General features: G+C 61.5%; 54 protein-coding genes, 1 tRNA gene and 7 pseudogenes (1 of these 62 cut by a window edge). 33 read left to right on the forward strand and 29 right to left on the reverse strand.

The genetic code is table 11. The features are described 5' to 3' along the window. The 5 genes and pseudogenes from NKJ17_RS20780 to NKJ17_RS20800 form a co-directional block, all read left to right on the forward strand. Positions 1-112: the 3' end of a tetratricopeptide repeat protein gene (locus NKJ17_RS20780; RefSeq protein WP_352689859.1), read on the forward strand. The gene continues 680 nt to the left of window position 1, outside the view; the window shows 112 of its 792 coding nt (coding positions 681-792); its start codon lies off the left edge, out of view; the stop codon is at positions 110-112. Next, positions 109-1,617 carry a selenocysteine-specific translation elongation factor gene (gene selB / locus NKJ17_RS20785; RefSeq protein ID WP_352689860.1) on the forward strand — a complete coding sequence of 503 codons (1,509 nt, stop codon included), beginning with the start codon at positions 109-111 and terminating at the stop codon, positions 1,615-1,617. Before NKJ17_RS20780 ends, selB begins: the two co-directional genes overlap by 4 nt. Before the next feature lie 250 nt (positions 1,618-1,867). After that, a pseudogene (locus NKJ17_RS34085) lies at positions 1,868-1,942 on the forward strand (SelB domain-containing protein); the annotation flags it as partial. A gap of 123 nt (positions 1,943-2,065) precedes the next feature. Then, positions 2,066-2,161 (forward strand) — tRNA-Sec (locus tag NKJ17_RS20795). A gap of 162 nt (positions 2,162-2,323) precedes the next feature. Then, positions 2,324-2,632, forward strand: coding sequence for a hypothetical protein (locus NKJ17_RS20800; protein ID WP_352507617.1), 309 nt, complete (start codon positions 2,324-2,326; stop codon positions 2,630-2,632). A gap of 55 nt (positions 2,633-2,687) precedes the next feature. On the opposite strand, the gene NKJ17_RS20805 is transcribed toward NKJ17_RS20800, so the two are convergent. Together NKJ17_RS20805 and NKJ17_RS20810 are read right to left on the reverse strand one after the other, a co-directional pair. Beyond that, positions 2,688-2,984: an SOS response-associated peptidase family protein gene (locus tag NKJ17_RS20805; protein WP_352507619.1), complete on the reverse strand. Its 297-nt coding sequence runs from the start codon at positions 2,982-2,984 to the stop codon at positions 2,688-2,690. Between the two features lie 454 nt (positions 2,985-3,438). Then, complete coding sequence (locus NKJ17_RS20810) at positions 3,439-3,693, reverse strand: type II toxin-antitoxin system VapB family antitoxin (protein WP_352507621.1); 255 nt, start codon at positions 3,691-3,693, stop codon at positions 3,439-3,441. A 348-nt stretch (positions 3,694-4,041) separates the two neighbouring features. Between NKJ17_RS20810 and NKJ17_RS20815 the strand changes: the two genes are divergently transcribed. Beyond that, the gene (locus NKJ17_RS20815) at positions 4,042-4,212 is read left to right on the forward strand and encodes a hypothetical protein (RefSeq protein ID WP_352507622.1); all 171 of its coding nucleotides are present in this window, start codon (positions 4,042-4,044) and stop codon (positions 4,210-4,212) included. A gap of 342 nt (positions 4,213-4,554) precedes the next feature. Further along, positions 4,555-4,719 carry a hypothetical protein gene (locus NKJ17_RS20820; RefSeq protein WP_352507623.1) on the forward strand — a complete coding sequence of 55 codons (165 nt, stop codon included), beginning with the start codon at positions 4,555-4,557 and terminating at the stop codon, positions 4,717-4,719. A gap of 379 nt (positions 4,720-5,098) precedes the next feature. Here NKJ17_RS20820 and NKJ17_RS20825 read toward each other — a convergent pair whose 3' ends face one another. Beyond that, positions 5,099-5,524 (reverse strand): YidB family protein, encoded by a 426-nt coding sequence (locus NKJ17_RS20825; protein WP_352480135.1) that lies wholly within the window; start codon positions 5,522-5,524, stop codon positions 5,099-5,101. Between the two features lie 940 nt (positions 5,525-6,464). Here NKJ17_RS20825 and NKJ17_RS20830 point away from each other — a divergent pair. Beyond that, entirely contained in the window at positions 6,465-6,764 is a 300-nt protein-coding gene (locus tag NKJ17_RS20830; RefSeq protein WP_352689861.1) for a DUF1236 domain-containing protein, read from the forward strand. A 502-nt stretch (positions 6,765-7,266) separates the two neighbouring features. Next, on the forward strand, positions 7,267-7,455 hold the full coding sequence (locus NKJ17_RS20835; RefSeq protein ID WP_352689862.1) for a hypothetical protein: 189 nt from the start codon (positions 7,267-7,269) through the stop codon (positions 7,453-7,455). Positions 7,456-7,599: 144 nt separating this feature from the next. Here the strand turns inward: NKJ17_RS20835 and NKJ17_RS20840 are convergent, their stop codons facing one another. Next, positions 7,600-7,842 (reverse strand): hypothetical protein, encoded by a 243-nt coding sequence (locus NKJ17_RS20840; protein ID WP_352507625.1) that lies wholly within the window; start codon positions 7,840-7,842, stop codon positions 7,600-7,602. Positions 7,843-7,908: 66 nt separating this feature from the next. Here NKJ17_RS20840 and NKJ17_RS34090 point away from each other — a divergent pair, with 66 nt between their 5' ends. From NKJ17_RS34090 to NKJ17_RS20865, 5 genes and pseudogenes are all read left to right on the forward strand, one after another. Beyond that, positions 7,909-8,313: a helix-turn-helix transcriptional regulator gene (locus NKJ17_RS34090; protein ID WP_502904029.1), complete on the forward strand. Its 405-nt coding sequence runs from the start codon at positions 7,909-7,911 to the stop codon at positions 8,311-8,313. Between the two features lie 92 nt (positions 8,314-8,405). Then, the gene (locus NKJ17_RS20850; protein WP_352507627.1) at positions 8,406-8,621 is read left to right on the forward strand and encodes a ribbon-helix-helix protein, CopG family; all 216 of its coding nucleotides are present in this window, start codon (positions 8,406-8,408) and stop codon (positions 8,619-8,621) included. Further along, positions 8,615-8,980: a type II toxin-antitoxin system VapC family toxin gene (locus NKJ17_RS20855; protein ID WP_352507629.1), complete on the forward strand. Its 366-nt coding sequence runs from the start codon at positions 8,615-8,617 to the stop codon at positions 8,978-8,980. The genes NKJ17_RS20850 and NKJ17_RS20855 overlap by 7 nt, the downstream gene beginning before the upstream one ends. A 38-nt stretch (positions 8,981-9,018) precedes the next feature. Then, a pseudogene (locus tag NKJ17_RS20860) lies at positions 9,019-9,334 on the forward strand (recombinase family protein); the annotation flags it as partial. Between the two features lie 178 nt (positions 9,335-9,512). Continuing rightward, positions 9,513-9,749 carry a type II toxin-antitoxin system Phd/YefM family antitoxin gene (locus NKJ17_RS20865; RefSeq protein WP_352507630.1) on the forward strand — a complete coding sequence of 79 codons (237 nt, stop codon included), beginning with the start codon at positions 9,513-9,515 and terminating at the stop codon, positions 9,747-9,749. A gap of 95 nt (positions 9,750-9,844) precedes the next feature. On the opposite strand, the gene NKJ17_RS20870 is transcribed toward NKJ17_RS20865, so the two are convergent. Then, positions 9,845-10,525: a GntR family transcriptional regulator gene (locus NKJ17_RS20870; RefSeq protein ID WP_254820088.1), complete on the reverse strand. Its 681-nt coding sequence runs from the start codon at positions 10,523-10,525 to the stop codon at positions 9,845-9,847. Between the two features lie 231 nt (positions 10,526-10,756). Here NKJ17_RS20870 and NKJ17_RS20875 point away from each other — a divergent pair, with 231 nt between their 5' ends. The 7 genes from NKJ17_RS20875 (at position 10,757) to NKJ17_RS20905 (ending at position 19,205) form a co-directional block, all read left to right on the forward strand. Continuing rightward, positions 10,757-11,884 (forward strand): sugar ABC transporter substrate-binding protein, encoded by a 1,128-nt coding sequence (locus tag NKJ17_RS20875; RefSeq protein ID WP_352689863.1) that lies wholly within the window; start codon positions 10,757-10,759, stop codon positions 11,882-11,884. 67 nt (positions 11,885-11,951) lie between these two features. Then, a complete protein-coding gene (locus tag NKJ17_RS20880) occupies positions 11,952-13,490 on the forward strand; it encodes a sugar ABC transporter ATP-binding protein (protein ID WP_502906561.1) in 1,539 nt (512 codons plus the stop codon). Continuing rightward, positions 13,487-15,553 carry an ABC transporter permease gene (locus tag NKJ17_RS20885; RefSeq protein WP_502906562.1) on the forward strand — a complete coding sequence of 689 codons (2,067 nt, stop codon included), beginning with the start codon at positions 13,487-13,489 and terminating at the stop codon, positions 15,551-15,553. Before NKJ17_RS20880 ends, NKJ17_RS20885 begins: the two co-directional genes overlap by 4 nt. Before the next feature lie 13 nt (positions 15,554-15,566). Next, the gene (locus NKJ17_RS20890; protein WP_352689864.1) at positions 15,567-16,373 is read left to right on the forward strand and encodes an SDR family oxidoreductase; all 807 of its coding nucleotides are present in this window, start codon (positions 15,567-15,569) and stop codon (positions 16,371-16,373) included. A 10-nt stretch (positions 16,374-16,383) separates the two neighbouring features. Next, entirely contained in the window at positions 16,384-17,331 is a 948-nt protein-coding gene (locus NKJ17_RS20895; protein ID WP_352689865.1) for a 3-hydroxyacyl-CoA dehydrogenase, read from the forward strand. Beyond that, complete coding sequence (gene kce, locus NKJ17_RS20900) at positions 17,328-18,290, forward strand: 3,5-dioxohexanoate:acetyl-CoA acetone transferase (protein ID WP_352689866.1); 963 nt, start codon at positions 17,328-17,330, stop codon at positions 18,288-18,290. The genes NKJ17_RS20895 and kce overlap by 4 nt, the downstream gene beginning before the upstream one ends. 36 nt (positions 18,291-18,326) lie before the next feature. Further along, entirely contained in the window at positions 18,327-19,205 is an 879-nt protein-coding gene (locus NKJ17_RS20905) for an SMP-30/gluconolactonase/LRE family protein (RefSeq protein ID WP_352689867.1), read from the forward strand. A gap of 760 nt (positions 19,206-19,965) precedes the next feature. Here the strand turns inward: NKJ17_RS20905 and NKJ17_RS20910 are convergent. The 4 genes and pseudogenes from NKJ17_RS20910 to NKJ17_RS20925 form a co-directional block, all read right to left on the reverse strand. Beyond that, positions 19,966-20,016, reverse strand: a pseudogene (locus NKJ17_RS20910) (hypothetical protein); the annotation flags it as partial. A 175-nt stretch (positions 20,017-20,191) separates the two neighbouring features. Further along, a complete protein-coding gene (locus tag NKJ17_RS20915; protein ID WP_352689868.1) occupies positions 20,192-20,482 on the reverse strand; it encodes a hypothetical protein in 291 nt (96 codons plus the stop codon). Between the two features lie 336 nt (positions 20,483-20,818). After that, positions 20,819-21,274 carry an ankyrin repeat domain-containing protein gene (locus tag NKJ17_RS20920; protein ID WP_352689869.1) on the reverse strand — a complete coding sequence of 152 codons (456 nt, stop codon included), beginning with the start codon at positions 21,272-21,274 and terminating at the stop codon, positions 20,819-20,821. A 532-nt stretch (positions 21,275-21,806) separates the two neighbouring features. Then, positions 21,807-22,511 carry a PLP-dependent transferase gene (locus tag NKJ17_RS20925; RefSeq protein ID WP_352689870.1) on the reverse strand — a complete coding sequence of 235 codons (705 nt, stop codon included), beginning with the start codon at positions 22,509-22,511 and terminating at the stop codon, positions 21,807-21,809. Positions 22,512-22,925: 414 nt separating this feature from the next. Between NKJ17_RS20925 and NKJ17_RS20930 the strand changes: the two are divergent. Next, positions 22,926-23,165 (forward strand): annotated as a pseudogene (locus NKJ17_RS20930) (transposase); the annotation flags it as partial. A gap of 223 nt (positions 23,166-23,388) precedes the next feature. On the opposite strand, the gene NKJ17_RS20935 reads toward NKJ17_RS20930, so the two are convergent. The 4 genes and pseudogenes from NKJ17_RS20935 to NKJ17_RS20950 form a co-directional block, all read right to left on the reverse strand. Continuing rightward, positions 23,389-23,946 (reverse strand): dihydrofolate reductase family protein, encoded by a 558-nt coding sequence (locus tag NKJ17_RS20935; protein WP_352689871.1) that lies wholly within the window; start codon positions 23,944-23,946, stop codon positions 23,389-23,391. A gap of 201 nt (positions 23,947-24,147) precedes the next feature. After that, entirely contained in the window at positions 24,148-24,822 is a 675-nt protein-coding gene (locus NKJ17_RS20940) for a protein-L-isoaspartate(D-aspartate) O-methyltransferase (RefSeq protein ID WP_352507643.1), read from the reverse strand. 267 nt (positions 24,823-25,089) lie between these two features. Next, positions 25,090-25,808 (reverse strand): annotated as a pseudogene (locus NKJ17_RS20945) (tyrosine-type recombinase/integrase); the annotation flags it as partial. Positions 25,809-25,887: 79 nt separating this feature from the next. Next, positions 25,888-26,130: a type II toxin-antitoxin system Phd/YefM family antitoxin gene (locus NKJ17_RS20950; protein WP_352507644.1), complete on the reverse strand. Its 243-nt coding sequence runs from the start codon at positions 26,128-26,130 to the stop codon at positions 25,888-25,890. 607 nt (positions 26,131-26,737) lie between these two features. Here NKJ17_RS20950 and NKJ17_RS20955 point away from each other — a divergent pair. After that, the gene (locus NKJ17_RS20955) at positions 26,738-27,001 is read left to right on the forward strand and encodes a hypothetical protein (protein WP_084643174.1); all 264 of its coding nucleotides are present in this window, start codon (positions 26,738-26,740) and stop codon (positions 26,999-27,001) included. A 65-nt stretch (positions 27,002-27,066) separates the two neighbouring features. Further along, on the forward strand, positions 27,067-27,693 hold the full coding sequence (locus tag NKJ17_RS20960) for a nucleotidyl transferase AbiEii/AbiGii toxin family protein (protein WP_502906563.1): 627 nt from the start codon (positions 27,067-27,069) through the stop codon (positions 27,691-27,693). 936 nt (positions 27,694-28,629) lie between these two features. Here the strand turns inward: NKJ17_RS20960 and NKJ17_RS20965 are convergent. The 4 genes and pseudogenes from NKJ17_RS20965 to NKJ17_RS20980 all read right to left on the reverse strand — a co-directional run. Next, positions 28,630-29,019 (reverse strand): annotated as a pseudogene (locus NKJ17_RS20965) (transposase); the annotation flags it as partial. A gap of 535 nt (positions 29,020-29,554) precedes the next feature. Beyond that, positions 29,555-30,427: a carbohydrate ABC transporter permease gene (locus NKJ17_RS20970; RefSeq protein WP_352689873.1), complete on the reverse strand. Its 873-nt coding sequence runs from the start codon at positions 30,425-30,427 to the stop codon at positions 29,555-29,557. Beyond that, positions 30,424-31,314, reverse strand: a complete 891-nt coding sequence (locus NKJ17_RS20975) for a carbohydrate ABC transporter permease (RefSeq protein WP_352689874.1) — start codon at positions 31,312-31,314, stop codon at positions 30,424-30,426. The genes NKJ17_RS20970 and NKJ17_RS20975 overlap by 4 nt, the downstream gene beginning before the upstream one ends. A 43-nt stretch (positions 31,315-31,357) precedes the next feature. Then, positions 31,358-32,650: an ABC transporter substrate-binding protein gene (locus tag NKJ17_RS20980; RefSeq protein WP_352689875.1), complete on the reverse strand. Its 1,293-nt coding sequence runs from the start codon at positions 32,648-32,650 to the stop codon at positions 31,358-31,360. Between the two features lie 326 nt (positions 32,651-32,976). On the opposite strand from NKJ17_RS20980, the gene NKJ17_RS20985 reads away from it, so the two are divergent. The 7 genes from NKJ17_RS20985 to NKJ17_RS21015 are packed head-to-tail and all read left to right on the forward strand — an operon-like array spanning position 32,977 to position 39,243. Beyond that, positions 32,977-34,242, forward strand: a complete 1,266-nt coding sequence (locus tag NKJ17_RS20985; RefSeq protein WP_352689876.1) for an extracellular solute-binding protein — start codon at positions 32,977-32,979, stop codon at positions 34,240-34,242. Positions 34,243-34,270: 28 nt separating this feature from the next. Then, on the forward strand, positions 34,271-35,203 hold the full coding sequence (locus NKJ17_RS20990; protein ID WP_352689877.1) for a carbohydrate ABC transporter permease: 933 nt from the start codon (positions 34,271-34,273) through the stop codon (positions 35,201-35,203). Further along, positions 35,200-36,039, forward strand: a complete 840-nt coding sequence (locus NKJ17_RS20995; protein WP_352480121.1) for a carbohydrate ABC transporter permease — start codon at positions 35,200-35,202, stop codon at positions 36,037-36,039. Before NKJ17_RS20990 ends, NKJ17_RS20995 begins: the two co-directional genes overlap by 4 nt. Next, positions 36,036-36,776, forward strand: a complete 741-nt coding sequence (locus tag NKJ17_RS21000; protein ID WP_352507654.1) for a PIG-L deacetylase family protein — start codon at positions 36,036-36,038, stop codon at positions 36,774-36,776. Before NKJ17_RS20995 ends, NKJ17_RS21000 begins: the two co-directional genes overlap by 4 nt. Continuing rightward, complete coding sequence (locus NKJ17_RS21005; protein ID WP_352689878.1) at positions 36,773-37,648, forward strand: ROK family protein; 876 nt, start codon at positions 36,773-36,775, stop codon at positions 37,646-37,648. The genes NKJ17_RS21000 and NKJ17_RS21005 overlap by 4 nt, the downstream gene beginning before the upstream one ends. After that, positions 37,645-38,415: a GntR family transcriptional regulator gene (locus tag NKJ17_RS21010; RefSeq protein WP_254820103.1), complete on the forward strand. Its 771-nt coding sequence runs from the start codon at positions 37,645-37,647 to the stop codon at positions 38,413-38,415. The genes NKJ17_RS21005 and NKJ17_RS21010 overlap by 4 nt, the downstream gene beginning before the upstream one ends. 36 nt (positions 38,416-38,451) lie before the next feature. Further along, a complete protein-coding gene (locus NKJ17_RS21015) occupies positions 38,452-39,243 on the forward strand; it encodes a sugar isomerase domain-containing protein (protein WP_352689879.1) in 792 nt (263 codons plus the stop codon). A gap of 37 nt (positions 39,244-39,280) precedes the next feature. Here the strand turns inward: NKJ17_RS21015 and NKJ17_RS21020 are convergent. From NKJ17_RS21020 to NKJ17_RS21065, 10 genes and pseudogenes are all read right to left on the reverse strand, one after another. Continuing rightward, a pseudogene (locus NKJ17_RS21020) lies at positions 39,281-39,435 on the reverse strand (IS5/IS1182 family transposase); the annotation flags it as partial. Positions 39,436-39,647: 212 nt separating this feature from the next. Next, the gene (locus NKJ17_RS21025; protein WP_352689880.1) at positions 39,648-40,076 is read right to left on the reverse strand and encodes a type II toxin-antitoxin system VapC family toxin; all 429 of its coding nucleotides are present in this window, start codon (positions 40,074-40,076) and stop codon (positions 39,648-39,650) included. Then, positions 40,076-40,321, reverse strand: a complete 246-nt coding sequence (locus tag NKJ17_RS21030) for a type II toxin-antitoxin system VapB family antitoxin (RefSeq protein WP_023678723.1) — start codon at positions 40,319-40,321, stop codon at positions 40,076-40,078. Before NKJ17_RS21030 ends, NKJ17_RS21025 begins: the two co-directional genes overlap by 1 nt. 748 nt (positions 40,322-41,069) lie before the next feature. Next, the gene (locus NKJ17_RS21035) at positions 41,070-43,115 is read right to left on the reverse strand and encodes a CHASE2 domain-containing protein (protein WP_352689881.1); all 2,046 of its coding nucleotides are present in this window, start codon (positions 43,113-43,115) and stop codon (positions 41,070-41,072) included. Between the two features lie 15 nt (positions 43,116-43,130). After that, positions 43,131-43,955: a FecR family protein gene (locus NKJ17_RS21040; protein WP_352689882.1), complete on the reverse strand. Its 825-nt coding sequence runs from the start codon at positions 43,953-43,955 to the stop codon at positions 43,131-43,133. Continuing rightward, a complete protein-coding gene (locus NKJ17_RS21045; RefSeq protein ID WP_352689883.1) occupies positions 43,952-45,226 on the reverse strand; it encodes a tetratricopeptide repeat protein in 1,275 nt (424 codons plus the stop codon). Before NKJ17_RS21045 ends, NKJ17_RS21040 begins: the two co-directional genes overlap by 4 nt. Before the next feature lie 311 nt (positions 45,227-45,537). Beyond that, positions 45,538-45,834 carry a Crp/Fnr family transcriptional regulator gene (locus NKJ17_RS21050; protein ID WP_352689884.1) on the reverse strand — a complete coding sequence of 99 codons (297 nt, stop codon included), beginning with the start codon at positions 45,832-45,834 and terminating at the stop codon, positions 45,538-45,540. Then, on the reverse strand, positions 45,828-47,690 hold the full coding sequence (locus NKJ17_RS21055; protein WP_352689885.1) for a SulP family inorganic anion transporter: 1,863 nt from the start codon (positions 47,688-47,690) through the stop codon (positions 45,828-45,830). Before NKJ17_RS21055 ends, NKJ17_RS21050 begins: the two co-directional genes overlap by 7 nt. A 137-nt stretch (positions 47,691-47,827) precedes the next feature. Next, complete coding sequence (locus NKJ17_RS21060) at positions 47,828-49,015, reverse strand: magnesium transporter (RefSeq protein ID WP_352689886.1); 1,188 nt, start codon at positions 49,013-49,015, stop codon at positions 47,828-47,830. A gap of 765 nt (positions 49,016-49,780) precedes the next feature. Next, positions 49,781-49,987 (reverse strand): helix-turn-helix transcriptional regulator, encoded by a 207-nt coding sequence (locus NKJ17_RS21065; RefSeq protein WP_352689887.1) that lies wholly within the window; start codon positions 49,985-49,987, stop codon positions 49,781-49,783. Positions 49,988-50,177: 190 nt separating this feature from the next. On the opposite strand from NKJ17_RS21065, the gene NKJ17_RS21070 reads away from it, so the two are divergent. After that, positions 50,178-50,858: a hypothetical protein gene (locus tag NKJ17_RS21070; protein ID WP_352689888.1), complete on the forward strand. Its 681-nt coding sequence runs from the start codon at positions 50,178-50,180 to the stop codon at positions 50,856-50,858. Further along, complete coding sequence (locus tag NKJ17_RS21075; RefSeq protein ID WP_352689889.1) at positions 50,821-51,039, forward strand: DUF2274 domain-containing protein; 219 nt, start codon at positions 50,821-50,823, stop codon at positions 51,037-51,039. The genes NKJ17_RS21070 and NKJ17_RS21075 overlap by 38 nt, the downstream gene beginning before the upstream one ends. 39 nt (positions 51,040-51,078) lie before the next feature. Here NKJ17_RS21075 and NKJ17_RS21080 read toward each other — a convergent pair whose 3' ends face one another. Both NKJ17_RS21080 and NKJ17_RS21085 read right to left on the reverse strand, forming a co-directional pair. After that, the gene (locus tag NKJ17_RS21080; RefSeq protein WP_352689890.1) at positions 51,079-51,966 is read right to left on the reverse strand and encodes a LysR family transcriptional regulator; all 888 of its coding nucleotides are present in this window, start codon (positions 51,964-51,966) and stop codon (positions 51,079-51,081) included. A 442-nt stretch (positions 51,967-52,408) separates the two neighbouring features. Beyond that, on the reverse strand, positions 52,409-54,598 hold the full coding sequence (locus NKJ17_RS21085; protein ID WP_352689891.1) for a calcium-binding protein: 2,190 nt from the start codon (positions 54,596-54,598) through the stop codon (positions 52,409-52,411). Between the last annotated feature and the right edge of the window lie 385 nt (positions 54,599-54,983).

The raw sequence follows: 54,983 nt of genomic DNA on the forward strand, positions 1-54,983 counted from the left end.
CGCCCTTGCCGGCCGCTATCTGGCTGCGGTGCGGGCCGAATTGAGCGCGGGCGATGCCGCCGAGGCCGAGCGTCGCGCCGCCGCGCCGTGGCCGGAGGCCGCATCATCATGATCGTTGGCACGGCGGGACATGTCGACCATGGCAAAACTGCACTGGTGTATGCGCTGACCGGTATAGACACCGATCGTTTGCAGGAGGAAAAGACACGCGGCATGACGATCGATCTCGGCTTCGCCTATTTGCCGGTGCCGGGTGGGGATAGCATCGGTTTCGTCGATGTTCCCGGGCACGAGCGTTTCGTACACACGATGCTCGCCGGCGCCAGCGGCATCGACTTCGTGTTGCTCGTGGTGGCCGCCGACGACGGCGTCATGCCGCAAACCCGGGAGCATCTCGCCATCGTCGATCTGCTCGGTGTCAAGCGCGGCGCCGTCCTGCTCACGAAATGCGATCTGGCCGGTCCCGAGCGCCGCACTGCGGTGACGAACGATATCCGCTCGGTGCTTGCCGGGACGATGCTTGCCGAGGCCCACCTGATTCCCGTCTCGGTCGTTACCGGCGAAGGTATCGATGAACTCAGGTATCTTTTGTTCGAGGAGGCGTCGCATCTTGCCCGGCGTGCAGTTTCGGGCCGTTTTCGATTAGCGGTGGACCGCTCGTTCACGCTGCGCGGCGTGGGCACCGTCGTGACGGGCACCGTGCTTTCGGGTTCTCTCGGTGTTGGGGACAACGTGGTCGTAAGCCCGTCAGGATTGCTTGCGCGGGTTCGATCGATCCACGCCCAGAACCGGCCGGCCGAACGTGGTCGGGCGGGAGACCGCTGCGCGCTCAATCTGACCGGCGAAAGGGTTTTCAAGGACGCGATCCGGCGCGGCGACGTTATTGTCGATCCGGAGCTTCACGCGCCGTCGGACCGGATCGATGCAAGCCTTCGCGTTCTGCCGGGTGAACGCAAGCCGATCGGCCAATGGTTTCCGGTGCGGCTCCACCATGCCGCGACGGAGGTCGGGGCACGCATCGTACTCCTCGGAGACGAACCGATCGGGCCTGGCGGCACGGCCAATGTTCAATTGGTGCTGGATAGTCCGATCGCGGCCGCTGCCGGCGACGTTTACGTGGTGCGCGACACCTCGGCGCAGCGAACCATCGGCGGCGGACATTTTCTCGATCTGCGGGCGCCCAGCCGCAAACGCCGCGCGCCGGAACGGCTGATCCAACTCGATGCCCACGCGCTATTGGCGCCCGAACTGGCCGCCGCCGCACTCCTTGATGCGCCGCCCCACTATTTCGACCTGAAGGCTTTTGCGCGCGACAGGGCGCTTAGTGACTGCGAGACGAAAGGCCTGATCGATCAACTCGGGCTTGTCCGTTTTACCGTCGGAGAAATGCTTCTCGTGCTGTCGCCGGAGCGCTGGTTGCGATTTAAGCGCGACTTGGCCGCGACCCTGGTGACCTTCCATGCCGACAATCCGGATTTGCCCGGCGTAGGAATGGAGAGACTGCGTATCGGGCTTGATCCACGTCTGCCGGCCTCCTCTTTCATAGCAGTTCTGCGGAGCCTTTCGCACGCTGGAGAAGTTGCCTTGGACGGCGCTTGTGCGACTACCCGGTCATGAGGCGCACCTGACGGCAAAGGATGAAAATCTCTGGCTGCAGATCCAGCCTCTCATTGGCGGACCCGAACGATTCCATCCGCCGAGGGTGTGGGATATTGCCAAGGTGCTGGGCTCGCCGGAGACCGAAATCCGGCGGCTTCTGAAGCTTGCCGGCCGCATGGGGAAGGTCCACGAGGTCGCTCATGACCATTTCTTCCAGCTCGAGGCATTGGCGCAGATCGTCGAGATCGCGCGCGACCTTGCTGCGTCGATGCCTACAGGGCAGTTCACCGCTGCTCAATTTCGCGATCGCGTGGGCAGCGGACGCAAGGTCGCCATCCATATCCTCGAATTTCTCGATCGGCACGGCGTGACGCTGCGGCGGGGAGACTTGCGCCGTCTGAACAGGCGCAGGCTGGACCTGTTCCGCCTGACAGGCGAGGGTGAGCCGCCGATGGCGCAAATTTCTGGAGGAGCATCGTCCCCGGTGGGGCGTCCGGACTTCAAATCCGGGAGGGGCCGCGAGTCGGTCTCTGGTGGGTTCGACTCCCACTCTCTTCCGCCATCCTAGTGAGCCAAGATGAACCCGACGGCTTCCTTTCTGAATGACCTGAAAACGGCGGCTGAGACCGCCAGGACAACCGAGGCAAGCTTCAGGCGACAAGCGGCCAATCAGATCGCGGTTCTGGAGCAGGAGCGCGCTTTCGCCTTCAGGCGGCTCAACCTCATGCAGGATATCTCCGACGCCGTGGCCTCGGCCGAAAGTGAGGAGATCGCCGTGGCCAGCGCTTTGGCCGTCCTGCGCTTGCGGCTCGGCTGGAATGCGGACAGCGAGGCGCGCACGGAAGCGATCACGCATTTTGGCCCCGTTGCGCTTGCGTTGTTCCAGGCCGGGAAGTTGCCCGACGTCGAACCCGCCACCAATATCGGCGAGGCCCTTGCGATTTTTGAGCACTGGTTCTCCGAATCCCGGGGATCGCCGTTCTGGCTGCTATTCGAGCACCAGATCGTTGACACGCCGCTGGTCGACTTTTGACCGACGGACTTTTCGGCATACCCGGATGCGAAAGCAGAGAGCGCAACGTCGCTTTTTACCGAAAGCTGCGGTAACCGGCGCCTCGGCCACCGCCGCAAGCAGCTGCTTTGGGCGCGGATATCGGAAGGCGTTCAGTCCCATGACTGGTCCGTTTGGGGGCCGTCTGCCAGATCATGTAGTCTTCGGGCTCCAGTATGACCGGCACACGGTTGTGGAACGTCGCCATGGGCGAATTCGGCTCGCAGGTCAGCACCGTGAAGCGGATGTTGTCGCCGATAGCGGGGTCGCGCCAATTCTCCCAGAGCGCCGCCAAGGCGAACGGCTCGCCCGACTTCATCGCAATGGCATACACACAGCGCTCTATGGGGGCGCGTTCCGGCTATCCGCGGAAAGGGCCGTTGTGCTTTGTGGCAAGGTCTTCGCGTCGGTTCGCGCAAGAGCCCGTCGAGCGTCAGCAGCGGCGTACGCATCGTCTTGGCATAGGATAGTCAAAGCAATCGAAATTGCTGAGGTAGCGTTTGCCAATTTCGTGTTTTTCGGCAATCGCGACGGCATAGGACAGTACCCGCAGCGGCGATCCTGGCTCGCGAAGCGCGATTCTTCTGGCTTCCAGCCATTCGACCACGACGGCCTCGGCGGCCCTATACGGGCAATTCAGCTGGTCCGGCCGGGATAGACCAATAATCGCCTCCCACGCGGCGAGCGTCGATGTGAAGGGGGAGGCGCTCCCAGCAAGGCGGCTTCATAGCTATCGGCCGTGTCCTCGCCAGCTATCATCGACACGATGGCACAGGCATCCACGAACACTATTCGTCGCCCTGCAGATCATGATCCAGGTCGTGATAGGCTTCTTGTGGGACCGGCTTTCGATCAGGTTGGAATGACAGGCCATGTTTTGCCAGAATCTTCTGTGCAGTCTCGCGCGGCCGCTCCTTTTGCATCCGGTTTCGGATTGTCTCACGGAGAGCGGATATCACCGCTTCGGTGATATTGGTGCGGTCGAGGCGGGCAAGCTCCCGCGCCAATTTGTCAGCTTCATCGTTTCGGATGTTCAAGGTCATATGTGTAGCCCCAATAGCGTATCCATCATCACGCTATTGTGTAGCTTTTTTCAATGCTTGGTCGCTACGGCGGCGGGGCGGCGTACTATTCGACGCTGCGGACATAGTAAATTCGTTTCAGCCGGCGCACCGTCATTACCTGCCGTTGCTCGGCCGAAGGATGTTCGCAGCTGATGACGACCGTATCTTGTCGCGGGCATTTTTCGCATCGCATTGGATAGGTCGTGTCGTCAACCTCGATCGGCCCGAAGGTCTTCGCGGTCCGCCACTGACGACAGGCTGTGACGCTGACGGCGAGCGCGTATGAGCAGAGCTTGCAGATATTGCACCATCGAACAACCATCCCCCATGAACAATGCGCAGGCCGAGCCTCAAGAAGAGCTTTGCTGCTCGCACGTCGGTCAGGAAGATCGTAAAACGCAGATGGGCTTGAACGCGCCGCAAGGGTATGGCTGGCTGACGAACCCCAAGAAGGCAACCTACAGTCGCGTCTACAATCTTACCAGTTTCTCGCTTTGAGGCAGCCTCAAGAAACTGTTTCGATGGTTGCGCCTGAGTGGCAACCGCATCGTATCGCTTGGACACCTCGAAATACCGCATTTCCAGAGGCGGGCGGTGCGGCAACGAGGTTGCGAACAGCCTGATGCGCGGCAGTGGCTGGATTTCGGCTCGCGCGAGGGCTGCCCTTCGTTCCACCACAGGGAGGTGAGGAGCAGGTCGCCAGCCGCTACAATGTCAGCAACGGCACGATCTCGCGGCTGCATCATAGCGTCCACAAATGCAGAATCGGCCAATTAGCAAACTTGGGTTGCTCTTCCGTCACAAAAGGCGCGTAGATTGCCGCCATTAAGGATATTGATCATGGCGTTACGCATCAGGCTGCCTGGGGGCACGCTGAAGGTGAAGAGCTATCGCGAGCTGCGCGTCCGCGAGCGGGAGCGTCGCGTGCCGGTGGTCAGGATCGGATCAATGTACGTCATCTGGTGGAAAGATCACCAAGACCCCTCCAAAAAGGCGGATGGGTGAGCCGCGTCGTTGATAATCGACAAAGGCGGTCATCGCACGTCGGCGACCGACTTCTCCATCGACGGTGGTAGACTACGATCTGTCGGCTTGCTAATAGCCTATCGTCTGCTCGCACTAGGCGTACCCCAAGCCCCCCGCCCAGCTTGGTGCGACGCGTGACCGCCCGCCGCGCCTCGCGCTCGGCGGGTTTGTCATTTCCGTCGCGGTGCCCTCTTCCGCCCGGTAAGGGGTGGTATCCTGCGACTGGCTGGTCGGATGACCACTTTCTCCTTCGCCAAGGGGCCGCCATTTAAGGACCAAATTCGCAACAATTTCCGCACGGCGTGGTTGCGATCGAAAAGCGACCCGGGATGACGTAGTTGTCGGTGGCGAGGTGGCGCTAAGTACGACCAGTCCTTGGGACCTCGTCCAGGAGATTTGGACCTTTGCTCGCTGGCAACTGACCCTCGGGCGTAAGCTTGTCCACTGCGTCGGGGAGTTCTCTTGTGAGCCGGTCGATAAGCTCGTCGTGGGACAATCCTGTTTGCTCGGCAAGATCGTCCAATGTTTGCGGGTCGATTGCCTTCTCAACCTGTTCGCGCTGAACGGGCCGGTTTGATCCTTTGCTCACCCACGAATCAACTTCGTCGCCCGCACCCACATTTCTGAGGCGGTCCAGGATGTCGCCGAGGCCGCCTGGGGGACCAGCGCTAGCGTTGGGATCGGTCGATTTCCTGCCAGCGATCAACTCGCCGATCTTGTCCCTGTTCTTGTAGGCAAGCAGGCCCAGCAACGCTATGGCGACCTTTCCTATGTCAAGGCTCATTTCGCATCTCCTTCCACAAGAAAGCAAAAGCCATGCGCTTTTGAAAGGTTCCACGGTTCGGCCTCCCACCGGGAATTCCGGGCTAGCCCCGAACCTGCTGTATATTAACATCTGCGGAGACTTTCGGGCTTTTCGCGTGTTGGAACTTTGTCCTCCAGCTACATAGCAATCGTGATCGGCTGTCGGTCACACCTGGCCTGTCGGCTTCGGTCGGCGGACTTTTTGTTGCGTTGGGTGAACATCCGCCTGCGGCGATGGTTCGATAAGTAGCACTATCCCCCCGATCGGGCCCCGCATAGGAGAGCGCCGCTTGGCCATCGAGAAGCAAAGACACGACAGAGCGTACGGCAGATGCCGCACGGGCGCTGGTCGACGACGAGCGCACGGCACGAGACGCAAAGACCGCTCGGCTCCGGGAGCAGCGGCTGAGGGCTGAAACCACTTGGAACCACGCGATGGAGCAGCTTCGCAGTGAAATGGCGTTGTTGGCGGATCCGGGATTTGGGTCGCGCGGGCCGCAGTTCTGGTTCGCTATGGAATCGGCGCTGCAATGCTTCTGGGGTAGTTCCCTACAGGTGGCGGTTTTTCGCGTTTCTTCGCGGCGAAACGTTTCGCTGCTAGGCTCAGAGATGATCCGGGGCCTCTTGGGAACTAAGGGTCCGCTTGCCAAATCCAGCAATGGCCGGCGGACCCCGTCAGCGCATGAAGGGACTTTTTATGCGCCAAATCTCCTCCCGGAGATGACGCTACCAACAGGCAATGGCGAGGGCTGGTTCCCGCCGCGTCCTGCGCACCGGACCATTGCGCGGCCAGGCCAGACTTAAGTCCTACGGTCTAGTGGTTTAAGCCCCTTCGAGGAACGTTCGTTGGTTGGCTCGCGTTGAGGTGAGCTTGGCGCGATGAAGCTGCGTCCCGGCAAAATCTCAACAAGGAGACGGCTATGAGAATGCATCTTTCCATCGCAGCGGCGGGATTTCTGTTGTTGGCCGGCATTGGTGCCGCTGCCGCCCAGGACGTGATCATCGAACCGCAGCAGGAAACCGTCATCAAGGAATACGTCAAGAAGCAGCCGCTCGCTTCGGTGAAAATTCCTGGGGTGGAGCTCAACATCGGCTCGCCTCTGCCCGATACAGTCGAGCTTCATGAAGTGCCAAACGTCAAATACCGTTATGTGATCGTCGACAACCGGACCGTTCTGGTGGATCCGAGCACGCGCAAGATCATCAAGGTCTACGACTGAGCTGATCTTGGGAGCGCTGGCCCGGATAGCGGTGGCAATCGTCAATAGTCCGGGTCAGCCGCTCCACAGTTTCGATCATCGCCTTTGCAAACGCCTCGCCTTCATGCACCCGTGGGTAGAACAAGTGAACGCATCCTCAGGAGGCGAGTTCGATTGCCCGTCCCACGAGTTGGCCCCCGTGCTGCCACCGGATCGATTGTTGAAGAGATCAGCTGGGCGTATCATCGCGCGGCAATGGCGATCTGCGGCTTGACCTTGGCGTTTCCTTCTACGTCCCGTTGTCGGCCGCGATCCGCCGCCTGAGGCTGGTGCGAGCTTGCTCGGCGAAAATTGAGCGCGGGCGACCGGCGATATAGGGGGTGGCTGCCCGAACGAATGCCAAGAGTCTTCGCGGCGTCGTCCCACTGAGGTTTGCACTCGACGCGTACCATATGAGCGGTGGTCAAGGCATTTGGCCCGCGGCATCCAGCGGGATTTGTTGGTGACCCAGGAGACACTCGGCATGAGTAACGTCGTAACGCTTCATGGTGACAAGCGCTGGAAAGCGGTTCTAGTCTCCGCCCACCAGAACGGCCCCGTTGCGATCGAGCATTTTCTAGAAGAGATTTCCGAGCTTCATAACGTCATTGAACACGGCCCGGAATACCCTGATCACGTGCATGGTGACAATCAACCGCACGGACGGTGGTGAGGAACAGAACAGCCAGGAAAAGGCGCGCCTTGAACATCGGTGAAATCGCGAACCGTCTTATCCGGGCTGCCGAGATCGAGCGCGCCAGCCATGTGCGTGTAGAGCCGGCCGCGCCTGGTAGTCAGCAGCTCGCTAGGCCCAGACCTACACCGAGCTGGTGGTTCTAGGTGGGGCGTCCATCCCGAACACCGACAGCAATATGATCAAAACTGTGAAAGCCGTGTCGATGCCAACGCGAACCGCAGCCCTGACCGCCTTCGCTTCGCGGTGTCGGAGCGCAAACCTCTGCTGATCGTGCTGGTTAGCGCTCGAATAGTTTCCAGAACCGTGCAGCCTGTTGGAATAGGAGCTGATCTGCAGCCACAGGTTCTCGATAATGTTGAGCATGTATTCCGAGCCGGCGGCCCTATATCGAGAAGTTAATTGGCCCTGAGATAGGGTTGGCGTTGCCGCCTGAACACCGTCCTTGCTCGCACCGCCTGTCACGATCCACAATCTACCGCAAAGATCGCCGAGGGGACGTTCCCGGCCCAGTTCAGGATCAGCGTCAACGGCGCAGGATGGCGGGAATCCGATATCAACGGGTGGGTTGCCGATCCGGTCAGGTGGGGCCAGAGGGAGAAGCCGGCTGTGACCGGTGAGCGGAAACGCACCGGTAGAGAAAGAGCGGGCCAATGGTCATGGCGACGCGACGGCCCCGGATCCCGAGGCGCTGCGAAAGGTCAACGACGTGGCCTCCAGCTTGCGCACATCATCGGCCGCCGCATGGCGCGTGAGGATTTTGCCGCGCGCACGGCAACGAACGACAACAAACCTCTGAACACCCCGACCATGGAAGACGAGGCCGCCAGGGAGTAAAGAGACAGCCTCGAGACATGCTCGAGACGATCTTTTCCCTTCCGCTGCATCGCAGCATATGATATGTATAAGGCATATCACTGGAGTGTGCGATGCGAGCCCTTATCGACATGAACGATGCCCAGGTTGAAGCCCTCGACAGTCTTGCCAAACGGGCGCGCCAATCCCGCGCGGCCCTGATCCGGGCGGCAATAGACGATTATCTCGACCGCCATCATCGCGAACAGGTCGAGGATGGCTTCGGCCTGTGGGGTAAGCGCAAGGTTGATGGGCTGGTTTATCAGGAGAAAGTGCGCCGCGAATGGTAGGCGCGCTTTTCGATACCAATATCCTCATCGACTATCTGAACGCCGTCCCCCAGGCCCGCGAGGAAATCGAGCGCTTCGAAAGCCGTGCCGTCAGTATCATCACCTGGATGGAAGTGATGGTGGGCGCAAACGCCGATCTCGTCGAGCCGACCCGGCTTTTCCTCGAAGGCTTCAAAGTCATCGCTCTGGACGACGAGATCGCCAACCGTGCAGTAGCGCTGCGGCGAGCACATCGCATCAAGCTGCCCGACGCCGTGATCTGGGCTACATCGCAGACCGCCGGACGCTTGCTTGTGACCCGCAATACCAAAGACTTTCCACCTGACGATCCGGGGATACGCGAACCATACACCCTGTAGCGAACGCGCCCCCGGCCCGTGACGAGAGAGCCAGCCCCATGACCCGTATTGCCTTTTACGCCCGTTATTCCTCCGACAACCAGCGCGACGTCCTCCATCGAGGACCAGTTGCGCCAGTGTTGTGAGCGCACCGCGCGAGGGGGGCCGAGTAGAGAACTAATCCGACCGGGCCATCTCGGGAACATCCTTATCCGCTCCGGTATTCAGTCGGTTCTTGCCGATGCTCAGGCGGGCCGTTTCGACCTGGTTCTGTCGGAGGCGCTGGATCGCATCAGTCGCGATCAGGACGTGGCAGGTGTCTTCCGGCGCCTGAGTTTCGCAGGGGTGACGATCGTCACCCTGTCCGAGGGCCAGAAAATGGCGGCGGTCGAAGGGCAGCACGGAATCGCGCGCGTCGAGTGTTCGGCCTGTGTAGCGACGATTTAGCATTCTGGGGTTTTTGGAGGTTGCCCTGTTACTGCCTCGTTTCCCTCTGGCGGGCGCCCGACACTAGCGGAAAGCCCGTATATTCCGGAACAAAGGAGTCTCGCGGATGACCACCACCGTCACCACCGCCGCCGTCTTGAAAAATTTCGGCGCCTATCAGGATGCCGCGGTGCACGACCCGGTCACCAAGAACGGTCGCCCGCACACGGTGCTGCTGGCCTACGAGGATTTTGTCCGGCTGTTGAAGCGCGACCGGCGGGTCGAGCTGACCGCAGAGCTCGGCGCGGACGAGGTCGCCGCGCTCGAAGCCTCTGAAATGGAGCCGGAGTCTTCATCTTCCTGATCTCAGGGAAGCAGACGGGCGGGCGCTACATGCAGATAGACATATTCGTGCCTAGCGGCGGCTCGCCGCCGCAACCGGCGCGACTTCGAGGAATGTTACTTCAGCAGTTTGATCAGCACTGCGAAAGCCGCGTCAATGTCGGCGCGAACCGCCGCCCGAACCGCTTCCGCATTGCGGTCTCGCAGAGCTGCAAACATCTGCTGATGGTGCTGGTTGGCGGTCGAATAGTTTCCAGAATCGTGCAGCATGTTGAAATAGGGGCTGATCTGCAGCCACAGGTTCTCGATGATGCTGAGCATGTTTTCCGAGCCCGCGGCCCGGTAGATGGAAAAGTGAAAAGCGTAATTGGCCCTGAGATAGGATTTTACGTCTCCGGCGGCATTGGCCTGCTCGAGTGCCTCCAGATGCTGGCCCAGCAGCATCACGCCGTGATCGTCAATGCGTTCTGCGGCCCATGCGGCGGCGATCGCCTCGATCTCAAATCTGACGTTTCTGAGATCGATAAGCCGCGCACGACTTAATGCCGGGATACCGATCGAACGGCCCGACACCACCATCAATGCGTTGGCAGCGCTCAGACGCCGCAGTGCCTCCCGAACCGGCATCGGGCTGACGCCAAAAGCGTCGGCAAGGCTCTGCACCGTCACCATTTCACCTGGAACGATACTGCCATCGAGGATCAACTCGGTAACGTGCCGGTAGACCCTGTCCTGCAGGGTTTCCCTGGAAAGTGGCGTGATTTCGACGCCCGGCTTCCTGAATGCCGCCCCAGCCATTTCTGCCAACCTTCCCCCATTCGGGCGACGCTCTTGTCATACCCGGCGCCTGTGCCCGGAATGCAAGGTTCGAATTGCCGCGTCAAGCGCCCGCGTCTCCAGCTTTGCCTCTCAGCCATTTCATCATTGATCTTTGATCAAATCATGATACGGTCAGCCGCATCGAATGACAAGGCGTACGTTTCGTGCCCTTGGGAGGCATTCGGTCGTCTGAACTGGGAGGAGTTTCGAATGGGTATCGGATCGAAAGCCCGGCGGCTTGCGCTGCTTGCCGGCATGGCTGTTTGCTCTTTTGGGATGTCCGCCGCCGAAGCGGCCGGAAAGCACAAGATATTTCTCAGCATGAGCTTCATCGGCAATGATTGGCAGGCCGAGGCCGCCAACATGGTCAAGGCGATGGCCTCGCACAAGAGCATGGTCGACAAGGTAGACCTTCAGGTCCAGGTGGCGGGGCCGAACGCACAGCGCCAGATCCAGCAGATCAATGCCATGGTCCAGGCCGGCGCCGAAGCCATCGTGATCTTCCCGATTTCGCCAACAGCCCTAAACCAGGTGGTGAAGAACGCCTGCGATAAGGGCGTTAAGGTGTTTGCCTATGATGCCGAGATCACGGAGCCTTGCGCCTACAATGTCCATATCGACCAGGAGGAGGCTGGCCGCGTAACGGCGGAGTGGCTGGTAAAGAAGCTCAATGGCAAGGGCAACATCATCGCGGTGACCGGCGTTCCCGGCACCTCGGTCGATGATCTGCGCACCAAGGCCGCGAAGGAGGTGTTTGCCAAGCATCCCGACATCAAGATCGTCGGCGAGGCTGTCGGCATGTGGAGCCAGGCGGTGGCGCGTACCGAACTTTCCAAGATATTGGCGACGCGCAGCTGGGACGACATCAACGGGTTATGGATGCAGGTCGGCTGCTTCACCGCCAATTCCATGCAGCTCGAGGCCGGCAAGAAGAGTAGCGAACTCCTGCCTTGCGCAGGCGAGGGATCGAATGGCGGGCGTATCCAGATGCTGCCGGAGGGCACGGAGGTCGAGGGCGCGACCTCTCCCTATGCGCCGCTCGGCGCCCCGCGCATTTCCTACGCATCGCCGCCATATTCCGGGGCGCTCGCTCTCAAGCTTGCCGTCGAAGCGCTTGAAGGCAAAGACGTTGCCAAGAAGACGATCCTGCCGCTGCCGGTCGTCACCAACGAGACGATAAAGCTTTGCGACGAGGGCACCTGGGCGGAGATGAAGGCTGGTTGCAACGCGTTCAAACCGTCGCTGGTCTCGAACCCAGGCTGGTTCGCCTCGATCTTCTCCGATAAGACACCTGAAATCGGTCTCGCAGCAGCCCTTGTAGGCCAGCCCGAGGAGTAGGCACTCCGAAAGTGGGCGTGGGGTGCTTTCGAGGCGCTCCACGCACCTTTCGGCCGGGACTGGGATCATGATGTCAGCGCATTCGACAGCTGTCGGCATAGAGGGCGTCCGCAAGGCATTTGGCGCAACAGTCGCCCTCGATGGCGTTTCCTTCGAGATCGCTTCCGGCAGCGTGCATGCCTTGCTTGGCGAGAACGGTGCGGGCAAGTCCACGCTCGTCAAGCTGCTGTCGGGGCTGGTGCGGCCCGACGACGGGCAAATCACCCTGTCAGGCGAACCGGCGCCACTCGGTTCGCCGCGGGCCGCGCATGCCAAAGGCGTCCAGACAGCCTTCCAGGAAATGACCCTGGTACGCGATCTCAGCGTTCTCGACAACATGTTGCTGCCTTACGCGCCCGTTGGCCCAGTCGGCCTGATAAGGCGGTTGAGCGCGCGTAGGGCAGTCCGCAAGCACATCTCCGATCTGGAGTTTACGGTCGATCTCGATGCCGAGGTAGCGACTCTAGATCTCGCCATCCGCCAGAAGATCGAAATCGCGCGCGCGCTCTATCGCAAGCCGCGCATCCTACTGCTCGACGAGCCGACCTCGACGCTGTCGGGTAGCGATGTCGAGTGGCTTGCCGCGATCATCGCGCGGTTGAAAGCGGCCGGTACCACGGTCGTGTTCATTACCCATCGCATGCGCGAGGTGCGGGCTTTCTGCGACACGCTGACCATTCTCAGGAACGGCCACCACATCGTCACCGCGCCGGTTGCCGACGTTTCGGATGGTGAGGTGATTGAAAAAATCATCGGCCGCAGTATCGCCCAGACCTTCCCGCCTAAACCAGAAAGCGAGGCCGCCTTTGGTCCGCCGGTGCTCGGCGTGCGCGATCTCAAAGCCGGGAGGAAGCTCGACGGCATCGATTTCGACCTGCGCAAGGGCGAGATCCTCGGCATTGCCGGATTGCAGGGCATGGGTCAGCTCGACCTGTTCCTCGCCTGCTTCGGCATGGCCGAGATCGAGCGCGGCCACATCCTGGTCGACGGGCGCCAAGTGTGGCTCGGCTCGCCCGCGGATGCGCTCAAGCCCAATATGGCAATCGGGCTGGTGCCGGAGGACCGCAAAACCGAAGGCCTGTTCCTGAAACTCTCGGGCCGGCAGAATGCATCGCTGCCGGTCGTCGCGCGCTTCACCCGTTATGGCCTGATCAGAACAGACGAGGAGGCAAAGGCCGTACAGTCCGCCTTCTCGACCGTGGAGGTCGACCGCAGTGCCTTGTGGACGAGGGCAGGGGCCTTCTCGGGCGGCAACCAGCAAAAGATAGCCATTGCCAAATGGCTCGTCGCCGAAAGCCGGATCCTGCTGCTTTTCGATCCGACCCGGGGCATTGACGTGGGGACCAAGCACGAGCTCTACGTGATGATGCGCGACTATGTGGCGGCCGGCGGCTCGATCCTTCTGCATTCAACCGAGATTCCCGAGCTGGTCCATCAATGCGACCGGGTGCTCGTGCTTTATGACGGCCATCTGGTGGCTGAGCTTGCCGGCGACGAGATCACCGAAGGCGCGATCATGCGGCCGGCGCTTGGCCACCGGGACGTGGTCCGGGAGGCGGCGGAATGAGTGTGACGAGCTCGGCCGCCGCGGCACCGACCGCGACACGGCTCCTCGCGCGGCATCACGGCGCCATCATCGCCGCGATCGTCTTTGCCCTGCTCCTGCTGATCGTCGATCTGGTCAGTGCCGGGCGGCTCACCTATTTCGACATTTCGTTCCTGTCGAGCGGCGGCGCCACTTCCGCATTGGCGGCGATCGGCCAGACCCTGGTCATCCTGTCCGGCGGTTTCGACCTGTCCGCCGGCGCGGTGATCTCGCTGGTCAATGTCGTCCTGGCAAACGGCATGGATCCGATGGCGACCGGCACCAGTGTTGCGCTGTGGACTTTGGCCGGAATTGGGGTCGGCATGCTGGTCGGCGCCTTCAACGGCTTCTTCATTGCCGTCCTGCGCATGCAGCCTATCGTCGTCACGCTGTCGACCATGTTCATCCTGCAGGGGGTAACGCTGCTGGTCATGGACAAGCCCGGCGGCTTCGTCTCGCCCGATCTTGGCGCCTTCTATCTCGGTGATGCTATCGCCGGCTGGCTACCGATGCCGCTGGTGGTCATCGGCGTGGTCCTGCTCGGCTGGTTCTGGCTCAAAGGCACACGCTTCGGGACGGCGCTTTATGCCGTCGGCAGCGATCCGGACGCAGCCGCCTCGGTCGGCGTGCGGGTCGTTCTCGTACGCTTCCTGGTCTATGTCATTGCCGGCGGCTGCTATGGGCTTGCCGGCGTTTTCATCAGCGCCCAGACCGGCAGCGGCGATCCGCTGGTCGGCAACCCGTTGTTGCTGTCGATGTTCGCGGCGGTCGTCGTCGGCGGTACAAGGCTGGGCGGCGGTCAAGGTGGGCCCGTCGGCACTGTCTTCGGCGCCTACATCCTGATGATGGTCGTCAATATCCTGCTCGTGCTCAACGTCTCGGCCTACTATTCGACGATCGCCGAAGGCACGATCCTGATCCTTGCCGTGCTTGCCGGCTCGCTGTCACATGATTCCGTGCTTGCCCGCCAACTGCGTGCGCTGCGGGCTCGGCTGGCCGCGTGGCGGGCCGGAATGCTGCCCTCGCAGATCGATCGCACCGACCGGCGACTGAGAATTGCGCGGGGCAGCGCCGGCGAGCAGCAGGCGCCGCAGCCGGCCTTCCATGTCCGTAACGCCGAGACGTTGCGTTACGCGCTGCCGGCCTATGTCTGTCTTGCCATTGTCGTGATCGTCACGCAGATCTGGCTCGGACGCGCCATCGTCAATTTTGGTTACTGGAATTCGCTGTTCGTGCTGTCGAGCTTCCTTGCCATCCTGGCGCTTGGGCAAGGCAGCGTGATTCTTACCGGCGGACTTGACCTGTCAGTGCCGTGGACGATCGGCCTGTCGGGCATCCTGCTTGCCGGTATGGTCAACGGATCCGACGCTGCACTCGCCTATGCGCTGCCGGCGGTGCTGCTCATCGCTTGCCTGATCGGTCTCGCCAACGGCATCGGTATCGTCTTTCTCGGCATCTCGCCGATCGTGATGACGCTGGCCACCAACGGCATTCTGCAAGGCGTCGCGCTGCTTTACTCGCAAGGTACGCCGGCCGGCTTCTCCTCGCCGATGTTGCGCTGGTTCATGACCGGCAAGGTATTCGCCATCACGCCGGTGGTGCTGTTCATGATCGCCTTCGTCGTCTTTGCCGTGCTGCTGCTTGGCCGCACCGCTTTCGGCCGCCGCGTCTACGGCATCGGCAACAGCCTGCGCGCAGCCCAGCTCTCCGGCATAGCGGTCGGTCGCACGCTCATCCTCGTCTATGTGCTGTCGGCAGTCTGCGCGGCGCTGGTCGGCATCATGCTGACCGGCTTTTCCGGCCAGGCCAGCCTCGGCATGGGCGACGATTATCTGCTGCCCTCCATCGCCGTCGTCGTGGTCGGCGGTGCGCTGATCACCGGCGGGCGCGGCCATTATCTCGGCATGCTGGGCGGGGTGCTGCTCCTGACCGCGTTGCAGATGCTGCTCGCCGGCACGACGCTTCCTTATGCGACGCGGGCGATCCTGTTCGGGCTGGTGGTGCTCGGTGCCGTCATGGCGCTGCGTGAAAGGCGGATTCAGTGAAAGGGATGGAACAATGAGCTCAAGCGCACCGGCATCGGCGGACGAATTCCTGACCGGGCTCAAAGGCCAGCGCGTGCTGGTCACGGCGGGCGCCGGCGGCATCGGCTTTGCCATTGCAGAGACGCTGTCGCGGCTCGGCGCGCGTATCGTGATCTGCGATATTTCGGACGAGGCATTGGCGTCCGCTCCGAAAAGGATTGCCCTTGCCGCTGCGGTCAAGGCCGACGTTTCGCGCGACGACGATGTCGACCGGCTCTTCGAGACTATCAAGGAGAAGCTCGGCGGGCTCGACGCCCTGATCAACAATGCCGGCATTGCCGGGCCGACCGGCGGCGTCGATGAGATCGATCCGGCAGACTGGCGGCGTTGCATAGATATCTGCCTGACCGGCCAGTTCCTGTGCGCGCGGCGTGCCGTGCCGCTGATCAAGGCGGCGGGCGGCGGCTCGATCGTCTCGATGTCTTCGGCCGCCGGCCGCCATGGCTACGCGTTCCGAACGCCGTACTCGGCTGCCAAGTTCGGCGTTGTCGGCCTGACCCAGAGTCTTGCAAAGGAACTCGGACCGCATGGGATCAGGGTCAATGCCATCTTGCCTGGCATCATCGAAGGGCCGCGCATCGACAAGGTCATTGCCGACCGGGCAAAGCAGCTCGGCGTTTCAAACGAGGAGATGACACAACGCTATCTGCAGAACATCTCGCTGCGCCGCATGACCAGCCCATATGACGTCGCGGCAATGGTGGCCTTCCTGCTTTCCGATGCGGGCATCAACATTTCCGGCCAGTCGCTTGGCGTCGACGGCAACGTCGAGACACTCTGAGGGGGAGATCATGGCGAAGGTAGCAATTGTCGGAAGCGGCTTCATCGGGCGAGCGTGGGCCATCAGCTTCGCTCGTGCAGGCCATGATGTGCGCATGTGGGACCAGGCGCCGGCCGCGGCCAGCGGTGCGCGCGACTATATCGCCGGCGTGCTCGGCGACCTTGCCGCCAACGATTTGCTGCGGGGACAGGCGGTTGATGCCGTGCTTGGCCGCATCACCATTGTGGCGGAGCTTGGCGAGGCCTTGGCCGATGCCGTCCACGTCCAGGAGAACACGCCGGAAAACCTCGAGGTGAAGCGGGAAGTGTTCTCCCGGATCGACGCCCTTGCCGGTCCGCAGGCGGTGCTCGCCAGTTCCACCTCGGCGCTGTTGCCGTCGAAATTCAGCGATCATCTTCAGGGGCGCCATCGCTGCCTCGTCGTGCACCCGATCAATCCGCCCTATCTCATCCCGGCAGCGGAAGTCGTGCCGGCGCCATGGACCTCCGCCGCAACGGTGGAAAGGACCCGCGCCTTTCTTGTCGAGGCGGGCCATGCGCCGCTGGTGATGAAGCGCGAACTCGACGGCTTCATCATGAACCGCTTGCAGGGTGCGCTGTTGGAGGAGGCGTTCCGGCTCGTCGCCGACGGCTATGCCAGCGTCGAGGACGTCGACACGGGCCTGCGCGAGGGGCTGGCGCTGCGCTGGTCGTTCATGGGTCCGTTCGAAACGATCGACCTCAACGCGCCAGGTGGTGTGCGCGACTATGTAGAGCGCTACCAGACGATCTATTCCAACATCTTCCCGCAGATGCTGCGTCGGGTCGACTGGGCCGGCGAGGTCATGGAGACGGTCGAGGCCGAGCGCCGCAACCGGCTGCCGCGGGAAGAACTCGGCGAGCGGCAGGTCTGGCGCGACCGCCGACTGATGGCGCTGGCTGCGCACAAGAAAAAATCGGATCAGGAGTTTGGACGATGACGGAAACAAGCCGCAAGCCCGGCTCCCAGCAGACCAAGGGCAAGGTCATCATCACCTGTGCGGTGACGGGCGCAATCCATACGCCGACCATGTCGCCCTATCTGCCGATCACGCCGGACCAGATCGCCTCGGAGGCGATCGCGGCGGCCGAGGCCGGTGCGGCGATCCTGCATCTGCATGCCCGCGACCCTGAGACCGGCAAGCCCGACCAGACGCCGGAGGCGTTCGCGCGTTTCCTGCCGCGCGTCAAGCAAGGCACCAATGCCGCCATCAACATCACCACCGGCGGCAGTCCCTACATGAAGGTCGAGGAACGCGTGCGCCCCGCCGCGCAGTTCGAGCCGGAAGTCGCCTCGCTCAACATGGGATCGATCAATTTCGGGCTCTATCACCTCGTAGACAAATACGAAACGTTCAAGTTCGACTGGGAAAGGCCGCACCTGGAAGCAACGCGTGACCTGGTCTTCCGCAACTCGTTCAAAGACATCGAGTACATACTGGAGACCTGTTACGACAACGGCACGCGCTTCGAGTTCGAGTGCTACGACATTGCCCATCTCTATAACCTCTCCCATTTCGCAGATCGCGGGCTGGTGAAACCACCGTTCTTCGTGCAGTCCGTGTTCGGCCTGCTCGGCGGCATCGGTACGCACCCCGAAGACGTCGCCCATATGAAGCGCACCGCCGATCGCCTGTTCGGTGATCAGTTCCGCTGGTCGGTGCTGGGGGCGGGCGCCAGCCAGTTGCGCATCGCTGCACAATCGGCCGCGCTTGGCGGCAACATCCGCGTCGGGCTTGAAGACAGTCTTTGGGCCGGCAAGGGCAAGCTTGCCAAGTCGAACGCTGAGCAGGTGGTGCTCGCCCGCAAGATCATCGAAGGCCTCGGCATGGAAGTGGCGACGCCCGACGAGGCTCGCGAAATCCTGTCATTGAAAGGCGGCGACAAGGTAGCGTTCTGACTCGTTGCCGAGAGCGCCGAAACAGAGGAGGAGCGCATGAAGATCGAAGTCGTAGTGGACGTGAAGACCACGCTGGGCGAGGGACCACTGTGGGACGTCGAGCAGGAGCGCCTCTACTGGATCGACAGTTTCGATGGGCGCGTGTTTCGGGCGACCGCCGACGGCCGCGAGATCCGTTGCTGGGACGTGCCGATGAAGATCGGCTCGATGGCATTGCGCAAGGACGGCGGTGGCGCGGTGGTGTCGCTGCAGCGCGGTTTCCATCTGCTCGATTTCGCCACCGGCGAGGTGACGCCGATCCATGATCCGGAGCCGGACAGGCCGATGAACAGACTCAATGACGGCAAGGTCGACCGGCGCGGCCGCTTCTTCGCCGGCTCGATGGATACCATGGAAGAGGGACCGTCCGGTGGCCTCTACCGGCTCGATCCCGATTTCTCCGTCACCAGAATAGATTCCGGCATCATCTGCTCGAACGGCCCGTGCTGGAGCCCGGACGACCGCACTTTCTATTTCGCCGACACCTGGACCGGCGAGATCTGGGCCTACGACTATGATATCGAAACCGGTGCCGCCACCAACCGGCGCACTTTCACGCGCGTCGATACCAGCCGGGGAGGGGCGGCCGACGGCTCGACTGTCGATGCGGAAGGATTCCTCTGGAACGCGCTGGTCTATGACGGCAGGCTGGTGCGTTACGCGCCCGACGGCAGTGTTGATCGCATCATCGACATGCCCGTCAAGAAGATCACCAGCGTCATGTTCGGCGGGCCGAAGCTCGACACCCTGTACGTCACGTCGATGGCCAAGCCGCCACTGCCGCGCTTTCCGGGCGACGGGGTTTTACGCGGCAGCCTTTTTGCCGTCACCGGCCTCGGTGTAACGGGAGTTCCGGAGCCAAGATTTGCCGCGTAGATCGGTGCGTAGTTGCGATCATCCTTCCCGCCTGCTTGGTGCCACCCCAACGTCTCGTCGCAGGGCAACCGGCGCTGGAAGCTCGTGCCCTGGTTCTGATGGAACCCACAATGACGAGCCTGGGGTCGCTTCGCGCGAAGTGCGCGCGAACATGGTTCCCGGAGAAACCATCAACCGAGCCTTGGAAGCCTGCTCGGAACAAGAAATCCACCCATTAGCAACTCCAATGCATCGAGTGCGTCTTCGTCCCGCAGATTGGTCAGAGCTACGCTGTCCACGAAGACAACCTCTTCATTGTCTATGTCATAGACCTCCCAAAGCCCGTCCTTGATCCTCCGGATGGCGTGCCGACGCTCCATAAGCAAAATCTAATACTTGAGTCGCGGCGAGGTTGGTAGAAAATTGGGGCACGAGCCGATCATAATAGTGGAAAACCGCAGGTCCGCCCTGACGATGCTCTTAGATAGTCGAGCCAACGAACGAATCGACGAAGAAGCGTTTCAGGAATGATGTGCACCGATGGCAGCAGGGCAAGCGACGCGGCGGCCATCACCAGTCCGGTGTTGAGGGCACGTGTGTTGCCGCATCAGAAGCCGACGCCCACGATCTTTACGCCGATACGATCGGCGAGCTCGATCAAATCGGAATAGACCTCGGAATCCCCTGTCAAGTCGAGTGACACGCCTGACTGTACCAACATCTTTGCCGGGATTCGATCGCCAAATAGCATCACGGCGAGAGCCCGGTCGTCCTGCCGAGAAATCCAGAAAAGCCCTTGGATATCCTGGCACTGGGCGTGAATAGCTTCGGCCCATAGGCGTGTTGCGGGATAGAGGGCCTTCTCGGTGTCTAGGTGTCTATGATCTGGTTGCGTTTGATGCCGAGTTTTCTAAGCGCCGTGACGCTCAAATCAGCCAGCACCAAATCGTGCCGGGGCAACACTCGCGAATAGACTTGACCTGCCAGTTTCACCTTGTCGTAGGTCTTCAGGCCTGCTGCGAATGGCACATCATGAAAGACAGGTTCCATCGCCGCACAGTGAAAGGTTGTGCCACCGACAGAGTTGGGATACTTGCCCCATTTGCATTCTTGATCGGGCTGAAGCGGGCATTGCCTTTGAAGCCTGGATTGAACTGCGAGCCGGCATACAGATTCAAATGACTGCGATGGATGACCTGGTCCACTGGCCAGATCGTTCGAGTAATGATGTCCTGCAAATCGTTCGATGGAACGGGAACTGGAGTCGTCGGTTCCCGTCCTATCTTTGATTTAGCCATGGGATGCGCCTACCAGCTCATCCTCGGCGGCTGCAAGAACACGCTCAGGGTCCGAGGCGTGGACAGCAATATGCCGGTCTGGAAAGGTGCAAGAGCGCCGCGCCGAGCAAGATATGTACGCCAGGATAATTAGGATGCAAAGCTAACGACAAATCGGCCCAGTGCGTAGATGCTTGCAATGTCCTGGCGGGGACTCGGCACAGGTGGCAGGCATCATGTTGGGGTGATGTCGTGCTGCCTGCGCCAATCAGCCGCCGCTCGCCGTCAAAGATGGCGCTGTGTTGAGCCATAAGGTGCCTCGCAATGGTCAAGACGTCTGGCACCGCAATTGCGTGGTCAGGTATGGGGGAATGGGGTGGAGGCCCGTCGCTTCGCAAATGCAGCGGCGGGCATTCTGCATCTCGTGCCAGCCTGGTGTCGGCCGATGGCTGTAGCCTCGCCCCCTTGTAAGGCGGAGAGCGCCGTGCGCCCGAAGTTGTCCACGGCATCGCGTCTGGCCCCGAGTTCGAGAAGTCGGGAAACAACGTCCGCCTCGTCGCTTTGGGCAGCGACGATAAGAGGAGTCCAGCCGAGAACCGCTCGGGCTTCGAGGCTGGCGCCTAGCTTCGCAAAGGCATTAACGGCTTCAAGATTGCCATTGGCGCTCGCCGAGATGAGCGGCGTCCAACCTAGATCGTTCCGGTGCTCGAGATCGGAGCCATGCGCCAACGGCTGAAGCCAGTTTGGAAACCTGTCGAAGGTTTCCCGCGGCGGCCGCGACATATCGAGGAGATAGCGCAATTCCCCCTGCATGGTTTGGGGGCCGCACCTTGCTCATCAAGACGTGTCCTTGCGGTCGAAGTGGTTCCTTTGGTCAGTGTCACCTTAGTTCCTCCCAAACTCTGCGGGTTCCAGCGCCGGCTGTCGGCCAGCTAGGATCTCCTTCGCGGCGTCAGACAAGCATTGGCGCTAGCTCCAACCGCCTTAGTGTCTTCTAATCCGAGGGAAATCCGGAAATATGAGGGCCCGTCAGCGCGGTTCAGCCGCGTCGTCTGGTAAACCCGCGCGCTGGATTTCAGCCAACCAAATCCTGCTCGGACATCGGGCACAACCGCATGGTCATGGGCGCGCGCCTTCTGCCGCCACCGCGTCAGTAGCTGTTTGCAATGCGACCCCTCGCAGTCTCCGAAAACGAGGTATATGAGCGAACCGACCCCTTTTGCGAAGACCTTGGCATTGCCCTCGTCGGCGAAACTGTCGAGCACTGTAAGCTTAAGATCAGTCATGCCGGAACGACACAGCTCCGCCGCGAAAGTCCTGACGTTTCGGCTGTGTGTCGCCATTCTCAGCGGCAGCTGTGCGAAGCGTAGAGATATGATAGGGCCCGGGCCTGTAGGGATTGCCCAGTGTCGCGCGCATAATTGCGTGTCGATGCGATGAGATCCCCTGCACCGTAAATAACACCGCACATAGCATCGTTTGTGATGTATTTTGTGCCGCTTTCCACGACGAGAAGACGGTCTGAAAAGTCGAGCAGATCGAACCACCGTGTAAGCCCACTCTGCACCGAATTGTCGAGAATGAAGATCGGTGCCGACGGGCACGCTGACCACGCAGCGATATCGCGCACCGGATCGACGCTTGGCATATTGGCTATCGTTTCTAGTAGAACGACCTCAGGACCGAAGGCCGCGAGCGCATCTCGCAAGGCGTTCGGCCGCGCCACATCGACCGCACGAATCTCGACGCCAAGCGGCAGGAGATGCCGCTCGATCAATCCCGATGTCTCGAAGTACCGAGACTTGCCGACAAGCAGGCGCGTGCCAGCCTTCACCTTGCAGGCGCCGAGCGCAACGGCAATCGCCGACATGCCGCAATTCACGAGAACGCTCTGCTCCGAGCCATAGATCTCGGCCAGGACGCGCTCCAACTGAAGGCGCCGGCCGTTTTCGAGCGTGTCCCAAGAAGTCAGATTTGTGATTCCGGCATCGGTCTGGGTCGCCAGAGTCCAAAAGGCGTCTATATCCTCGACAGGCTCGGCGATATTCACGGCGTTGTTAAGCATCGCCGCACGCAGCCGATCCGCCTGCCACTGCCATTGGTCGAGCGAGCGGGCGGGGTCGTTTTCGGCGCCGTCCAGATCGTAGACGCGTAGCGCTTCAGTCAGACAGTCGAGGGGACCGTCCTGCGTTTGTCTTAGCATTTCCGGAAAACTCCTAAATCTCGCCGTGTCGCGGCGACTTATTGGCTAAGCGAAGGTTGCGCGCGTCATCAGCGACTGACCTCAGCAACCAGAGGTGATGGCTGAGGAGGATGCCTGGCATCGAGTCGCGTCGGTCGGTGAAGATCACGCGTCCGCGCCCGTTGAGCATCTTGCTCCATTCATCGGCCGAGCGATGCGCCGCAGGGCAAGGTAGCGGCGTTTTGTTCAGCCCGTAGTTGAAGAAATCGTTGACCAGAATTCCACGAGGGTGCGCGCGACATGGCCCGTGATATCGCCACCACCGACGCCTATGTGACCTCGCGCCGCGAGCGAAAGAAGGTCGAGATGCTGTTTGCGCACCTCAAACGCATCCTGAAACTCGATCGCCTGCGACTACGGGGACCGAATGGCGCCCGAGACGAGTTCCATCTGGCAGCCGCCGCCCAGAACCTCCGGAAACTGGCCAAGCTGATCCCGATGCCGATGCCGAAACCGGCGTGAGAGGCCCTAGCCTTCGAAAATCCTCAAATGGCGACCAACGAACACGCTATCATCAGTCGACTTCTTCAACACAATCGGTGGGAAGCCGCCATTGCCCACAAGGCCTCGGCCTGATCAACCGAGCTCCCTTGGCAGAAGCAGCGGGTATGCCGTATTGCGCGGGGAGAAGGCTTCCCATGTGACCCGCAGGCCCGCGAGTTGGGCGCGAAGAGGCTGCGCTGGGTCAGCGCGCGCGCCGGTAATGCATGGCGACCGCGCCGCTGCGGAGCGGCTTGGCCGAGATCAGCTCGAGCCGTCGCGTGCTGGGCAGCCCGCTCTGGTAGAGGGTCGGGCCGTGGCCCGCGATCCTGGGGTGCACGAGGAGCTTGTACTCGTCGATTAGATCCAGCCGGTCCAGCTCGGTCGCGAGCTTGCCGCTACCGAGGAGCACGCCGGCCGGGGTCGCGTCCTTGAGCCTCTGCACGCCCGTGCGCAGGTCGCCGGCGATGTGGTGGCTGTTGGTCCACGGGAAGGCCTTTCGCGTCGATGACACTACGTACTTCGGCTTGGTGTCCAGCTTGACGGCCCAGTCGCGTATCGCCGGCGGCGCCTCCTCGTCGCCGCGGGCGACTGCCGGCCAGTAGCTTTCTATCATCTCGTAGGTGACGCGACCCCACAGCATCGCCCCGCCCTCGTCCATAAGGCTGGTGAAGAAGGCGTGCGTCTCTTCGTCGGCAATTCCCTCCTGGTGGTCGACGCAGCCGTCCAGGGTGACGTTGATGCTGAACGTCAATAGTCCCATGCGGCGAGTCTAAGCCATACAATGGACAACACCTAGAGCGATTGTTCGCGGTTGATGTTCAACTTCCGCAACGGGTCAAATCGCGTCGCTGAGGTGAGGCGGTCGAACGATTCTTCGCGTTCGCCAAGGGGAAGAAGCGCGGAAGGCTGGCATCTGGTTGACGGTCGGAAAGCGCGGTCGCGCCAGTTGTACGCACTCTCATTAGGCGGTTTCGAGCCGGCTGAACCGAACCGGGATGAGTTTCCGGGTCTTGAGTTGCCCTGCCGCATCCTTGCCGATGACAGTCAGAAACTGCACTTGTTCAGGTCCCACAGGCAGAACCAGGCGGCCCCCCGGCTTGAGCTGCTCAAGCAAAGTCGGCGGCGCCCGTCCAGCCGCGACGGTGACCAGGATCTTGTCGAATGGAGCGTGCTCAGGCCAGCCGCGCGACCCGTCTCCGACACGAATGCCGACATTGGATAAGCCGAGGCCCTGCAGCAGAGCCTCGGCATGGCTTGCGAATTCCTCGATGATTTCGACGCTCCAAACTTGCCCGGCGAGTTCCGCGAGGATCGCGGTTTGATAGCCCAGGCCGGTGCCAATCTCGAGCACCGCCTCGTGCGGTTGCAGCGCGAGGAGATCGGTCATGAGAGCGACGATGAAAGGCTGCGAGACGGTTTTATCGAAGCCGATCGGCAGCGGCATGTCCTGGTAGGCATAAGGTGCAACCGAGGCTGGCACGAAGAGATGCCGCGGCACTCGCCGCATCGCTGCCATCACCCGCTCATCGAGCGCCGCCTTGCCGAGTTCTTCGCTTGCAAGGTCGGCATGGATTGCAATCATCTCGACCATGTGCCTGCGTAGGACCGCGAGGTGCTCTTCGTTCATTGGCTTCATGACGGTGGGACTTTTCCTTAATCAGGCTTGCTGCCACAGTAGCCGTTCAGTCACAGAAACGCCCACCATCGTTTCCAGTTGCGGGTGCCCAACGGCGAGTGGAGGTGATTTGAGCGGTGCGTCTTGGTCGTTATCGGCGACGGCGCACTCGCAGAGACGAACTCAGACGAGCGAACGACCGTTGAGGTGAGGGAAGATGCCGAGTGCCGCAGCCGTGGGAGTGAACGCCCCGGGGACCAAGAGCATCTCAGCCTTCTGCCAATCTGGTCAGGCAAGAACCCGCGCTGCCCGCCCGAGCGTCCGTTCCGCGTCATTGTAGTAGTTGGACGCCTGTTGCACCGAGCGATGCTGCGACTGCTGCATGGCTTCGGGCAGCGGAATGCCGCGATGGGCGGTTTCGGTGAGATAGCCGGAGCGCAGGCCGTGGGCCGAGAAGGTTTTTGATCGAGCCCGGCCTCTGCGACGCGGCGCTTCGGGATCAGGTTCACCGCCTGCGGCGTGAGCGCCCGTTTTTCGAGATTGCCCCACCGGTCGATGCCGCGAAACACGGCGGCTTCAGATATTTCGGCGCGCTCGAGCCACGATTGCAGCACCGTCACCGGCCGGCCGACGAGCAGCACGAAAGCGTCGCTGTCGGCCTGTGTCGTCTTGGTCCGACCGAGTTGGATCGACAGGCACGGCAGTTTGTCGCCATCGGGATTCTTTGGATCGGCCGGAACGGGGTCCTCCTCGACCAGCTGTTCGACGCGGAGAGCGGAAATTTCGCTGCGGCGGCGGCCGCCGGAGGCGAAGGCGATCATGAGAAGGGCGCGGTCGCGCACGTCGACGAGGCGATCGCCGGCGCAGGCCTTGATCAGGGCGGACAAAACATCGGCGGTCACCGGCTTCTTGCTCTTGCGGCCGCGGGGACGGGCGCTGGCGCGCACCGCCAGTTTTATCGCACTCTGCAAGCCGGGCGCGTTGAAGTTCCCGACAAGTCCGCGCCAATCAGCCCTTCGGCCGCCTCGCTGTGCTCCTCCGGAAGCAGCCAGGCGGCGGCGACGGACGCGTCAAGGACGAACACCATCAGAAGCGATGGCCTTCATGCTTCCAGGCCACAATCTCCTCGGTGGTGACCGGCTTGGCCCTGGCCCGCGCGGCGCGGACTTCTTCAATCAGGGCGCCGAGGTCATTGGTCTTGGGGATTCGGCTCAGTTTGGCGATCGGATCGTTGCCGCGCGAAATGATGACCTCCTCGCCGGCTTCGACCCTGGCCAGCAGGTCGGACAGGTGTGTCTTGGCCTCTCCGACCTTGACGGTGATGGTCATGGGTTTCCTCGTGGGCATGGGCGCTCTCGTCGAGCGGAGCGTGGAACTGCACGACGATCGGCAATTTGGACGACGCTAGAGCAATTTTTGCATGTTGATCAAGCCTTGGTCCGCTCACTGTCGATAAACGTTACTTATCGATAGTGATAAGGCCGACGGAAAAATCCCCTGCAAGTCAACCTAAATGGCCGATAGCTTGACCATCGCGAATCAGCCATCATGAAACCAATGGCTTACGACATCGGCGATTTGTCCCTGAAAACCCTGATCGGGCCGGTCGTCCGCGCCACCGATGTGGCTTTTACTTCCCGATTTCAATTGAAGCCGTAAGCTGAAATTCAGAACCGCCGTTTACACCTTACGACTTCAAGCGCGGGGAGGGGACTTTCAGAGCCTTTGGTGAGGTCGACGCGGAGCCGATCGTGCCCTGCAGCTTCGTAAGGGCGGGACGTGCCGGAGTCATGCTTTCGACGATAGGTTCGCAGTCGGCTCGAATGTTGTTCGAGCCCGCGCTTCTGTAGCTCGATTGTGAGTCTCCCGAGCCATTTGCAATTGCCCGAGTCTCGCAGCTTGTGCCCCATCCACGAATTGACTATTTTGCATGACTATGAGTGAGCATCTGGCCTTGGTTCTGACGACAGTGAACGCGCCCTACAGCGAACAGCTCGACGGGGTGGCGCTGGCTCATTGTCTTTCGGATCTAGATCTGGCGAAGCAGTATCCTGGGCAGGTCAGTGCCTTCCTTGGAGAAGTGCCGGTCGAGCAGCAGATGGAGTTCGCCGCCGCGCACCAGATAGCGGTTGATGATCTGAAGGCTTTCGCGGCCCATTTCTCTGCCTGGTCCGGCGAGAGCTATCAACTCGCTGCCTGATGATCGAGGTCCATAGCCGTCGCCCGTCCGAATGGCGGCGGCTTTTCGCCATTGCTGCCGATCTGATCGACCAGCTCCGGGAGAAGGCCGGAGGTTTTGAGTTCGAATGGTCGTTTGGCGGCGGCACGGCGATGATGATCCAGATCAACCATCGCGAAAGCCACGATGTCGATATCTTCCTCGACGACCCTCAGCTACTCGGCTTCATTGACCCATCCAAGAGCCAACTGAGCTTCAGCATGGGTCCTGCCGCATATGACGGCGACGGGACGAGGTTTCAGAAATTCGCGTTCGAGGGCTTGGGCGAGATTGACTTCATCGTGGCCGGGGCCTTGACCGGGACACCTTTCGAAAAGCGAGAGGTAGAAGGCCGTCCGGTATCGCTTGAGACCATTCCCGAGATCATTGCCAAGAAGGTTTATTACCGAGGCGCGGAGGCCAGACCGCGGGACATCTTCGATATCGCAGCGGCCGCGCGATCGCATCGAGCCGGCGTTGTCGGCGCCCTCCGGGCATTTCCGGATCGTGTCGCTCGAACAAGGGAGCGGCTTGCAGAGCTGAATCCGGAGTTCGTCAGACGGACGATCGCACAGCTCATGATCATGCCAGACTACGAGGAGATGGCTGCTGATAGCCTTGCCATTGCAACAGCCCTGCTCAAAGAGGTGCTGTCGCCAGCGACATCATCCTGACAACGCTGGCAGCCGGCTTCGAGCGGACCTTTTAGAGCCCGGACGCCTTGGTGAGGTTGGTCCGGAACCGATCGCGCCGCCGCTGGTATTTGCGGGTCATTTCGGCCGAGGTATGGCCGAGCTGCTTCTGCACGTAACGCTCCCTCGATCTCCGCCGAAGAGGCGAGTCCGGCGCGCAGCGAATGCCCAGCAAACAGCAGTTCACGCTCGCCTTCCGGCAGATCGGCGCGTATGCCGGCGGCCAGTGCGGTCTGCTTGACGAGGCGGGCGACATCCTTGTCGGAGAGCCGCTCGACGTCGACGGTCTTGTTGTCCTTGAAGATGCGGCGGAAGAGGGGCCTCGCGCGATGCGCCTGAGCCTGATCCAGGTTTCGAGCGCCACGACGGGCAGGAGAGGTCGCTGGAGCCGCGGCCGACCTCGACCTCGCGCCAGCCGGTCTTGCCGCGCAGCGTCACCAGCACCCCCTTGTCGGCAAAAATCTCGATCCAGCCGGCGCCGTCGCTGTTGTCGTCGCGCGTTACGTCGAGGCCGACGATTTCGGAGCGCCGCAGCCCGCCCGCGAAGCCCAGCAGCAAAATAGCGCGGTCGCGCAAGCCGCGCAGATCATGACCGAGCGTTGCGATCATGGCGATGAGGTCGTCGCCGAGGACGGCCTCCTTCTGCCGCGGCGGCTTGGCGTGCTTGCGGCGAATGCCGGCGAGTACTGTGGAAATATGCCGATCGGCACGGTCCATCGGCTGGCCGCGCTGGGTGAAGTTCCAGGCAAGGCCGGAGAGTCGCCGCTCGATGGTCGCGACGGAGAGAGGCGGAAGGCCGCGTTTCGGCTCACCGGCGGCGCAGGCGCCGATATAGAGGCCGATGACCTGGCTGGAGGGCGGCGTCGGGTCGAAGCCTTCGCGGCGGCCCCAGTTGGTGAGATGCCGCCAGTCCCTGGCGTAGGCGTCTCGCGTGTTTTCGGAGCTGGCGGCCTTCGCGTAGGCCGTCGCGTACATCGATACGATCTTGTCATCAAAGCCGGGAAAACGGCGCTGGTACTTGGCGATCAACTGCGGATCGAAACTCGACTGGCGGTCACGCGGGACTTCGATCTCCAGCTTGCCCGTCTCGGTCATTACGGTCTTGCGGCCATAGCCGTTACGCGTATTGCCAGCGTCTTCGCCGCTCGCCAGATGATGGTCCATCTCCGCGTTCAGCGCGCGCTCTGTCAGAGCCTTCTTAAGCGAATCAAGCAGGCCGCCCTGTTCGAAGGCAGCACTGGCTGCGCCTCCTGCCAGCAGTTGGTCGAGAAGATCATTCGGTTTTGCAGGTTCTTTGCGTCGGGTCATAGTGGGATTCCTTTTTACCCATTATGCCCGCCCGCACACGGAAATCCTGACAGTCCCTGTGAACGAGCACCGAAGGTTGACCCCGTTCGAAACGGCGGCAAGTGCCTGACCTTGCTTGCAAACTCGCAACGCGGGTGGGGTCATGATCGGCGCCGATCGGACCCCATCCGATCTCCATTTCATCTCGCCAAATCAAGGCTACGGGACCGATGATAGGGGTCAACCTTCGATGCTGATTCACACCTAGCCATCAATGGCTGCTTTGGAGCCAGGGTGCACTATAGCATGCTCGAACGCGAATGACCGGACTGCACTTAAAGCGCTCTGGATGGGGAACATCCCGGACGACTGAAACGGGTCGACTCAAGCCGTAGGGCGAAGATCAGGTCTGGCAGCGCCATAAAAGTCGCGACGTGGCGCGATCGAGCCGGCCGGCGCGTCGGCTCGAATTGTGCTGCAATGGAGCGCCCTACGTCGTAACAGCGGGGGCATTCGCATCAGATTCGCGATAAACAGATAACCAGTGCCGCTGACACTATCCCTTGACCGCCGAGCCGACGATTGAATCGACGAAGAAGCGCTGCAGGAAGACGAACAGCACCAATGGCGGCAGCACGGCAAGCGTGGCGCCGGCCATCACCAGTCCAGTATTGAGGGCGCCTCTGTTGTAGCTGAGCAGGCGGCTGAGGCTGATGACGATCGGATAGTCCTGTGCATTGCCCTGTAGAACCGTCAGCGGCCAGAGATAGCTGTTCCAATGATAGACGAAGGCAAACAGCGCCAATGCTGCGATCGCGGGCGCCACGCTCGGCGCGACGATCTTGAACAGGATCACAAGTTCCGACGCCCCATCCATCCGTGCCGCGTCGATCAAATCGTCCGGCACGCCGGCGATGAACTGGCGCATCAGAAAGATGCCGAAGGCATTGGCGAGGTTGGGCACGATGATGCCGGCAAGGCTGGCATTCAGGCCGATCGATCCGACGAGCCGGTACAACGGGATCAGCGTGACGATCGGCGGCAGAAACATGGTGGCGATCAGCACGGAAAACAGCAGCGAGCGACCGGGAAAGTGGTGCTTGGCGAAGGCGTAGCCAGCCATCATGCTGGTGACCAGAATGCCTGCGGTAGTGATCGAGGCGATCACCAGCGACTTCCACATCGCGCGGCCGACATTGATGACGCCGGAGACTTTCTCATAGGCTTCGAGGCTCGGCGTGCGCGGTATCCACACCGGCGGCACCTGCATGGTTTCGGCCGGCGTCTTCAGGCTGGAGAGTACCATCCACAAGAGTGGGAAGGCGGAGGCCACGGCAACCAGCAGCATCAGCGTGGCGAGCAGCGCTCTGCGGCCCGCCAGGCGTTTGCGCGCCAACCGGCTCGATCCTGAGCGGCCCGGCGCGCTCATTGGTCATCCTTCCGGTTGGCATAGGCAAACAGCGCGCACACAACGACGATCAGCGCCAGCATCAGCATCACTGCCATGGCCGAGCCCAATCCGCCTTGCGCGCGCTCGATGCCGACACGGCGGATGTGATAGGTCAGCACGTTGGTCGAGCCGACCGGCCCGCCTTGGGTGATCAGCGCGACCGGCTCGAATACCTGCACGGCATTGATGATGGCGATGACGGCGCTGAACAGAAGCGTGCGCCGCAGCAGCGGCAAGGTGATGAAGCGGAACTGTTCGCGCCGGTTGGCGCCGTCGAGAGTCGCCGCCTCATAAAGACTGCCCGGGATCTGAGTCAGCCCGGCAACGGCCAGCACCGTAAAATAGCCGATCTGCTGCCAGACATTGAGCACGACGATCGAGATCAACGCCGATCTTGGCGAGGACAGCCAGGGTTGCGGGCCGATGCCGGCGAGGCCGAGCATCTGGTTGAGCGGCCCTTCGCTCGGCGAATATAGCTTCGACCAGACCAGCGTCACGGCGATCATCGGCACCATGTAGGTGGAAAACAACACGGTCCGCAGCGCCGTGCCGCCTGCGACATCGCGCTGGTAGACCATCAAGCCGAACGCTACCGAAAGGGGCAGGATGAGCATCACTGACAACGCCGTGTAGATCGCGGTGTTGAGCAGTGCTCGCTTGAAATCCCGCCCGACCGAGGTCGGGCCGAATATTTCGCGAAAATTGTCGAAGCCGATGAAGGTCGCACTGGAAAAAGGTGTTTGCGTCGACCAGTCCTGGAATGACAGCCAGATGGTGAGCAGCATCGGCAGCAGGATGAAAACGCCGATCAATGTCACGGCGGGCGCCAGCATGATGCCCGCGGAGGCACGATAGGTCTTGATCATCGCTCTGCTTCCAAAGCGTCGGGCTCGCGAAACAGCGCCTTCGCTATTTGGCGGCACGCTCCAGGATCGAGACGGCATCGGCCTGCGCGTTCGCCTGCGCATCCTTGGCCGAGAGCTGCCCATACTGCAACGCCTCGAGCGTCTGCTGGAGCGATTCGCTGAACTCCTGCCCTCCCGGGACGACAGGGAAGGGCTTGGCGTCGGCAAGCACGCTGACATAGCCGGACAGGAACTCGGAACCGAGCTTGTCCTTGTGGGCTTCGATGTCGGAGGTCCGCGTCGGCAGGATGCCCATCGACATCAGAATATCCGACATGGCCGAGGCGCCGTTCTTGCCGGACTTCGGACTGTTCAGCCATGCCAGGAAATCCCATGCCACTTTTTGCTCGGCCTGACCGGCATTGGCGTTGACGACCGTCATCCACGAATAAGAGATCGAGTGCGGCTTGTCGCCGCTCGGACCGACCGGGATGGGTGCGGTGGCGATATTGGAGAACTTGTCGCCCATGCCGCTCTTCAATGCGCTTTCCCACCAGTTGGCCATGATGATCATGCCGGTCTTGCCTGAGACGAAATTGTCTAGGAAGGGGCCGGTGGTGTTGGCGTCGGCGGTGGCCATCGCCGGATCGCTGGCGCCGGACTTGATCAGATCCTCGTAGAGCTGGAAAGTCTCGCCGGCTTGAGGACTGTCGAGCATCGGTTTGCCGTCCTTGACCAGCTCGCCGCCATTGGAGACCAGCAGCGAGGCGAAGGGATGGACGACGCCCGCGGCCCAGGAATTGATCATGCCGAAACCTTGCTGGCCGGCGTCTTTCCGGGTCAGCTTCCGGGCCGCATCCTTCAATTCGGACCAGGTCTTCGGTGCGGCCGTAATGCCGGCCTGCTTGAACAGCTCCTTGTTGTAGTTCAACGCATAGACGTCGATCTCGTTTGGAATGCCGTAGAGCGTGCCGCCGACCGATGCCGCACTGACCACACCAGCCGGCCATGCGCTCTTGACCTCGCCGGCAACCGCATCGGGGGCCGGCGCGACAAGCTTGTCTCGCGCCAGTTCGGGCAGCCACAAATCATAGATGCCACCGATCGTCGGCCCATCGGAACTGCCGCCCTGGGAACGCAGTGTCGTCAGGAGATCGCCGAAGGGAACGGCGCGAATGGTGACGGTCACATCCGGATTGCTCTTGGCGTAGTCCTTGGCCGCGGCGTCCAGCAAAGCGACCGTTTCGGGCGACCAGTGGGTCAGATAGGAGATGTTGACCGATTGGGCCCAACCAAGGGTGGGCGAGGCCAACAACCCTGCAGCCAGTGCCAGTTTCGAAATCCAAGCCAAAGACATCCGACCCTCCGCATAGCCACACAGCGATGTCCATGACGTTATGACAACATGAAGCAACGATGCAAGCGCTATCTTCGTGGAGAGCTCCTGCCGGTGTTGCGGCGCTTTCTTACTGCGGTCCGCAAACGTAAGAGATTACATTGTGAAAACAAATAATTAGATGATAAAGTTCGAGCTGATTCTCCCCTGCCGGCCATGTCCGAACATACTGCAAGGCACTTGCGGTCGAAGTCATGTTGTTATAATGAGATGAGAAAAGCTTATGGCCGCCTCTCGGCTTTTGAACCGCTGTGGGAATGACAATCGACAAGAATGGGAGACTGAGTATGTTTTCAATTCATCGACGCGCCGCACTCGGCCTGATCGGCGGCTTTGCCGCAGTCTGCACCGGGGTCCTCACCGCACTGCCGGCAAAGGCTGACGACACCGTGACCCTGTGGAGTTGGCGCACCGAGGACGAGGCTGCGATGCGCCGCATCTTCGATGCCTTCGAAGCCAAGACCCCAGGCATCAAGGTCAACGTCCAGTTCACCCACGACGCCGACTACCAGAACCGGCTGAGCACGGCGCTGCGTGGCGGCCGCGGGCCTGATATCGCCCAGCTCAAGGCTTACGGCGAACTGCAGCCCTTCATCGAGGGTGGCTATCTCGACGCGCTCGACGACAGCGTGCCGGAGCTGAAGAACATCGCTGATGCCGCCCTCGGCGGCGCTCGTGGCCGCGCCGACGGCAAGATCTACGGCGTGCCCTATTCGGTGCCGATGATGGGTGTCTTCTACAATCAAGACATCTTCGCCGCCCAGGGCATCGAAATCCCCAAGACCTACAAGGATTTCGTCGCCGCCTGCGAGAAGCTGAAAGGGGCGGGGATAACGCCAATAGCCGCCGGCGGCGCCAACGGCTCCGCCTGGGCGCTGGAGATCGGCGTCGGCGTCGTCGGCCCGACCATCTATGGCCCGGGCTTCTACGACGAAATGATGAGCGGCAAGGCGACCTTCGAGGATCCGCGCTACGTGGCTGCCCTGAAACGCTATGCCGAGTTGAAACCGTATTTCTCCGACGGCTTTGCCGGGGTCGATTACACCACATCGACACAGCAATTCATCGGCGGCAAGGCGGCCATGTTCTTCGGCGGCTCGTTCGAGAACGGCAGCTTCAAGGCGCAGAACCCGAAGCTGAAATTCTCGATCTTCCCGTTCCCCGCCGATGACCCGGCAACCAAGCTCTACACCTCGGCCTTTTCAGACGGCTCCTATGGCCTGGTCTCTGAAAGCGCCAACAAGGAGGCGGCGACCAAGGTGCTCAACTTCATGGCCTCGGCCGAGTTCGCGCAGCTCTTCGCCGACGAGTTGGGCTGGCCGCCGGCCCGCACCGACGTCACCGTCAAAGACCCGGTGCTCGCCAAGATGATGGAAATGTCGAAGAATTCCACACCCTATCTGACGCTTGTCGGCTTCCGCTGGCAGACGCCGACGGCCTCCTCGATCCTGCAGTCCGAGATCATCGACATGGTCGAAGGCAACATCACGCCGCAGAAGCTGGCGGCCGACATGCAGGCGGCCGTCAGCAGCTGGTTCAAGCCGAAGCAGTAGGCCGTCACACCCTGCGCGAAACAAGCACATGATCGCCCGTCGCCGCAAAAGCAGCCTTCAGCGCACCCAGCAGCGCATGGCGGTGCTGTTCATCCTGCCGGCATTGGCCGTCTATTCGCTGTTTGTCCTTTATCCGTTGCTGATGTCGCTGTGGGGCAGCTTCTTCGTCTGGAAGGGCCTGCGCATGCTGGAGTACGCCGGCATGTCGAATTTTACCCGCCTGTTCGTTTTCCCGAGCGGCGGACGGCTCTACGGAGCGCTCTGGCACAACGTCGCCTGGTTTTTCGGCATCATGCTGTTTCAGAACGGCCTTGGCCTGCTGTTCGCCTGGCTGCTGTTCCTGCGCGCCAAAGGGGCGGCCTTTTTCCAGTCGGTCTTCTTCTTCCCGGCAGTGCTGAGCCCAGTCATCGTCGGCGCCCTGTGGCGCCTGCTGCTGGCGCCAGGCGGCACCATCGAATGGATGCTCAACGGCCTTGGCCTGCATCAAGGCAGCCTGACCGTGCTCGGCAACAGCCACACCGCGTTGGCGATGCTCATTGCCGTCGACGCCTGGAACTGGATGGGCCTGCCGGTGCTGATCTACACCGCCGGCCTCAGGCAGATTTCCGGCCAGATATTCGAGGCTGCCAGGCTGGACGGCGCCGGCAGCGGCCGCATGCTGGTCTCGGTTGCCCTGCCTTTGCTGATGCCGGCCATCGGCACGCTGACGACGCTGTCGTTCATCAACACCTTCAACCAGTTCGACATCGTCTATGTCATGCAAGGCGTGCAGGGCAATCCAAGCTATTCGACCGACACGCTGGTAACCTATTTCTACCGGCTCGCCTTCGGCGCCGAAGGCGCGGTCGGCATCACGGATATAGGCCTGGCGCTTGCGCTGGGAACGCTGCTGTTTCTCATCCTCAGCATCGGCACGCTTCTGATGCTGCGCTTCTTCGACCGTCGCACGGTGCAATTGTGAACGCCCTCGTCATCCCTCAACAGCTCGCACGGCTGCCGGGCTGGACGGCGCTGGTCCTGTGGACCGCAGCGGTGCTGTTGCCGCTCTATATTCTCGTCGTCTCCTGTTTCAAGACCACGGCGGAGATCTACGACAACAGGCTCGGCCTGCCGCAAAGCTTTGCCTTCGACAATTTCGTTGCGGCCTGGACGCGCGCCGATCTCGGCCAGAATTTCATCAACAGCCTGATCGTCACCGGCGGTGCGGTGATCCTGACCATCTTCGTGTCGGCAATGGCCGCCTTTCCGCTGAGCCGCTATCGGCTGGGCTGGAACGGCATCATGCTCGGCCTGTTCCTGTCTGGCATCATGTTGCCGATCCGGCTTGCCTCGGTGGAGCTGTTCACGCTGATGCGCAACCTTGGCCTGCTCGATTCGCTGACCGGCCTGATCCTCGTCTATTCGGCTATCCGCATTCCCTTCGCCGTCTTCATCTTCGCAAATTTCATGCGGGTGCTGCCGTCCGAACTCGACGAGGCGGCGCGCATGGATGGTGCCGGCGAGGCGCGCATCCTGTTCCAGATCGTGCTGCCGATGGTGAAGCCCGCAATATCGATCGTCGCCATCTTCACAGCTATCGCCGTCTGGAACGACTTCTTCTTCCCACTGATCTTCATCTTCGATGATCGCTACAAGACCGTGCCGCTGGCCATCAGCGTCTTTGTCGGCCAGTTCCGCACGGATTGGGGCCTGGTGTTCGCCTCGCTTGCGATCTCCATGGCGCCCATCCTGATCATGTACTGTCTGCTCGCCCGCCAGATTCGCGAAGGCGTCGGCACCGGGGGAGGGGTGAAATGATCGAGGACAAGGTCTATGCCGCACGCTCAATCCTGGTCGTCGGGGCGCATGCCTTCGATGCCGAGGTGATTGCCGGTCCGCTGGCGGCGGCGGCAGTGCAAGGTGGCGCCGAAGTCACCTTCCTGCATCTCAGCATGGGCGAACAGGGCCATCCAAGCCTCATCCCCGAGCACTATTGCGTCCAGAAGCAGGAGGAGGCCGCAAAGGCCGCAGCCAGGCTAGGCGCTGCCATGCGCAGTCTGGGGCTGCACGACGCCTTCTTGCCTTGCGACGACGAGACGGCGCTCAAGGTTTGCGATGTTGTGCGCGAGTTGAAGCCGCAAATCGTTATCACCCACTGGCATGGCAGCTGGCACAAGGACCATCGCGCCGCAGCCCGGCTGACGCAGACCGGCATCTTCTTTGCGGCATTGCCGACGCTGAAGCGCGACCATGCCGCGCACACACCGCAACTGCTGCTTTTCGGCGAAAACTGGGAGGACGACGAAGGCTTTCGCCCCGAGCACCTTGTCGACGTCAGCGACGGCTTCGAGGCCTGGAGCGAGGCGGTGCGGGAATATGAACTGGCACATGGCCTGAGCAGTTTCCCCTACGTCGATTATTACAGCGCACTTTATCGGCTGCGCGGCTGCCTGCGCGGCACGCGCTACGCGCAGGGTTTTGCCGCGGCCTCGCAGTCTTGGCATGCCGGCAGTGGCCTGTTCGCGCCGGCAGCCAGTCGGAGTCGCTCTCGATGACACGCGTTCTGGCCATCGATCTTGGCGGCACCAACTTGCGCGCCGCTATCCATTCCGGGGATGTTCGCTGGCTGGAGATGCTCAGCCGCGAGCCCGCACCAGCAAGCCTTGATGCCTTCGTCGCCCGTATCGGCGCGTTGCGCGCCGAGGCCGGTCCGGTCGAGGCACTTGGCCTGGCGGTGCCGGGGCTTGTAGAAGGCTCGGTCTGCCACTGGGTTCCGAACCTGCCCTATCTCGACGGTGTCGACATCGCGGCGTTGTTTCCTCGTCTGCCTGTTGCCATTGGCAATGACGCGCAGATCGCCATGCTGGCCGAGGCGGTCGAAGGTGCTGCAACAGGCTTGTCCGATGCCATCCTGCTGGCGATCGGCACCGGCATCGGCTCCGCCGTTCTGGCCAACAACCGCATCGTCGCCGGCGCACGTGGCGGCGCCTGCTCATTCGGCTGGGCCTGCGCCGACATCGAGGATGAAGGCGAGGACCGCAGCGGCTGGCTGGAGCGCTTCGCTTCCGGGCGGGCGTTCGACGCCGCGGCGCGCCAGATCGGGCTGGCCAATGGCGGCAGGCTGGTCGAGGCCGCCCGGGCCGGCAAGACGGCCGCCCTTGACGCCTTGGAGCTGCCGGCGCGCCGGCTGGGCACTGCCCTTGCGGGTGCGGTCGCGCTGCTCGATCCCCAGGCAGTCCTGTTTTCCGGTGGCCTTGCCGACGCGCTGGACGTGGTAGGGCCGCCGCTGCTTGCGGCATTGCGGCGTCAGCTGCCGCCACATCTGCGCGATGTCGTTCTTCGGTCCGGCGAATTCGGCTCCCGCGCCGGTCTCGTCGGCGCCTCGCTGGCCGGTCTCGCCGGAGCACAGTGGAGGCAGATAAGATGAGCGAGCCGAGCTTTCAGCAACCCGACCGCAAAAGGCCCGAGCCGCTCTGGTATCAGGTGGAAGAGGCCATCCGCGCGATCGTCAAGAGTGGCGAGTGGGCGACTGGCGACCAGATTCCGGCCGAAGACAGACTGTGCGCCCTGTTCGGGGTGAGCCGCATCACGCTGCGTCACGCGCTGCGCAATCTGGAGGAGCACGGGCTGCTCAGGCGCGAACATGGTCGTGGCACCTTCGTGCGCTCCACCACGCTGGTCGCCGGCACCCGCGAACTGACCAGCTTCACGCAGGAAATGGGCAATATGGGCGTGGTCGCGGGCTCGCGCTTGCTCGACTGCAGCCTGACCACGGCCAATGCCGCCGCGGCCGGAGCGCTGGAGATCGAGGAAGGCGACCCGGTGGTGCGCGTCCGCCGGCTCAGGCTCGGCAACAACGAGCCGATCGGAATCCAGACGGCGCAGCTCTCGGCCGCGCGCGTGCCCGGCTTTCTCGATGCCGGCCTGCTGCAGGGCTCGCTCTACGAAGCGCTGGAGCGCCATTACGGCATCGTGCCGGTCGCGGCGCGCGAAAACTACCGTGTCGGTGCGGTCGGGGCGGCGGATGCCGAGTTGCTCGATCTGCCCGCGGGGAGTCCCGCTTTCGTGGTCGAGCGCATCACCACCGACGAGCGCGGCCCGTTCGAATTCACCGTCTCGGTCATGCGTGGCGACCGCTACGAAATCCGCTCTACGCTGCGTGCCGGTCGCGCCGCGCCAACCGCAAGAAGCTGAGCCATACCCAAGCCGACCCATAACAGGAGTACCGACGTGTCCGATCTTTACATACCTCGCCTTGCCGCCCTCATCGAACAGGCCTCGAAAGCCAATGCCGAAGCCTTTGGTGAGGCGGCCAGCCGCTTTGCCGACACGCTCGAGAGCGGTGGCTTGGTTCATCTCTACGGCTCTGGTCACTCGGTGTTGCCGGTTCAGGAAGTGTTTCCGCGCTACGGCAGCTATGTCGGCTTCAATCCGCTGACCGACCCGCGTGTCATGTGGCATAATGTGCTCGGCGCCGGCGGCGTGCGCGAACTTCTGTGGCTGGAGCGGACCGAGAAATACGCCGAGAAATTCCTGGATCACCAGCCGCTCAACAAAGGCGATTCGATCATCATCTTCGGCCACAGCGGCCGCAATTCGTCCGGCATCGACACCGCGCTTTACGCGAAAAAACGCGGCATCTTTGTCGTTGCGGTGACCAGCAAGAACAATCTCGACAAGCCGGCGACACACTCTTCCGGCAAACGGCTTGCCGATGCCGCCGACCTTGTCATCGACACCTGCTCGCCGATCGAGGATGCCATCGTGCCGGTCGAGGGCTGGAGCCGGCCGGTCTCCGGTTCGTCGACCGTGCTTGCCATGATCCTGGCGCATGAGTTGATCGCCCGCACCGCCGAGGCGCTTTCGAAGCGCGGCATCGAGCTGCCGGTTTTTGCCTCGCCGACGATTGCTGGCGTCACACTGCACGACACCGACGTCATTTATGGCGTCTATCGCGAGAGAATGCTCGAGGCACAGAAGAAGCACCTGCCGGCGTTCCAGGCGACCATGCGTGGCGAATGACAAACCGGGGAGGCCACGCGCTAGACTAGGACGTAGACGTCGCGCCTTGCTGATGGACGCGAACAATGGAGGTATCGATCATCTGCACCGTTGCATCATGGGCTTTGGTGATGCCATGCATGAGGCGGTCCCACACACCTGCTTTCCGCCATCGACGAAGCGATTGTAGCAGGTGGTGCGTGGGCCGTATCGCCCCCTGGCAGATCGCGGCATGGCGCACCGATCGCAGCACCCAGAAGATGCCGTCTGCCCGCTGTGCCTGGACGGTGATCGTGCCGAAGAAAACCAGTGCTGCAGCGAACGTTCCTCGCAATATTGCGTTTAACCATGAAAGACGACGATTCGCCCAAAGCATGCAAAAGGGCCCATCGGCTCTCGCGCCGCGATGCAAGGCCAGGAAAGCCTTACGCCAGATCAGTTTGTGAAAAGTCATTGCCCTTGTAAAGCAGGGCAAGCCGGTGAGCCTTCGCGCAAGCGTAGGCAAAACAATCGCCGAAATTGAGATCGGCTTTGTGCCCGACTGCTTTGCCGTATTTCATGCTGGCTTCGATCGCCCGGTCGCCGATGTCGCCGGATATCATGATTTCCTTGCCGGCGATCTCGATCAAAAAGGCGTCGACGGTATCACGGGCTTGCGCCAGCATGTTGGCCGTGGGCTTGGCGTTCTTTTTGATGGCTTCGGCCGACGCTCGCGCGAGACCCTGGACTGCCTCGAACCGGACGAGCGGGGAGACATACAGCGGCTTGGTCGCGGCCGCGAGCCGCTTTTCCAGTTCTTCCGCGCCACGTTCCTCATTCAGGATGGCAACGATCACCGAAGCATCGACGAACATCAGTCGTCGCTCCACATTTGGTCGGTGAATTTCTTCATATCGAAATCAGGGTTGGCCGGCCCGATCCGCCGTGCCATTTCCTTGACTTTGGCAAGTCTCTCGCGCAGCGGGACGCTGCCGCGGTTGCGCTCGATCTCGTGGCGCAAGGCGGTTCTGACGGCCTCGGTCTTGCTGCGCGCGTTGGTAATGTGCTGCAGCTCGACGGCCATGGCGTCGACGTCGGGATCGCGAATGAAGAGCGGCATTTGTATATCCTCATGAGTGATATATGTATATCATACCGGAGATATACTCGCCAGCGAATTCGCGAGCGGCGGTTTTGATAAGGATGGGAGGGAGGAATGCAGCTCGCGAAAATCCGTCGGGAGGTCCGGTTCTGGTGCTCAGTCCTTGGAATCGCTCGGCGTTTGAAACACGTCGCTCCGGCCATGTCACTGTCAACGCCCGCATGCCCAAGGCGTATCGACGCTACATGCGCCGACGCATGCGCATCCCAACATCCGCGGCGACCGATTGATGTCGATAGACCGCCCACGCGCCCGACGAGGCCAGCGCCAGCTGCATGATTGCGTCAGGTTCATAACGGCCATAATCCCGGCCCAGCGAACTCTCTCGTTAGGGCAGCTCGGGGAGTGCTACGGCTGGATGCTCTTGGGAACATCCCGAGGGCATGATCCGGCGGCGAGGATAAACAATCTGAACCACGCGCTGCCTCCACATGATGGCGCCGGCGAACTCAACGAAGCCGTGCTGCCATTCGTGGTGAACTGGATAACACGGCCTATCTTCTCGCTCGAAAATTCCGCGGCCTCGACAATCATTGCCGGGTTACCTCGACCGATCCCTTCGCCGTCTATCCGCGTCTCATCCGCTGTCGCGCTGATCCGAATTGACAGCCACCCGCAATTAAAGGGCCGTTTGATGACGCCTAGGCCTCCCCAGCAGTATTAGTTCACAAAGCAGGTCGGCACCCCTGCGATCCGCTGGATCCGGTCAGCGTGTGCTTCGGGTTCGGGGTGCAAGATCAGGCGGTGCCATTTGCACGGATGGCGGCGAACCAACCACCACGGCAGGGGCGCCAGATTGCTCACCACGTTGGCTCTCTACTTCGCGTCTCATACCTTGGTGAGCAGCTTGCATCTCCGGAACGGTGAAAACCGGCACCTCGCCCTTGAAACCCTGGAGCTCAAAGGCGCCCGCCTGGACGACCGGCATCGATGCTCCTGCCGCAAAGCCAGGACCAAGCACCAGGGGGATGCCCAGCTTCTTGGTCGTCGACTCGAGCCGTGCCGTGCGGTTCACCGGGGAGCCGATCGCGGTGTAATCGAAGCGCCGTTCGGAGCCGAAATTGCCTACCGAGCAGATGCCGGTCTCGATGGCGACGCCGATTGCGATAGAGGGGTGGCCGTCGGCGGTGAAAGCGGCGTCTTCACGCTTTACCCGTTCTATCAGGGCTAGCCCCGCGTCGAGCGCGCGCTCGCGGTGGTCCGGCTGATCAAGCGGCGCGTTCCAGAAGGCCAGCACCGCATCGCCCATGAACTTGTCGATGGTGCCGTCGCGCTTGAGGATCTCATCCGTCGCAATACCGAGGAAGTGGTTGACCACCTTGGCGATTTCCTGGGTATCGAGTTGTTCGCTCATCGTCGTGAAGCCGCGTATGTCGCTGAGCAGGATTGTGATCTCGCGCTTCTCGCCGGACAGGATCGCTTCGGTGTCCGAGCTTGCGAGGCGCTGCACCACGGAAGGCGACAGATACTGGGAGAACTGCCGTGCCAAGGTGGACCGGCGCTGCTCGCTGCGCCTGTAGAGGACATAGCCTTCGAAGCCAGCTACCAGGATTGTCGCAAGCGCCGGCTGCAGCGGGTCATAGAGTGCACCCTGCAGGCTGTATTCGAGAGCGCCGAACACGAACGGCGTGACGGCAAGCAGCACGAGAGCCAGGGCACCAAGCACGACACGCCCGGCGAGCACTCCGGAAAGTCCGATGAAGATGACGGCACTGAGGACAAACCAGAGCCGCTCCACCGTGCGTGCGTGCGGCGGCTCTGTTAGGTAGCGCCCGGCAAGCAACTGGCCGATTGCATCGGCGTGGATGTCCGCGCCTGGTCGCGCTGGACGTGTCGGGGTGGGCAGGTACTGCGTCAGTCCCACGGCCGACAGATCGATAATGGCGATGGCGTCCCGCAGCCGTGGATCACTGCCGCCCGAAAGGATAGTGCTGCCAGATATGCGTGGCGTATCGGTGCTGGTTTCCCAGAGGCGGATGCTCCCCTCCGGCTCGAGCGGCACGATGGCGCCGGCCATCCTGAGTGCGTCGAACCCGGCGGCATTCATCCGGGCTATGTAGCCGTCCTGCCCGGCGTAAAGGCGCAGAAGCTCGAGCGCGAAGGACGGCCACAGCTGCACGCCTTGAGCGGTATTGCGAAGCCACAGCAGCGGCACATGGCGCAGTACGCCGTCGGGATCGGGCAAGGTGCGAATTACGCCGAGGCCCGCGGCGGCGTTGGAGAATTCGGCAAGCGAGCCGGTCAGGCCGGTGAAGCCGGGAAGTGTGTCGGGTACCTGCCCGACGATCGACCAGCCGGCTTTGGGTTCTGCTTCTGAAACCGTCGCCTCATTGCCCAGGCTGACGGCAAGCGCCGTTCGATTTTTCGCCAGCGCCGCTGCCAGGCGCTTGTCTCCGGCGATGCCCTCAGGCGAGGTGTCGGCCTCGGGCAGTACCAGCGCAAGCCCGATGACCGCGGCGCCGGACTTGGTGATGCCATCGACCAGATCGGCCAAGAGGCCACGGTTCCAGGGCCATCGCCCATGTGCCTTGAGGCTGGCGTCGTCTATCGAGACGATCACGACAGGATTGCTCGTCGCCTGGCGCGGAGCGAGAAACTGGTAGAAGTCGTACGTGCGTTCGCGCAGGCGCGACAACGGCCCGTCAAAAGCCAAATGGCAAGCGAGCAGCAGGAGCACGACCGCAAGGCCGGATACTTTGCGCCTGCCAGCTTGCCGCCAATCAGCCCAGCGCCAACCGACCAAGAGGCTCATGTCGTGCGGCCAGGCCTATTCGCAGTAGTAGCAGCAACCCTCACCCTCACACTCGCCCTTATTCACGCCGCCGCCCACGGGTGGCGTTGGGGTGTCGGGGAACTCCATGACCACTCCTGGCAATGCGCCGTCGGTGGAGTCGCAGACTTTGAGCGAGCCGCCGAGTGCCGACGCACAAAGTGCGCTTACGTCCAATCCCGGACCCAGTGCGCCTGGCAGGCCGGTGCCGGCAATCCGGTCGATGCTGTCCAATATCGGGAAGGTGTCGATTCCGCCGTAGCCGGTCAGCAGCTTGCCATCTTCCGATGTGCAGGCGTAGCCCGGGTTTGTGATGACCAGCCGTTTGCCATTGATCGTGCAGATCATGCGGCCGGCGCGCAGAATGCCCACGGTCTGGCCGGCTGCCACCAGCACTTCGATGATGCCGCCTCTGGCGCCGAGCACCATATGCGGCGTCGCAACCTGCATGACGCCGCCTTTCGAAACCTGGCCGCCATAGAACCGGGCCAGGCCGCTGTTCATCCCGATGTCGATTTTTCCAGATCCGGAGCCCGGATTGTAGACGAATTCATCGATCGTCAGGCTGGTGTTCGGACCAATCTTGGCGCTCGATTCGTCCCGGAACACCAGCATTCCCAGACCAGTGGGATCGCTGCGCAGCTGATCGCCGAGTTCGACGCCGGCACCGACGTTCATTGTCCCGCCGTTGTTGCGGACGATGTTGGTCTGGTAGGCCGTCATCGACCCGATCGTTTCAGCGGCGGATGGTGCCGCGAAGGCAAGGCAGGCGACAAAAATGGCGATCTGACGGTACGGGGTCCTCATCGCGGCCTCTTTCAATTGAGCGTCAACGTGTAGCTCATGAGCATTTCGAACGATTTTCGGTCGCGGTTGGCGATGTCGAAGTTGGTTTCGCGATAGGCGAGATCGACGCTGATCTTCTGCGCCTCCGTCAGCTGAAAATCGCTTTCCGAGGCAATGCGCCAGAAGTCGCTCTTGATATTTGTGCCGATGCCAACGGACAGATCGGGAGTGTTGCTGTGGCCGGCCGAGAACGCGACCTGGTGCGACCATGCGAAGAGATCCGGTACCGTCATCAACAGGCCGCCATAGCGGACCTCGCCCGTGTAGCCGTGGCCGATTTCGCCAGATCCGGAGGCGAAGTCATTCGAGCCGACAAAGCGCAGTCCGAGCGCCTGGCCATTGCGGAAGCGGTAGCTGCCGCCTGCCTCATAGAAAACCCTGCTATCGGCGAAAATGCCTTGCGAGGCGCTTAGATCGATGTAGCCGCCGCCGGCAAAAAGCGTCGTCTCGACGGTCGGGCGCACAAGAAAGCGTCCACTGAGGCCGATGCCGGTTTCGTGGATATCGCTGTCGAAACGATCTGTAACGGTAAACGCCGAAAGCAGCAGGCGCAGCGAATCGATCCCACTATTGGGCAGCCCCTTGTCCCAGGTGATCGCGGCGTTGCCGTGGATGAAAGTCTCCTTGCTACCCGGAACCGACAGGTCTGGCGTGAAAAAGCGCTGTGTCGCAGTCAACGACCCCGAAAGGACGAGGGCGTCGGCGCTTGGCGTGCCGAGGTCCCACCGGACAAAGCCTTCCGCCCGCCCATAGGGCGAGACGAAGCTGTCGTCGTCCTGCGCCCCGCCGGGCTCAAAATCGGTGAATGCGCTGAACACGCCGCCGGTCAGGGCGAGTTCCCAGGTAACGCCACGCAAGGCGCGCTCGATGCGGGCGAGCAGGCGAACAGCTTCCTGCTGCTCACTTGCGGACAGGCCGCCGACTTCGATGCCGTACTGCACCTGCCGCCGGGCCAATTCGTAGGAGCCGACATGATAGTACAAACGGCTGGCCGCAAGCCGGGCGCGCGCATCGCGGGGATATTTGATCAGATACTGCTCGATCGAGGAGATCGCCTGGTCGTATTGCCCTGCATTGACGGCAACCGTGACGAACTGGGCGAGCGTTCCGTTGTCCGACGGACTGGCGATGCGGGCTGAAAAAGCATCGTCATAGGCCGAAAAAAGACCCTGCGCGCCAGCCGGCAATGCGCCGCTACAAAGCAGCGCCGCGGCGCAGCCGACGATTGTTCGAAACGAAGATTGCATGCCGAGAACCACCCCAAACCCGACCAGTGCGAAGGACTTAGCACGACCACAAGAAAAAAGGCGACTGGACTTTGTCGAAATCGTCCGAGTTTTCAACAGCTGTTGCAGCCGCGCAACAAACTATCGGGTCCATTCGTATTTCGGCTGCGCTGGTTGCAAAAACATCTTCTCGGCGTTGCTGTATTGGTCGAAATATTCGATCGCGATACAAACTAACAAACTCACCGCGCGCTAGCGAACCTGGCTTGCTTCAAGATCAATATAGTTCGCGTGATTCTGCACGTATTTGGTCGCTGCCCGACCCATCGATGTCACATATGGCTCATCCGAAGGTCTTCCGTCGCATTGCGGAGGCGATCGGAGAGCTGGCGAGCAATGCTTCTCAAAACGGCTTGCGCGATATGCGGCTTGGCCTTTGATATCTTGTTGGCGGCCGACGAGGTCAGCTCATAGGCAACAACGTCCTCGTCCGCGATCACGTCGGTCGAGCGCGGTCGCTCGGTCAGGAACCCCATTTCCCCCACTGTGCATCCAGCCCCGATGCTCGCCAGCCGGCGCCGTCCGCCAGGCGCATCCACCCAGACGCTGATACAGCCGCGCGTCAGCATCCACAGTCGGTCAGCCTGATCGCCAGCGCGGCACAGCACGGTGCCTCTGGGACCTCGACGTGGTCGAGATAACTCATCAGCACTTTCAGATCTTCTTGCGCCATGGTCATGCCGAAATCGGTGCGCTCGAGCGGCACCGCTATCACCGAGGGGGCAACACTGTCCGTGCGCTCGACGATTTCCTCTTCGAAGCGCTCCAGCGCCGCCTCGAGATCGGGGTAGATATTGGGTCCATCGCTTTGTGAGGTAAACTCCTCCAGGGCTTCGGCATCCCTGAGATCACTGAAGAACAATCGCTGACCGCGCCGGGCACAGCGAGCGGAGACCTGCTGCAAGGTCAACGCGCCGGAGGCGTCGACGTCGCTGACGGCGCGGAAATCGAGAATGATCACCCGCACTACGCTGGGCAGCCGGTCAATTTCCTCCGCGAGCTCATCGGCATTGCCAAAAAACAGCACGCCCTGCAGCTCGAGGACTGCCAGCTCCCGCTCGTGAATCGCCAGCAATTCGGTCTGAGCAGTGGAGCGGATGCGCCTGGAGCGCGTCTTGCCGACGATCTCCTTGCGCCGCACCACAGGCCGGTTCATTTCGATCATGAAGACAATGCAGGCCAGCGCCACGCCGACCACGGCGCCGACAACGGGTTGGCCAAGGACTGTGGCGAGCGCCACAGCGGCGACCACGGCCATATTACGCCGTGCCTGGGTTCGGCCCGCCGCGCTGGTGCCGAGAAGTGCTTGCCGCGCCGTCCGCAGCGCCCAACGGTCGATGGTATTGATGCCGACGAAGACCAGAATGGCGGACAGCACAACCAGCGGCATCGAGAAGATCGGATCCGGGAACGCAAGGATGGCAGCGAGCAGCACCGCCCGGCTCGCAAACGTCGACGTACGCATGCGCCCGCCGGCACGGTAGTTGGCGGCGGTCAGCGCGGCCGACGTGGATACGAACAGCCCGCCCATGAGGGGAGAGGCAAGATTGGCGATTCCCAGCCCGACGAGGGCGCGGTCCTGGCCGACCTGAACGTCGGCCAGATTGCGCGCAGTGCGCAGGGTAAAGACGGTGTCGAGCGTTCCCACGATCGCCAGGGTCAACGAGCCGGCAATCAGGGTCCACCAGATATGTTTCAGCCCCAGCCGGAGCGTTGAGGCAGCCTCGATCATGCTTACCGGTGCCCAGCCCTCGATATCGATCGAGCCGATAACGGGGCCGAGCTCAGTGTCGGGCGCCCACAGGCGGGCTGCGTGGTAGATCACATAGCCGATGATCAGGCCGGCAAGCAGCGCCGGAACTTTGGGCGCATGCCGCGTGATCATCGCCATGGCCGCGATCAGCGCAAGACCGAAGGGTAGTCTTGTGATCGTCGCCAGGCTGAAATCCGCCGCCACGATGCCGCTCCAGGAGGAGACCGCGAGAAGCATCGGCGTCTGGCTCTTGATGACCAGGATGCCGACGCCCGAGACGAACCCGGCGACAACCGGATGGGGGGCAAGCTTGACGATCCGGGCGAGACCGGTTGCGCCGATGAGGATCATCCACAGGCCGGTCAGCATCACGCAGCCGACGAAGGCAAGCAGCGCTTGGGTCGTGTTGCCGTCGAGAGCGACAAGCAGGGATCCCAGCAGGCTGGCCTGGATCAGCGAGTTGCTGGGCATGGTCGTCACGAAGAATGACCGTTGAAATGCGGACGCGACAACGCCGCCGACAATGGCAGCGATGACGCCGGCAAGCGCGCCTTCCGCCACTCGATCCGCGCCGAGCGGCGATAGGGCAAGGACGCCGGAGGAGACGCACATCGGCAATGCTACTCCTGCGGTCGTCACGCCCGCGGTGAGTTCCTGATTCAGAAAGCCCATCCCTGCGCTTAAACGCGCAAAATCCCTCTGTATCGCAACCTGCTCAGTCACGGCGGTTCAAAGCCCCAAAAATCCCACGTTGGTGATCCCGCCGATGCGCGTCCGGTACAGGACGCGCATCGGCGGACATGCCAAAACTACAGCACGAGCATGGTGGCGAGCCCGAGCATCAGGCCCATGCCTACGATATCGGTGACGGTGGTAAGAAAGATCGCTGAAGCTACGGCCGGATCGGCGCCGACCCGCCGCAGGCCCAATGGGATCAGCACGCCGGAGATTCCGGACATGAGGCACGATCCGGACATGGCGAGCAGGATGACAAGTGCCAGCATGGGCGCCTGGGCTGCCGACTCCGGTTGCCGCGAGGCGTAGAACCACATGGCCGCAGCCGCCACAAGACCGACGAGCACGCCGTTAGCGATCCCGAGCGCGCCCTCCCTCATCACCAGGTGCAGTTTCGGTCGCTTATCCACATCGCCCAGGGCAAGGCCACGCAGCGTCATAGCCAATGCCTGGCAGCCGGTGTTTCCGCTTTGCCCGGCCAAGACCGGGAGGAATGCCGCCAGGGCGACGATCTTCTCGATTGTGCCTGTGAACGAGCTGACCACGAAAGCAGCCATGAACGCCGTCAGCAGGTTGAGCTGTAGCCAAGGATGACGCTTCAGGAAGGCTGAAAACAGCGGCGTAAAAGAACGCTCCTCCTTCTGGACGCCCACCATCTGGCCAGACTGGGCGGAAATCTCGATGATTTGTTGCTCGAACAAGCGCCAGCCGCGGACCTGCCCCAGCAGCCGGTCCTCCGCGTCCACCACCGGATAGACAGGGTAGTGGCGGCGTACCGCAGCCTTGCAGGCGCCGCTCAAGGACAGATCGACGGGGAGGGCGAACGGTTTTGGCAGCATGATCTGATCTACCGTGGTCTCCGCTTCGCTCAGCATCAGATCGCGCAGGACCACGAGACCAACCAGTTTATCGCCCTCGTCCGTGACGTAGAGATAAGTGAGCTCGGTCGGCACCTGAGCGCGTCTGACGGCCTCCACTGCGGCGGCTACCGTCGTCCCGACAGGAACGCTGGCGGGAATCGGGTCCATCAGCTCGACGAGCGAATCGGGGATCGCGAGGCTCTTGCCATCGCCATGAGGCTTGATAGGCCGCATATGCGGTGGCAAATGCTCCGCCACCTTACGGGCATGCCCGTCCGGCAACAACTTTAGTGTGTCCCGAATAAACTCGGGAGACTCTCGGGCCAGCAATTCCGCCGCGTCATCAGGTGCTCGAGCACGCAGCGTGCGCACCAGCTTCTCAACGTCGTTCTCTTTCTTCATCTGCTCCCCCAATTGCTAGTGTCTTGCCTCTGACGGTATGACACGGATCGGATCGCTCTGTCTGGCGCGCAGTGGCCCATGCGCCTCGATCCGGAAAACTTCGCCTCTCGGGGCGCCGAGTGGACCGAACCGAGACAGATCTGAGCCATTGCCATACAGGCGGGCTGTAACGCCTACGTGTCGCCGAGAATTCAACGTGTTGCGAACTTCACCGATCTTTTCGTGGGCTTTGCGAGCACGTCGCGCCAATGATTCTTAAACCCGGAAATTCTACACTGCAGGGCCTACGGCGTTCGAATTGATTTGCCTTATGCCGAGAATTCGCCGCAGTGGTGCTGCCAATGTCGGCCAGGGCTGCCGAGCCCGTTGGCAGCGAGCCGTTCCGCATTGGCAAGATCGACCGTAACGAGTCTCGTCGATCCTGTTTTAGACGAGACAGTAAGAAGGGTGCGCGTGCCGGTCTACGATACGACGGCCAGCATTTGGCTTGGCCGCTCCTTGGTGGTCGAGCGCGGGCAGGGGCAGGAGCGTGCCAGTCACCTACCCGTTGTCCAACTGGGCCCTCGGCTGATTTCTGCTCTGTGCAATCGCTTGTCTGCTCACGAACTCAGTCCTCAGGTTCGCGAGGGGCGCTCCGGCACACCAGTCGAGCTGACAGAGAGGCGTTTCTGACGCCAAAATATTCGGGAAGATCGGGTCTGCGCGACCGGCGTCTTCGAGATGCGAAATCCGTTTTGAGTCGAATGTGCCCGATTCCTGTAATGATTATTTGCTGTCAGATCGGCGGGCGAGCCGCACGCCAGGCCCGCCACCATTTTCTGGGATGAACTCGACGCCAGCGGCCTCGAGGGCGCTGCGTATTGCAGCAAGATTGTGCCGATGTGGAATGCGTGCCCCACGCTCGAAATCAACAACGGTCGCTCTGGAGACGCCTGCCGCCGCTGCAAGTTCGCTCTGGCTCCAATCGAGCATTGCCCTGGCTCCCCTGCATTGTTCCACGGAAATTAAGCTCATTGGCCGAAGTCAGTCTTTTTGGTTGACTTTCGCCTGAGAAATCAGGCTAAATGGGAGGTGCTAGGCAATTAGAATACTAGGACGGCTGAGCGGGTGTTGCTGCACCTGCCCAGCCTGACCACAACCCAAGCTGATTGGAGCTCGGATCATGGCTGATTCCGACAATACCACGACTCTGCCTTACGTCACCCGCAGGCGAGTGCTTGCGGCAACAGTGGTGGCCACCACCGCGTGGACGCTCGAAGGTAACGCGTCCGCAGGTAGCGCCGGATGCACGAATGTGTGTTTTGATCCTGCACTGGCGCTTTGGCAGGAATGGGTAAGATCCCACAAGGAGACCGAGCGGCTATGCCGGAAGCAGCAGCGGCTGGAAACAAAGCTTGTCGAGAGTGTCGGCTTTCCTTGTGTAACCGTCCGCATGCCCGGAGGTGAGGACGTGACGGTCCATTCGATTGAGGCGCTTAGAGAAGTGCTCGGTAAAGGGCTGAATACCCCCGCTCTCCGCGAGAGGGCCGAAGCCGATTTTGCAGCGCATCAGGCACGTTGGGATGAGGCTGCCGAGGAGACCGGCTACACCGCCGCTGTCAGGGCCGAGCGCGAGATTGGTGATCGGGCGAAGGATCTTCTGGAAGCGTTCTCGACGACTCCCGCAATGACCCTCGCCGGTGTGGCGGGCAAGCTCGATGCCGTGGTGCGCGAGGGCGAAGCTTGGGAGGAATGCATCGAATTTCCTTGGCCGCAAATCCGCTCTGCGCTCAGCGATCTGGTGCGCATCACCAAGGCCTTCGGTGGTGACCCAGTGCGGCGTCGAAGGATCCGGCACGACTAAGCTGAAACTCTCCGCCATTCCCGATGACCGGCCGGTCAAGGTCACGGTCCAACTGCCCGGCGCCGTTGGTCGCGATCTTGTCGCTTATGCTGAATTGCTCGATCCGGCAAAGCTGATTGCGCCGATGCTGATACGGCTCATGACGGACAGGAGCGCTTGCCAAAGCCCTACGAAACTCTAGGCCGGGATGACTAATCGGATCATTCCGGTCTGACGGCTGTCAGGACCGAAACCGATCGCGCAGGAACGCGATGAAGGCCGGCAGCGCAGGATTGGCGTTGTTCGGATGCCAACGGGCGAAGCTGGACATCTGAATTGACTTGCCCTCGATCCGCAGCTTACGCCAGACGACATCTTCAGGAACCCTGTTGGCGTCTCCGTCGTGGATCAGAGCAACTCCAAGGCCGTTTCCGACAAGGCGCAGAAGGATGCCCGCACTGACATGGTGTTCGACGATCGCGGGGAGCTGCACGCCATTTCCAACAGCGTCGGCGAGCAGAAATGCTTCGCCCCTACGCACGAGCAACGTCTCTTGGTCCAGCTCCGACCACTCGATCACGGGACGGCTTGCGAGAGGATGACTGGAAGCGAGAACGACGGCTAGGGTATCCTTCCACAATTTCAGTTCGAATGCGCCGCCAGTGGATCGGAAGGAGGAAGTGACGGTGACGTCGACCTCGGTGCAGCCCAGAGGAGCCCTTGGCCCAGGGTGAGATCCCTCTATCAAGCTGACGGTCACATTTCGATGACATTGCCCGAACTCGATGACCGCATCCAGCGCTCGCCCGCCAAGGATCATCCCGTTGGAGCCGATGGAAAGCCTTTGTTGTTCATCCTTAATGCCGGTCCGGGCCAGCGTGAGAGTATTATCCAGTTCGAGGAGCACCGAGCGCAGACGATCGAGGAAACGCTCGCCGGCTGGGGTTGGGCCAACGCCGCGGGGATGGCGATGAAATATCCTCGTCCCCATGGCGTATTCGAGATCGCGTATGCGCCGGCTGAGCGCGGAGTGATCGATACCGGCGCGCCGCGCCGCGCGCAGAAAGCTGCCCTCCTCGGCGATCACAAGCGCATAATTGAGTGTCGCGAGTTGAATGGAGCTCTGCATCTCTGCTCAAGGTCAAGGCAGCGACAAATCGCAGATATTTGAGCGCTTTTGACGCTGGCGGGCTATCCCCAGATCTCAGTATTGACGTTGAGTGAAACCACCCAGGCCTGTTTAGGCAGGATCACGAGGAAAAGGACGCCAGAAGGCGTGCAGCAAGACTTCCCCACGACGATCGGAACATGCCGCTACAGAACGCGTGGGTTCCGCTCGTGGAGAGGTCTCGCATAAGCCAATGAAGCGAGGTCCTTTGGCAGGCTATGCTCGCTGCGATAATCCCCGGACGACGCTCACCAGACGATATCACTCCATTTGCGGGTGAATTTTACGAAGGGCACGTCGCGCTAGCTCAGGAGTTAAGCACCACCCAGACTGGTCAATTCGCTTGAAAAATAGCGGCGCCTAGAGCGGCGGACCGGCTCGAAGGTCCGCCGTTCCGGGTCGTTCAGATCACAAGAAACGAACCTGCTGCAAGCGACAGACCTGGAGAGAGCGTGGCGAACTGTATTTGAGCTGCGCCACCGATCCCGTCGCTGTCGAAAGAGAGTGCTCCGGTTGAGTTGTTGTAGATGATATGATCGGAGCTATCATGTGCGGCCGCACCCGCAAAGAAAGCATCGGATGAAAGGCCTCCCAGCTTAAGCCCGGCAAAAACCGCGTCGTCGAGCTGGATCTTGTCCTGGAGCTTGTTGAAGTCGGTGATCCTGTCGATATTGCCGGCTCCAAGAGCGCTGTTGAACTCGAAAGCATCATTGCCTCCGTTACCGGTCAAGATGTCGGCACCGCCGCCGCCGTTGATGACATTGGCGCCGGCATTGCCCTGAACGGTCTGAGCGAACCCGTTGCCGATCAGGTTGATTGCAGACGTACCGGACGGATTGGTGGTGGCGAGAAGCTCAATCTGCGAGCCGGCCGCAAGGGCATGACTCACCGAAGCGAGCACCTTGTCGGTACCCCCGCCCACCGCCTCGAACACCCTGTCGCCGGCATTGTCGACAAAGAACGTGTCATTGCCGCCATAGCCTGCCATCGTATCGGCACCGCCGCCACCGTTGATGACATTGGCGCCGGCATTACCCCCGATGCTCTGAGCGAACTCATTGCCGCTGAGATTGATCGGCGTCGTGCCGGCTTTGTTCGTGGTGGTGAGAAGCTCGACCTCCGCTCCGGCCAATAGGGTGTGGCTCACCGCAGCGAACACCCATTCGGTGCCGCCGCCCACCGCCTCGTTCACCTTGTCGCCGGCATTGTCGACATAGTAGTTATCGTTGCCACCATAGCCGCTCATCGTGTCGGCGCCGCCGCCGCCGTTGATAACATTGGCGCCGGCATTGCCCTGGATGGTCTGAGCGAACTCGTTGCCGGTCAGGTTGATTGCCGATGTGCCTGACGGGTTGGTGGCAAGAAGCTCAATCTGCGAGCCGGCCGAAAGCGTGTGGCTTACAGTAGCGAACACCCTGTCTGTACCACCGCCGACCGCCTCGCGAACCTTGTCACCAGCATTGTCGACATAATAGGTGTCGTTGCCGCCATAGCCGGTCATAGTATCGGCCCCACCCCCGCCGTTGATGACATTGGCGCCGGCATTGCCCTGGATAGTCTGGGCGAACGCATTGCCGGTCAGGTTGATCGCCGTGGTGCCGGACGGGCTGTTGGTGGCGAGAAGTTCGATCTCCGATCCGGCCGCAAGCGCATGACTTACGGAGGCGAATGCTTTATCGGTACCGCCGCCCGCAGCCTCAATCTCCTTATCGCGGACATCGTCGACATAATAGGTATCATTGCCGCCATAGCCGATCATCGTGTGGCCGCCGGCTCCGTGAAACACATCGTCGCCGCTGGTGCCATACAAGGTGTCGCTTGTCTCGACGGGAGGCGGTTCGGTCCCGGTGGTAGCGAGGTTGTGCTCCCGGAAAACGGCCTGCAGTTCGGAGGAGCTTTCAAGCGCGGTGTCGCCGTTCTGCGTTCCCCATTTATAGGTGTAGTCGAAGCCGGGCGTCGGCACCAGTGCGGCCCAATGATCGATCATGATTTGCATCTGTTCGGGGGTGGGCATGACATGTCTTCCGCCATCGGAAGTCTCCCAGTTACCGCCGCCAAAGGCCTGATAGACCGGAACGATGTTGCTAACCGGGATGCCCGATTTCACCGCTGCAGCCACGGCTCGATCGATCATGTCATAATCGACCGTGTCCGTTCCCGTGCGCACCGGATAGGGGTCTATTCCGAAATAGTCGATATGCGTGTTGGCCGGATTGTAGGTGTTCGTAAAATCCGGATTGGTCGGGGACCCCATGTTCATCATGGTGATGAAGGTCTTGGCGCCTGGAAAATGCTCATGGATCCAGTCGGATTCCGCCTTCAGGTTCTCAGCGGTTGCGTAGGTGCCCCACCTGCCGGTGGGATCGGGCTCGTCAACAAGATAGAATCCGAACACGTTCGGATTGCCGAGGAAGGGGGTCATTTTCTCGATGAAGGATGAGGTTACGCCCTCGTGCTCATTCAGATACACCAGGCCCTTCATGCCATCCGGCAATGCGTTGACCTGGCTAACATATTGAACGTCGGCCAGATTGAACCCGGCGGTTGCGATTTCGGTGGCGGAGCCACCCGAGGCGTAGTGCAGAGTTGCCATCCAATATTCCTTTGTCTCATTCGATAGCGCCCGGGGATTGCCTACTAGAGGGTGTATATTAGCGCCAAATCACATACCTGCAGCCTCTGATAGAATGGTTGATCGGCGGCAGGATTGTCACATTGCGGCGAAAAACATACTTACGGATAGTTGACATTATGGGATAGAAAACAAATTTAAATTGCAGTGATCTCACGATGTTTCCGATGGTTATTACGGATCTTTCTATGAGGGTCTATTTTTTTGCCGAAAATACAAGATCACATGATCGTTACCGTTTAAAAAGAAATTTAGTTTTTATTAAAATTAGTTGGCGAATGCGTCATTGTTATTGGAGTGGCGTTGGGGGTACTAACTATATGAAGAAGTGCGGCAAAAAAATCTA

The organism is Mesorhizobium sp. M0208, from assembly GCF_040322015.1.
In the GTDB taxonomy this organism is placed as follows: Bacteria; Pseudomonadota; Alphaproteobacteria; order Rhizobiales; family Rhizobiaceae; genus Mesorhizobium.

Excerpts from the sequence above, each read along its gene's own strand:
- selB (WP_352689860.1), top strand. The coding sequence starts at position 109 with ATGATCGTTGGCACGGCGGGACATGTCGACCATGGCAAAACTGCACTG.
- NKJ17_RS20800 (WP_352507617.1), top strand. The coding sequence starts at position 2,324 with ATGCAGGATATCTCCGACGCCGTGGCCTCGGCCGAAAGTGAGGAGATC.
- NKJ17_RS20810 (WP_352507621.1), bottom strand. The coding sequence starts at position 3,693 with ATGACCTTGAACATCCGAAACGATGAAGCTGACAAATTGGCGCGGGAG.
- NKJ17_RS20815 (WP_352507622.1), top strand. The coding sequence starts at position 4,042 with ATGAACAATGCGCAGGCCGAGCCTCAAGAAGAGCTTTGCTGCTCGCAC.
- NKJ17_RS20820 (WP_352507623.1), top strand. The coding sequence starts at position 4,555 with ATGGCGTTACGCATCAGGCTGCCTGGGGGCACGCTGAAGGTGAAGAGC.
- NKJ17_RS20825 (WP_352480135.1), bottom strand. The coding sequence starts at position 5,524 with ATGAGCCTTGACATAGGAAAGGTCGCCATAGCGTTGCTGGGCCTGCTT.
- NKJ17_RS20830 (WP_352689861.1), top strand. The coding sequence starts at position 6,465 with ATGAGAATGCATCTTTCCATCGCAGCGGCGGGATTTCTGTTGTTGGCC.
- NKJ17_RS20835 (WP_352689862.1), top strand. The coding sequence starts at position 7,267 with ATGAGTAACGTCGTAACGCTTCATGGTGACAAGCGCTGGAAAGCGGTT.
- NKJ17_RS20840 (WP_352507625.1), bottom strand. The coding sequence starts at position 7,842 with ATGCTCAACATTATCGAGAACCTGTGGCTGCAGATCAGCTCCTATTCC.
- NKJ17_RS20850 (WP_352507627.1), top strand. The coding sequence starts at position 8,406 with ATGCGAGCCCTTATCGACATGAACGATGCCCAGGTTGAAGCCCTCGAC.
- NKJ17_RS20855 (WP_352507629.1), top strand. The coding sequence starts at position 8,615 with ATGGTAGGCGCGCTTTTCGATACCAATATCCTCATCGACTATCTGAAC.
- NKJ17_RS20865 (WP_352507630.1), top strand. The coding sequence starts at position 9,513 with ATGACCACCACCGTCACCACCGCCGCCGTCTTGAAAAATTTCGGCGCC.
- NKJ17_RS20870 (WP_254820088.1), bottom strand. The coding sequence starts at position 10,525 with ATGGCTGGGGCGGCATTCAGGAAGCCGGGCGTCGAAATCACGCCACTT.
- NKJ17_RS20875 (WP_352689863.1), top strand. The coding sequence starts at position 10,757 with ATGGGTATCGGATCGAAAGCCCGGCGGCTTGCGCTGCTTGCCGGCATG.
- NKJ17_RS20880 (WP_502906561.1), top strand. The coding sequence starts at position 11,952 with ATGATGTCAGCGCATTCGACAGCTGTCGGCATAGAGGGCGTCCGCAAG.
- NKJ17_RS20885 (WP_502906562.1), top strand. The coding sequence starts at position 13,487 with ATGAGTGTGACGAGCTCGGCCGCCGCGGCACCGACCGCGACACGGCTC.
- NKJ17_RS20890 (WP_352689864.1), top strand. The coding sequence starts at position 15,567 with ATGAGCTCAAGCGCACCGGCATCGGCGGACGAATTCCTGACCGGGCTC.
- NKJ17_RS20895 (WP_352689865.1), top strand. The coding sequence starts at position 16,384 with ATGGCGAAGGTAGCAATTGTCGGAAGCGGCTTCATCGGGCGAGCGTGG.
- kce (WP_352689866.1), top strand. The coding sequence starts at position 17,328 with ATGACGGAAACAAGCCGCAAGCCCGGCTCCCAGCAGACCAAGGGCAAG.
- NKJ17_RS20905 (WP_352689867.1), top strand. The coding sequence starts at position 18,327 with ATGAAGATCGAAGTCGTAGTGGACGTGAAGACCACGCTGGGCGAGGGA.
- NKJ17_RS20915 (WP_352689868.1), bottom strand. The coding sequence starts at position 20,482 with ATGGCTAAATCAAAGATAGGACGGGAACCGACGACTCCAGTTCCCGTT.
- NKJ17_RS20920 (WP_352689869.1), bottom strand. The coding sequence starts at position 21,274 with ATGCAGGGGGAATTGCGCTATCTCCTCGATATGTCGCGGCCGCCGCGG.
- NKJ17_RS20935 (WP_352689871.1), bottom strand. The coding sequence starts at position 23,946 with ATGGGACTATTGACGTTCAGCATCAACGTCACCCTGGACGGCTGCGTC.
- NKJ17_RS20940 (WP_352507643.1), bottom strand. The coding sequence starts at position 24,822 with ATGAAGCCAATGAACGAAGAGCACCTCGCGGTCCTACGCAGGCACATG.
- NKJ17_RS20950 (WP_352507644.1), bottom strand. The coding sequence starts at position 26,130 with ATGACCATCACCGTCAAGGTCGGAGAGGCCAAGACACACCTGTCCGAC.
- NKJ17_RS20955 (WP_084643174.1), top strand. The coding sequence starts at position 26,738 with ATGAGTGAGCATCTGGCCTTGGTTCTGACGACAGTGAACGCGCCCTAC.
- NKJ17_RS20970 (WP_352689873.1), bottom strand. The coding sequence starts at position 30,427 with ATGAGCGCGCCGGGCCGCTCAGGATCGAGCCGGTTGGCGCGCAAACGC.
- NKJ17_RS20975 (WP_352689874.1), bottom strand. The coding sequence starts at position 31,314 with ATGATCAAGACCTATCGTGCCTCCGCGGGCATCATGCTGGCGCCCGCC.
- NKJ17_RS20980 (WP_352689875.1), bottom strand. The coding sequence starts at position 32,650 with ATGTCTTTGGCTTGGATTTCGAAACTGGCACTGGCTGCAGGGTTGTTG.
- NKJ17_RS20985 (WP_352689876.1), top strand. The coding sequence starts at position 32,977 with ATGTTTTCAATTCATCGACGCGCCGCACTCGGCCTGATCGGCGGCTTT.
- NKJ17_RS20990 (WP_352689877.1), top strand. The coding sequence starts at position 34,271 with ATGATCGCCCGTCGCCGCAAAAGCAGCCTTCAGCGCACCCAGCAGCGC.
- NKJ17_RS21000 (WP_352507654.1), top strand. The coding sequence starts at position 36,036 with ATGATCGAGGACAAGGTCTATGCCGCACGCTCAATCCTGGTCGTCGGG.
- NKJ17_RS21005 (WP_352689878.1), top strand. The coding sequence starts at position 36,773 with ATGACACGCGTTCTGGCCATCGATCTTGGCGGCACCAACTTGCGCGCC.
- NKJ17_RS21010 (WP_254820103.1), top strand. The coding sequence starts at position 37,645 with ATGAGCGAGCCGAGCTTTCAGCAACCCGACCGCAAAAGGCCCGAGCCG.
- NKJ17_RS21025 (WP_352689880.1), bottom strand. The coding sequence starts at position 40,076 with ATGTTCGTCGATGCTTCGGTGATCGTTGCCATCCTGAATGAGGAACGT.
- NKJ17_RS21030 (WP_023678723.1), bottom strand. The coding sequence starts at position 40,321 with ATGCCGCTCTTCATTCGCGATCCCGACGTCGACGCCATGGCCGTCGAG.
- NKJ17_RS21035 (WP_352689881.1), bottom strand. The coding sequence starts at position 43,115 with ATGAGCCTCTTGGTCGGTTGGCGCTGGGCTGATTGGCGGCAAGCTGGC.
- NKJ17_RS21045 (WP_352689883.1), bottom strand. The coding sequence starts at position 45,226 with ATGCAATCTTCGTTTCGAACAATCGTCGGCTGCGCCGCGGCGCTGCTT.
- NKJ17_RS21050 (WP_352689884.1), bottom strand. The coding sequence starts at position 45,834 with ATGCTGACGCGCGGCTGTATCAGCGTCTGGGTGGATGCGCCTGGCGGA.
- NKJ17_RS21055 (WP_352689885.1), bottom strand. The coding sequence starts at position 47,690 with ATGGGCTTTCTGAATCAGGAACTCACCGCGGGCGTGACGACCGCAGGA.
- NKJ17_RS21060 (WP_352689886.1), bottom strand. The coding sequence starts at position 49,015 with ATGAAGAAAGAGAACGACGTTGAGAAGCTGGTGCGCACGCTGCGTGCT.
- NKJ17_RS21065 (WP_352689887.1), bottom strand. The coding sequence starts at position 49,987 with ATGCTCGATTGGAGCCAGAGCGAACTTGCAGCGGCGGCAGGCGTCTCC.
- NKJ17_RS21070 (WP_352689888.1), top strand. The coding sequence starts at position 50,178 with ATGGCTGATTCCGACAATACCACGACTCTGCCTTACGTCACCCGCAGG.
- NKJ17_RS21080 (WP_352689890.1), bottom strand. The coding sequence starts at position 51,966 with ATGCAGAGCTCCATTCAACTCGCGACACTCAATTATGCGCTTGTGATC.
- NKJ17_RS21085 (WP_352689891.1), bottom strand. The coding sequence starts at position 54,598 with ATGGCAACTCTGCACTACGCCTCGGGTGGCTCCGCCACCGAAATCGCA.